Source organism: Pseudomonas sp. GW704-F2, from assembly GCF_059423025.1.
Window position 1 is genome coordinate 56,830 of record NZ_JBWKXO010000015.1, and the last position, 57,671, is coordinate 114,500.

Genomic DNA, 57,671 nt, shown 5'->3' on the forward strand with positions numbered 1-57,671 from the left:
GCGCCCAAGGGCTGAGGCTTCTGCCTGTCCCTGCGGGCCTGATTGCGCCCGCAGTGTCCATTTCTGAAACACCCTCCTCCTCTGAGCGGCCCTGACAGCGCGGCTTCATCGTTTTGTCATACGCAGTGTTACATCACTGATACAACCTCCCGAAAGCATGACCTGCGGGCCGGCCATCGGGCTGGCATCGGCGCGGTGTATCAGCGCTGAAACAGCATGGCCATCACTTAGCCTGCTATGTTTCATATCTATCTGATTAACAACAACAAAACAAAAGCGGCACGCCTTCTGCTCTATTCCTTACAGCGCTGTTTAGGGTCAGCGCAACGAAAAAGGAATGCCGCCGTGATCACACTCACTCAAGGTTCGATGAATGTACTGCTGGTCAGCTGTGTACTCAGCATCGGCGTCAGCGTTCCGAGCTTTGCTGCCGACGGTGTCATCGTGACCGGGCGTGAAGTGCAAGGTCATATGTACGGTCGCGCATCGTTCGGTCCAGACCCCTACCCCACCACTGCCAACGCCAATCCCAGCAGAGAAATCAACAGTGCCACCTCAAGTGAACTCAGCGATTTGGATATCGGCGGCATCAGCAGTGGCTCGAGCATCGCCCGTTCCATACAGACTGCGGGGAACTTGTCTGGCGTGACCTCCACGCAAAGCAGCATGTCGACACTGGGTACCGGTGCAACGGCCGGCCACGGCGCGGGCAGCAGCATGGGCGGCCAGATCAGCAACTCGATCCAGCGCGGCATGGCCCCCCTGAACAACATTGGCAACATGATGGGGGGCAAGTAATGAATCGCACTCTTCTGATCCTCGCCCTGCTGAGCAGCACCACTGCATGGGCAGACGACTCCGCGGTGATCAACAACAGCGGAAAAAACTACAACGGCAACTTCTCGATCAACCAGTCGGCCGGCATCCAACAGCAAACGGCCAACAACCGTGCCATCACACTGGGTGGACAAGCCACCACCGTCAATATCCAAAACCTGAACGGCAAGGTCGACCCGTCGCTGAACGCCAAGGCCGCGATCGCAGGAACCTCTTTTACCAATGGCAACGGCATGCTGGGCATCAACCAGACAGCCGGGGCGAATAACCAATCAATCAATGCCGTGCGGGTCAGCATCAACCCTGGCCCGCAAAGCATCGACGACAGCGTCCTGTTGCAGCAGAACACGACGACGCTGGCAACCGACTCAGGGTTCACCCCTACCACTGGCAGTCGCCAGGTCGTCACAAGCGACCAGGCCTTCACAGGCAGCCGAGGAGTGATTCAGGTGAACCAGAGTGCAGGGGTGGGGAACCGAGTGGCTAACACCCTGGGCATCACTATCAAGTAAATGCTTGGTAGTACTCGCTAGACCGTACCAACACTTAACCAACTAAATTAGAAGCAAGGAGAAACACCATGAAACCTCAAATGGCTCTGAAACCAATGGTTTTCGCTCTGGCCGCGCTGATGGCTGCTGCTGCACAAGCAAATGGTGGTGGCTGGCATCCGGCCCCTCAACCCACCGGGGTTGTGGCCGCTGTTGTGACAGACGTACAAAATAGCGCTGGCAACAAGTTCGACGACACCAAAACCGAAAACAACGCTTCGGCCGATGGCTCGGTAAACAGCAACAGTGGTAACACTGGGGTCAACGTCCAGGCTGGCAGTGGCAACCAAGCAGACAACTCTGCTGCCATCTCCAGCGCCAAAGGCGACTTCGCGTCGGTATTCGCCGTGGTCGATGTCAATCAAAACAGCTTGCTGAACACCTACTCCAACAAAGGCACGCAAAACAACGCCTCCTTGGACAAATCGCTTAACAGCAACTCTGGCAACCTGGGTTACAACGGCCAGGCCGGTCAAGGCAACCAGGGTAAAAACAACATGGCAATCACTACCGCTGACGGCAATAACATCGCGGCAGCGGCCAACACCGAGCAAAACTCGCTCGGCAACAGCTACCTGAACGCTGCTGCTACCAGCCACGGTTATGGCTATGGCTATGGCGGCAAACCTCAGTATGTGTCCAACAACTCGAGCCTCGACAACTCGGTTAACAGCAACTCCGGCAACGTAGGCGTAAACCTGCAGTCGGGCTTGGGCAACCAAAGCAGCAACAGCCTGTCCATCGGTCAGGGTTGCAGCAGCTGCGCCAGCGGCGTTCGCTTCTGATCCAACGGGGCCTTGGCAACAAGGCCCTTTTTTATTCCAGTGTCCAACAGGTCATTCGATCATGCGCCTCGCGACCCTCACCCTCCTGATGTTGCTCACCGGCCCAACATGGGCAGGCACGATGGCGATCTCCGCCATGCCCGGCGGTGCAGTCATCTATAAAAAGGTCGAGAGTATCCGTGAGCGTCGGTTCGCCAACCTGGTGGAACAGAAAACCGATTTCAGCTGCGGTGCTGCGGCACTTGCCACCATCCTGCGCCAAGCCTACTGGCTGGACGTCGACGAAGAACACATCATCAAAGGCATGCTGGTCAACGCCGACCAGAACCTGGTACGCACCCAGGGTTTTTCCATGCTGGACATGAAGCGCTATCTCGAAAGCATCGGCATGCGTGCCCGGGGCTACAAGATCGCACCAGACACTCTGGTGACCGTGAAGATCCCTGTGGTGGTGCTGCTGGAAATCCGGGGCTACAAGCACTTCGTGGTGATGCAACGCGCAGACAAGGACTGGGTATACATCGGCGACCCGGTGCTGGGCCACAAACGCTATTCGCGCGACGATTTCGTCAAGGGTTGGAATGGCATCGTATTTGCGGTGTTGGGCGAAGGTTATGACAAGGCCAATGTCCTGCTTGACCCGCCTACCCCTCTCAGTGCCAAGAACAAACTGAATGAATTCAGACCCGTGGGCGATGCCGAGCTGATGGACTTCGGTTTTATCCAAAGCGACTTCTTCTAAGAAGCGCCATTAGGGGCAGGAAGCTCCAGGAGCGAGAGATGAACACTTCCCGTTGGCTGACGGTCTTGTGTCTGGCAGCCTCAATGCCCGCTTATGCTTCATCGGGGTTCAAGCCTATCGAACTGAAAGACTCGGAAATGGCTGAGTTGCGTGGTCGTTATGTGATGCCGGGGCGGATCATCAGCTTCGGCATCGTCATGAGCAGCACCTGGACCAACTCAGTGGGTGACTCGATCACCGGCAAAGCCAGCATGCAGATCGACAAGGCGACCATCACCCCGCAGTTTTACGTACAGACCGTCGGCGTCAAAGGCACGGGCACCAACCAGACCACAGGCACCGGTTCGGTAGTCGGCGGCGCGGGCCTGAGCAGCGGCCAAGGCGTGACCCAAAGCGTGCGTGCGGCCGGCGATGGCAACACCGCTTACAACAATGTCGGCATCAACGTCACCGAAAACGGCCTCGCACCGGGCAACCTGGTGCAATCAGGCCAGGTGCTGGTCGCCGGAGGCGTGGTCACCGGCAGCAGTGCGGCAGGCGATGTTGCCGTTTCGGCCAGGAACGGTGGCTTGCAAATGGCCATTCAGGCCAATAACAACCAGGGCAACAGCCTTCAACAGATCGGTGCTGGCAATGTACTGCAAGGTACGGTGCTTACCGGCAACACGAATTTTGTCAACAATATGACCCAGCTCAACATTGTCATGGGCAACAGCCTGAACAATGGCGCGCTGAACTGCAATCTTGACCAACTCAAAGGCCTACGCACTCTCGGATATTGAACTACGCTGAGCCTCGACACTTTACGCATTAAAAAAGGACGGCTTATTTCATGCATCGATCGCTATCATTACGTGCGGTTGTTTGTTTAAGTACGCTCTTACCTGCGTCCATGTTGTATGCCGCGCCGGACGCCGATATCGAGACGCTCAAACAAGAACTCTTGGAACTCAAACAGCGTTACGACGTGCAGCAAAAGGCCCTGGCGGTGCTGGAACAACGGGTGCGCCAGGTCGAAGACCAGCCGGCGACTCCAGCGCCCAAACGTCTGGCAAAATCCCCGTCGGACTTCAAAAAAGGTGGGACCACCGTCGCAGGTACAGGCGCGGCAGCTGCCTCCGGAGGAGCGGGTGGCGGCGGCAGTTCCTATGGGCAGTCGCTTAAGGACGACTCGGCGCCTGCGCAAAGCGTCAGCAACCTTTACAACGAAGCCAGCGGCTTCTTCGGCAACGGCAAATTCAGCTTCGAAACCGGCATAACTTATGCGCGCTACGACGCCCGTCAGTTGACCGTCAACGGTTTCCTCGCTCTGGACTCGATTTTCCTGGGTAATATCAACCTTGACCGAATCAAGGCGGATAACTGGACGCTGGACCTGACCGGACGCTACAACGTCGATAACCGCTGGCAATTCGACGTCAACGTGCCAGTGGTCTACCGCGAGTCCACCTACCAATCCGGCGGTGCCGGCAACAATGCCCAGGCCACGTCGGAAGCGTCAGTGACCCGTGACCCGACCATCGGCGATGTCAACTTCGGTGTCGCTTACAAGTTCCTCGACGAAACCGCCAACTTGCCGGATGCAGTCGTGTCGGTGCGGGTCAAGGCGCCAACGGGTAAAGAGCCGTTTGGCATCAAACTGGTCAAGCAAACCACCAACGACAACCTCTACGTGCCGGAAAGCCTGCCCACCGGCAATGGCGTCTGGTCGGTCACGCCGGGCATTTCCCTGGTCAAGACGTTCGACCCGGCGGTGTTGTTTGGCTCGCTCTCCTATACCCATAACTTCGAGGACTCGTTTGACGATATCAGCAGTGACGTGAATCAGAAGGTCGGCGGCAAAGTCCGCCTGGGTGACAGCTTCCAGTTCGGCGTCGGTGTCGCCTTCGCCCTCAACGAGAAGATGAGTATGTCGTTCTCGGTTTCCGACCTGGTCCAACGCAAGAGCAAGCTCAAGCCAGACGGCGGGGATTGGCAATCGGTGGTCTCCAGCGACGCCAACGCCGGTTACTTCAACGTGGGCATGACCATCGCGGCGTCGGATAACCTGACGATCGTGCCGAACCTGGCCATTGGCATGACGGATGATGCGCCGGACTTCACCTTCAGCCTGAAATTCCCGTACTACTTCTAAACCGCGCACAGGGAAAAGCCCCGCAACGATAAGGGTCGTTGCGGGGCTTTTCGGTTTACCCGCCCTAGCGGATCTGGTGTTTGTGCAACAACCGGTAAAACGTCGGCCGGGAAATCCCCAGCACACGGGCCGCGACACTCAGGTTGTCGCTGTGCCGGTTGAGCACATCGCACAGCGCCTGGCGTTCGGCGCGGTGTTTATAGTCTTCCAGTGTAGCCATCGGCGACGAAATTGCCTGCTGACTCTGCAAACCCAGATCAACGGCTTCGATTTGCCGCCCTTCGGCCAGCACCAGGCCTCGGCGCACGCGGTTGGCCAGCTCACGCACATTGCCCGGCCAAGGGTGGTGCCCCATGGCCACCAGGGCGTCTTCGCTGAAGCTGCGGGGGCGGCGCCCGGTTTCCTGGCTGTAGAAGCGCGCAAAGTGGTTGGCCAGCATGGCGACGTCACCGTGGCGCTCGCGCAACGGCGCCGTGACTACTTGCAGCACATTCAAACGGTAATACAAGTCTTCACGAAACGTACCCTTCGCCACGGCCGCTTCCAGGTCGACGTGGGTCGCCGCCAGCACTCGCACATCCACCGGGATCGGCTGGCTGCCGCCGACGCGTTCGATCTGTTTTTCCTGCAGGAATCGCAGCAGGTTGGCCTGCAGCTCCATCGGCAAATCGCCGATCTCATCAAGAAACAACGTGCCGCCATTGGCCGCTTCGATCCGCCCGATCTTACGCTGGTGGGCGCCGGTAAACGCGCCCTTTTCGTGGCCAAACAGTTCGGATTGGATCAGGTGCTCCGGGATCGCGCCGCAGTTGATCGCGACAAACGGCTTGGCATGGCGCTGGGATTGGCGGTGCAGGGTTTTGGCCACCAGCTCTTTGCCGGTGCCGCTGTCGCCGCGGATCAGGACCGGGGACTCGGTGGGCGCCAATTTGGACAATAACTTGCGCAGCTCGCGGATCGGTCGGCTGTCGCCCAGCAGTTCATGTTCAGGCTCGTCCACCGCGGTGTAGCCCTTGCCCCGCAGCCGTGCCATGCCAAAGGCGCGGCCGAGGGTGACCTGCACCCTGGACACATCGAACGGCAAGGTATGGAAGTCAAAAAACCATTCGCAGACAAAATCGCCGACGTTCTGCAAGCGCAACACCTCTTGGGTGAGCACCGCGATCCACTCGGTGCCGCTGCGGCTGATCAGTTCCTTGACGGCTTCGGGCCGCTCCAGGTGATACGGCTGCAAGCGCAGCAAGCCGACATCGCAGGATCGCTCCCCCACGGCCGCCAACGTACAACTGTCCACCTCCCACCCCGCCGCACGCAAACCCGGTAACAACTCATAGCAGTCATCACAGGGGTCGACCACGAGCAAGCGGCGCTGCACAGGTGTAACAATCATGACTATTCCTTGGCGCCAGAATTGCTAAAGTTATTCATAAACAAAGGTTTGTGACGCCCGGCAATTACAGTATCAAAATCTTGACAGTTGCCTTGTATCGTTTTGCTATATGTCTTGGCAAAAAGCCACTCGACCGTCACATACCAGCAAAAAAGTTGTACCTGCCGAATCGCGTATTCAGCTTTCAAAACAGCCGCTTACATGACGTCAATCACAGAAAGTTGAAAATTGTTGCTCTAACATGTGACCCGTACCCCGCCATCGCGCATCAGTACAAGTAACTCGCCGCACGGTCAGCCCAGCCGACGGCACTCACTTGATTGGGCATTTAGAGAGAAGACCCACATGAACGCCCCGCTCCGCATCAACGAAGCTCTTTTGATCGCAGACCGTGCCTTCCAACCCTTCCAGTGCGTGGCCTGGCACGATGGCAACGGTGCCCTCAGCCTGAGCGTCATCGACCGCACCAATACCCGCATCGGCACTAAACAACTGTCGTCGAGCGCGTATACCGACCCGGCACAACTGGAAGATTTGTTGTTGCAGGCGCGCGCCGAGCTCGATAAAGATGGCTACCAGTTGCAGTCCTGGGCCATGCCGAAGTAATCCGAAACTGCAACTTGCGAGCACTGTGTTGTAAAAGACAGGGCTCGCAAGTTCAGTATTAAACGCTGACGTTCTAACTTGGCGTATCGAACACTTTGTGTGGCACCTTGAGAATAAACCGCTCGATCGCTTGCGCCGCACCGTCTTCGAGATTGCTGCCGGTGACCACATCGGCCTGGCGCTTGACGGGCTCTTCAGCCTGCCCCATGGCAATCGACAATCCGGCCACATGAAACATTGCCGGGTCGTTGCCACCATCGCCGATCACTGCAGTCTGTGCCAACGGCACTCCGAGGTGCGCGGCCAAGGCTTTCAAGGCCTCGCCTTTGTTGGCTTTCATGGCGGTCACATCCAGGTAGATCGGTTGCGAACGCGAGACCTGGGCCAAGCCCTGCACCTTGGGCTGCAATTGCGCTTCAAGCTCCATCAATAATTGCGTGTTGCGACTGGCGGCGACGATCTTGTCGACCCGATCCAGGTACGGTTCAAAACTCTCCACCACCAGCGGTCCATAACCCAAGCCAGCAGTTTCAACTGCCACCATGGGCCCAGGCGGATCGCGCCGCAGCCATTCACCATCGGCAAACAGCCAGACTTCCACATCCGGCTCGCCGGAAAACAGCGCCAACGCCACCAGCGCCGCCTCCGCCGGCAGCCTGTGCGCGACCAGCACGCTGCCGTCAGGGTTGACCAGTGTGCCACCATTGAAGCCCGCCACCGGCACGTCGATGCCAAACGCTTCGACCATATGCATCATGGCCTTGGGCGGACGCCCGCTGGCCAGGCTGAATAACACGCCGGCTTCACGCAAGGCGCGAACCGTTGAAAGGGTGCGTTGGGTCGGGGTGTGATCCGGGCGCAACAAAGTGCCGTCCATATCACTCAACACAAACCGGATGGGATGCTTCGCAGTATCACTCATCCGAGCGAGTGCCAGGCACGGCCATCGCGGGCCAGCAACGCATCGGCCGCCGCCGGACCATCTTCACCGGCCTTGTAGGCCTGGATCCCGTCGTCTTCCTTCCACGCATCGAGAAACGGCTGCACCGCACGCCAGCCGTTTTCGATGTTGTCGGCGCGCTGGAACAGGGTCTGGTCGCCGGTCATGCAGTCGTAGATCAGGGTTTCGTAACCCGTCGACGGCTGCATTTCGAAGAAGTCTTCGTAGGCAAACCCCAACTCAATGTTGGCCATGTCCAAGGTCGGCCCAGGCCTTTTCGCCAGCAGGTCGAACCACATGCCTTCGTTGGGCTGGATCTGGATCTTGAGGAACGTGGGCCGCAGCTCATTCACTTCGGTGTCGCGGAACTGCGCATAAGGCGCCGGCTTGAAGCAGATCACGATCTCGGTATCGCGAATGCTCATGCGTTTGCCGGTGCGCAGATAGAACGGCACACCCACCCAGCGCCAGTTGTCGATCATCACTTTCAGGGCGACAAACGTTTCGGTGCTGCTGTCGGGCGCGACGTTGGCCTCGTCGCGATAACCGGGAACCGGCTTGCCACCAATCTCTCCGGCGCTGTACTGGCCACGCACCGAATTGGCCCGCGCATCCTCTGCGGACCAAGGGCGCACGGCACCGATCACCTTGGCCTTTTCACCCCTCACAGCGTCGGCACCAAACGCCGCCGGCGGTTCCATGGCGACCATTGCCAGCAGTTGGAACAGGTGATTGGGCACCATGTCACGCAGGGTGCCGGTTTTTTCGAAGAAATTGCCCCGGGTTTCCACGCCGACCGTTTCGGCGGCGGTGATCTGTACGTGGTCGATGTAATGGTTGTTCCAGAACGCCTCGAACAGCACGTTGGAGAAACGGCTGATCAGGATGTTCTGTACCGTTTCCTTGCCCAGGTAATGGTCGATGCGATAGATCTGCTTCTCGCTCATCACTTTGAGCAAACAGGCGTTCAAGGCTTCGGCGGTGGCCAGGTCGGAACCGAACGGCTTTTCGATCACCACGCGGCGGAAGTGATCGTCGCTCTCCGTCAACAAACCGGCACTGCCCAGGCGCTGCACCACGTCACTGAAGAAGCGCGGCGCGGTGGCCAGGTAGAACACCGCATTGCCGGTGCCGCTGTCGGCGATTTTTTCGGCGATGTCCGCGTAGGTGCTGTCGTCGAGGAAATCACCCTCGACGTAGCTGATACCTTTGGCCAACTGCGCCCACAGCTGTGGGTCCAGTGCGTTGTCGGCATTGCCCTTGACCTTGCTCGCGGCTTCGGTGCGAATGAAGTCCTCGAGTTTCTTGGCAAAGTCGGCATCGCTGATGGCGTTGTGATCAACGCCGACAATACGCAAGCCATTGCCCAGCAGCCCGTCACGACTCAGGTTGTACAGCGCCGGCATAAGCAGGCGCTTGACCAGGTCGCCATGGGCACCAAACAGAAACAGCGTGGTGGGAGGAGCGGGTTCGGCCTTGGGTTTCTTGCCGTTGGCGGTCATTTTTTGGACGTCTCCACGTGACCACCGAAGCCAAAGCGCATGGCAGACAACATCTTGTCACCGTAGGTGCTCTGCTGGCGCGAACGGAAACGCGCAAACAACGACGTGGACAGCACCGGCACCGGCACGGCTTGTTCCATGGCGGCTTCGATGGTCCAACGGCCTTCGCCGCTGTCGGCAACCGAGCCGGAGTAGCCCTCGAGTTTCGGGTCGGTGGCCAGGGCGTCGGCAGTCAGGTCCAGCAGCCAGGACGACACCACGCTGCCACGACGCCAGACTTCAGCGATATCGGCAACATTCAGGTCGAAACGTTGGTCTTCTGCGAGGTTTTCCGAGTTTTTGGTCTTGAGGATGTCAAAGCCTTCGGCAAACGCCTGCATCATCCCGTACTCGATACCGTTGTGAATCATCTTCACGAAGTGCCCCGAACCTGCAGGGCCGGCATGAATGTAACCGTGCTCGGCGCGGGGGTCTGCGGCGGCCGAGCGGTCCTTGGTACGCGGGATGGAACCCAGGCCCGGCGCCAGGCTGGCGAAGATCGGATCAAGGCGCTGCACGGTCGCGGCGTCACCGCCGATCATCATGCAGTAGCCACGCTCCAGGCCCCAGACGCCACCCGAGGTGCCGACGTCGATGTAGTGCAGGCCTTTTTCCGACAGGGCCTTGGCACGACGCACGTCGTCCTTGTAGTTGGTGTTGCCGCCGTCGATGATCACGTCACCATGGTCCAGCAGGTCGCTCAGTTCATTGATGGTGTTTTCGGTGGGGTCGCCTGCCGGCAACATCACCCACACGGCGCGAGGCTTCTGCAGCCCGGCGACCAGCGCCTTCAAATCGGCAACGCCGGTGGCGCCCTCTTCGCTCAGGCCTTTGACAAATGCTTCGTTACGGTCGTAAACAACGGTGGTATGCCCATTGAGCATCAGGCGCCGCGCAATATTACCGCCCATGCGGCCTAGTCCAATAATCCCCAGTTGCATGTGCTGATGCTCCTAACTACTAAAAAATGTGTGACATAGTTTATAGCGCAATGAGGCTAATGAGGGTTAGTTCAGAGCGGATCGGTATAGTTTCATGAGAAAAAGTAGCCAGCATTTCACCATTACCGCCGCAAAAGTCACACGACCGCCAAAAATAAAAAAGTTCCCTTGATACATAAAAGAATCCAGAATTGCTTCCGACTGATGCCCAGAACCTCCAATCATGCGTTCTGGCACCGCGATCTACCGGCTATTTGCGAGGTAAGCAATGAGCACAGCACAGATGACCCGCCCGCCACAGACCCTCTACGTCAGCATCCGTCGCGACGAGTTGCGCCAATTGAAGGCCGAACGCGACCAACTGCAACAGGAAGTCTTGCGCCTGCGCTCGCACCTGCAAGGCCAGCTGGATCAGCCTTCCAGCACACAGCCCGCCCTCTGCTGAGCGGTTTTGTAAGGTAACTCCTACAAAAAACTCACAAAGTTTTCACATCTCCTTCACGATACTCGCGCCCGAAGGGCCGCCTTACACAAGGGCGGCCTCTGCTGCGTGCGTCCCTGCGCGTCAGCTGAAAAATTATCGGGTTGGAGCGCTGGATGGCGATGTTCAAACGCAGCACTACGTCTGCGAAAGGTTTTGATTGGGCCGGCCTGGGTTGGCTGTTCCTGTTCTTCTGGTACTTCTCGGGTATTACCCAACTGCTGATTCAACTGACCGGTACTTCCGGTTTCAGTGGCTTTCGCCAAGCCTTCTTCATGAGTGCGTTGTGGTTGGCGCCGATGTTGTTATTCCCGCGCCGTACTCGCCTGCTGGCCGCCTTGATCGGAGTGGTGCTGTGGGCTTGCTCCATGGCCAGCCTGGGTTATTTCTTCATCTATCAGCAGGAATTCTCCCAGAGCGTCATCTTCATCATGTTCGAGTCGAACATTTCTGAAGCGGGCGAATACGCCACCCAATATTTCGCCTGGTGGATCGTGCTGGCATTCATTGCCCACACCGCCTTCGCCATCTTTCTGTGGACGCGCTTGCGCCCGGTTTACCTGCCTCGCGGCCAGTCGATACTGGCAGCGGTAGCCATTGTGCTGGCCGTCGTCGGCTACCCGTTGGTCAAGCAGATCGCCACGAGCGAAACCATGGAACTGGCCATCGACCGCTTTGAAACCCGCATCGAGCCGGCTGTGCCGTGGCAGATGATCGTCGCCTACCGCCGCTACACCGAGCAACTGGACAACATGCAAGGCATGCTGACCAGCGCCAGCCAGATCCCGCCGTTGAAAAACCTCAAGGACAGCATGGCCGGCCAGCCTTCGACCCTGGTGCTGGTGATCGGCGAGTCCACCAACCGCCAACGCATGAGCCTCTATGGCTACCCGCGCAATACCACGCCGGAGCTGGACAAGCTGCGTGACCAGTTGGCCGTGTTCGACAACGTCATCACCCCGCGCCCCTACACCATTGAAGCGCTGCAACAGGTGCTGACCTTCGCCGACGAAGAGAACCCGGACCTGTACCTCAAGACGCCGTCGATTGTCAGCGTGATGAAACAGGCCGGTTACAAGACCTTCTGGATCACCAACCAGCAGACCATGACCAAGCGCAACACCATGCTCACGACCTTTTCCGAACAGGCCGACGAGCAGGTCTACCTGAACAACAACCGCAACCAGAACGCCCGCCAATATGACGGTGACGTCCTGGCGCCATTCGCCAAGGCCCTGACCGACCCCGCCGAGCGCAAGCTCATCGTGGTCCACCTGCTGGGCACGCACATGAGCTACCAGTACCGCTATCCGCCAACCTTCGAGAAGTTCACCGATCGCCAGGGTGTTCCGGACGCTATCACCGATGCCCAGTTGCCGATCTACAACAGCTACGACAACGCGGTGCTGTACAACGACTTCGTGGTGTCGAGCCTGATCAAGGACTACGCCAAGACCGACCCCAACGGTTTCCTGCTGTACCTGTCGGACCACGGTGAAGATGTATTCGACTCCGCCGGCCACACCACCCTGGGCCGCAACGAAGGCAAGCCGACGGCGCCGATGTACACCATCCCGTTCATGGCCTACGCCTCACCGAAATGGCGCGAAACCCACGACTGGAAATTTGCCGGCGACCTGCAACGGCCCTACAGCAGCTCGCAGTTGATCCACACCTGGGCCGACTTGGCCGGCCTGAATTTCGATGAGCTGGACCACAGCAAAAGCCTGGTCAGCGACAGCTTCAAACCGCGCCCGTTGTTGATCGGCAACCCCTATGAGCGCCAGCAGAAAGCGCTGATCGACTTTAGCCTGATCAAACCGAAGACGGCCGAAAACGACGGCGTGGCACTCAAGTAAATACCGCCTTGTAACAGAACGATAACAATCATTCTCGTTTACACCTAAAGTTCCACGCCTCCTTTCGTCTTTGAGCCAAGGCCTTTTCATACTGAGAAGGCCGCAAAGACGACAAGGAGTCTTCCGCGATGTTCGCGCCCTTTACCCGTTCCATGACCGTTACCCTCGGCCTGTTCAGCCTGGCGCTGAGCCCGGAACTGCTGGCTGAAACCGACCCCGAACAGACACCCGCCACCGCCCTGGAGCTGGGCAGCACCCACATCAGCGCCGAAGGCCTGGGCGCCAATACCGAGCACACCGGGGCCTATACCACCGGCTCGATGAGTACCGCCACCCGGCTGAACCTGTCGATCAAGCAAACGCCTCAATCCATTTCGGTGGTCACCCGCCAACAGATGGACGATTTCAATCTCAATACCCTGACCGACGCTTTGCGCCAGACCACCGGCGTGACGGTCCAGCATCTGGATTCGGACCGGGCCGGGTATTCCTCCAGGGGTTATTCGATCAATAACTTCCAGGTGGACGGCATGCTCAATACGTTCGGGCGCATGAAGTCCGACTCGGACACCATCATCTACGACCGTATCGAAGTAGTACGCGGCGCCACCGGCCTGACGACCGGCGCCGGCGACCCCTCGGCGACCGTCAACATGATCCGCAAACGCCCGACCGCGCAATGGCAAGCCAAGACCGGCGTCAGCGGCGCCAGCCATGACAACTACTACAGCTACCTGGATGTGGGCGGCCCGCTGGCCTTTGACGGACGGCTGCGCGGGCGCACGGTGATGGCTTACCGTGACAGCCAATCCTTTCGCGACAACTACGCGCTGCAACGGGAAGTCGGCTACGGCATTCTGGAGGCCGACCTGACGGACGACACCGTGGTAGCCATCGGCTTCGACTACCAGAACAAGCACGTGCAAGGCAGCTCCTGGGGCACCCTGCCCTACTGGAACAGCGACGGCAGCAAGGCCCGCCTGTCGCGCTCGGCCAACCTCGCGGCCGACTGGAGCTCCTGGCCCCTGAAGGACAAGACCACCTTCGCCTCCATCGATCACACGCTGGCGACGGACTGGCGCCTGAAAGCCGCCTACACCCATCGGCAAAGCGATACCGACGGCAAGGTGTATTACGGCGGCGCCGGTTTTCCGAATGCCGATGGCAGCGGCATGACGGCCTGGACCAACCAGATGGTCGGCACCTCGAAAATGGATGTGGTCGACTTCAACCTGGCGGGCACCTACGCGCTGTTGGGGCGCGAGCATGCGTTGATGCTGGGTTATGGCGAATCCGAGCAGCGCGACACGTCACCCTTCCAACGTTTTGCAACGCCCCAGGGCTACGAGACCATCGAAGACTGGAAACACATGGGCGGCATCGGCAAGTTCCCCGACCGCACCACCGGCCTCAAGGGCGAACACAGCAGCAAAAAACAAAAGGCCGGCTACCTCGCCACACGCTTGAGCTTGACCGACACGCTGCATGCGGTACTGGGCAGCCGCTATGGCAGCTGGGAAATCGAAAGCGCCTCGCCCACGTACAACCTCGACAATCAATTGACCGCCTCAAGCAAATCCAGCCAGACCCACACAGACATGTGGACACCTTACGCGGGCCTGCTCTACGACCTGACGCCGGAATACACGGTGTACGCCAGCTACACCGACATCTTCAACCCGCAGGACGAGCGCAACGCCAGCAAGCAATACCTCGAACCAGTGGTCGGCAGTAACTACGAAATCGGCCTTAAGGGCAGCCTGCTCAACGAGCGTTTGAACCTGGCCACCGCGTATTTCTGGAGCACCCAGGATAACGTCGCCGAACTCGACAATGCGGCCCCGCCGGACCCGATCACCCGCGAGCAGTTCTACAAATCCGGTGGCAAGGGCAACAAGGTGCAGGGCTTTGAAGTGGAGGTGTCCGGCGAAGTCATGCCGGACTGGAACCTCACGGCGGGCTACACCTACACCCATTCGCTCAACGGCGATAAACAACGCAACAACACTGGCCAGCCGATGAATATGCTGAAGGTGTCGACAGCCTATCGTTTACCGGGCGAATGGCGCGGGTTGACGGTGGGCGGCGCGGTGAACTGGCAGAGCGACTTCTACGACTTCGCCGAGCGGCCGATCGGCGGCCGGGACCAAGAGGGTTACCTGCTCACCGAATCCACCAAGATCACCCAACAGGCCTATACCGTGGTCAACCTGATGTCGCGCTACCAGTTCGACGAGCATGTTTCGGCTTCGGTTAACGTCAATAATCTATTCGATGAAAAATATTATGAACGCGTCGGTTTTTATAATGGCGTGTACTGGGGCGACCCGCGCTCGATAACCTTGGCTCTCGACTGGAAACTCTAACCGCCCTCCGCCGAAGTTAACAACATTGTTAACTTCGGGAGTTCTCCACGTTAATACCCACTTAATAAGCTGCCCGCACAATCGCCCCATGAATCTGATCAAGGACCGAGCGGATACCGACCACACTGAATGGGAACACCTTGATGAAACCCTCGATTTTGATGCTTGCCGGCCTGCTGACCCTGACTTCCGCGGCGGCTTTTGCAGAAGGCGGCTCGGAGCGCTCGAAGGAGTTCTACAATAACTTCACCTTCACGCAGCAGAAACTCCACGGCAGCAATGAACAAACTGCCTCCGCTGACGGTAAAACTTTAAAGCGCGACACAGCTGATCAATCCAGCACCGAGGCACAACCTAAAAGTTAAGTTAACTTTTATTTAACTCGCATCACCCTGTGCCAATCCGCTCTGTTGGCAAAGGTTAACTTGGCGCCATTCAATGGCGCCTTTTTTTGCCTGTGCCTTATTACAGTGGTTTGTTCCAGAACAACATACGCCCATGGGCCGGATCAAATACCGAGTCGTCAAAACCGAACTTGCGGTACGCCGACTGCGCCACAGCATTGCCCTCGAGCACTTCCAGGGTGATCTTGCAGCAGACACGCTGACGGGCGATTTCCTCGACCTTATGCAGCATTTTCTGGCTCAGCCCCAGGCCCCGGAACCGATTCATCACGGCGACATCGTGGACATTGACCAACGGGCGACAGGCGAAGGTGGAAAACCCTTCAAAGCAATTGACCAATCCCGCAGGCTCGCCGCCCACGAATGCCAGGACACTGAACGCATGCGGGCGCTTGGCCAGTTCAGCCGGCAGTTGTTGCAACAGGTCGGCGGGCAAGCTGTGGCCGCCCCCCATTGGGTCTTCAGCGTAATGATTGAGCAGCAGGGCAATGGCCTCGGCATGCACAGGATTGGTGTAGCTGGCTTGCAGCACCAGGATTTCAGGGGTATCCATTTCCGTCCTCGATAACGACAAACAAGGGAATCAGTTCCCTTTGAGGAGGACGATTGTAAGCGTGGAGCAGGCGCTAGATGAAGGAGATTAACTACAAATAGCTGCCGGAAGGCGCGAAGGTTACCCGCATCAAAAGCGGCCATAGGACTTGCACCAGGCTTTTTCCTACCCCCCAAAGCGCTGCAATTGCATCTCCTGCAAGCGGCTCAAGGTTCGTCGGAAGGGGAATTCCAGATAGCCTTCGGTGTAGAGGCTTTCCAACGGCACTTTAGCCTCGATGAACAGCGGCACCTTGCGGTCATAGCATTCATCCACCAGGGCGATAAAGCGCCGCACGCTGTCATCGTGTACTGACAACTCGGGCAATTCGCGATCACCGGCCGCTACTCGCTGGACACCGTCCTCGGTGCCTCGGGCAATCCGTCCCGGTCGCTTTTGTGCGCTCAGGTTGGGGACCTCACCCAACAGGATCGCCTTGAAACGATCACACAGCAGCATGAAATCCATCGCTGCCAAAGGTTGCTCGCACAGGTCGGCATACCGGCACCACAACACCGTGTCGCTGGCCTGCACCGCCACGATGCAGCGATGACCGACACTGATCGGGCCATGGCGCACCGCTTGGCCCTCGCTCAATTGCTCGAACACCGCCGCCAGCGCATCCGGCTGATCGACCCAATAACGTTGCACGCCGACACCCGGGTGCAAGCGATGGTCTTCGCCACCGTCCACCGCCACCACTTGCATGTACTGCTTGATCGCCGCAATGCCCGGCAGGAAACGCTCGCGATTGAAGCCACCGGCGTAGAGCTGTTCGGGCGGTTGATTGGAGGTGCAGACCATCACCACGCCTTCTTCGAACATCACCTGGAACAAACGGCCAAGGATAATTGCATCACCGATGTCACTGACGAACAACTCGTCAAAACACAGCACACGCACCTCTTGGGCCAGCTCACGGGCCAGCGCTTGCAACGGGTCATGGGTGCCGGTGAGCTGGAACGAACGCTGGTGTACCCAACCCATGAAGTGATGGAAATGCTGGCGCCGCGCAGGCACGCGCAGACTCAGGTAAAACTGGTCCATCAGCCAGGTTTTACCCCGGCCCACCGGGCCCCAGAGGTAAACCCCGAGAATCGGCGAGCGCCCCTGGTGCAAGGCTTGGTGGCAGGTCTGCAGGGCATCCACCGCACGGCGCTGGGCATCGTCGGCGACGAAGCCCAGTTGAGTGGTGGCGTATTGATAAGCGGCGAGCGGCGAGTCGAAAGTCATGCGCGCCATTATGACTTACAAGGAGATATCCAGCCGTGAAATCTTGCCCTGCTCGTTCAAGCGAAAGGTATAGCGCAGCTCGAGCGGGCTGCCGGGGAAGTTGCCGGAAACCACATTGCTGACCAATACCTTGCCGGTGCGATGCTGCACGTTGAGCACTTCGACCTTGGGCTGATAACGCTGCGCGGTGTCTTCCATCCAGCGTGCGATGGCGGCGGTGCCGACCTGATGCGCGCCCTCATCGAACACGTTGGCGTCGTCAGCAAAACAATGGGCGACGGCCGAAGTGTCGCAGGCATTGGTTGCCGCAATGTAGGCGGCGATGGCCGGGGCCAGATCAGCGTGGGACATGGCACAGCTCCTTTGTGATGAGTTATGACGCCATGCTAAACCAGGGCTGTGTCAGTTTTTGTCAGGAGTGAACGGCGAGGAATGCTGCTGCTCCATCAACTTGCGCCAGCCCCGCAACCAATCACTGCGGCGCCCCGGATAGCGCTCGCCGCGGGACTCAGCGGCAGCCACGCGATCGGTGCGAAAGGTGCGATACGCGTCTCGCAGTTCGCACCAGGCCACGATCACCCGCACCTCATTGAGAAAGCCCAGCGCCAGGGGCCAGATCAGCCGCTGGCTCTGGGTCTGGCTCGCGTCGGCGTAATCGATGTGCAGCTTGGCCTGGTTGCGAATGGCTTCGCGAAACACATTGAGCGGTACGCGGTTTTCCGGGTAGCCGAACCCTGGCGGGCCAGGTAGCAGCGTCGGGTTGCGTAACGCTTCCTGGGCGGCGGGGTCCAGCACGTCGGCAATTTTTGCCAAGGCGTTGGCCGCGGCATGGCTCAAGACATCGTCGCCACGCTGATCCACATAGCGCAGACCAAGCACGATGGCTTCGGTTTCCTCGGCATTGAGCATCAAGGGCGGTAAAAACAGCCCGCTGCGCAACACATACCCAACTCCGGCCTCGCCAAAAATCGGTGCGCCCAGCGCGGTCAATTCGGCGATGTCGCGATACAGCGTGCGCTCGGACACCTCCAACTGCGCCGCCAGTACGGCAGCGGTCACCGGACGCTTCTTGCCCCGCAGAGCCTGGAGCAAAGTCAGTAGACGAGTGGTACGCGACACGTTGAGCCCATCAAAAAAAGAAAGTGGCACAGCTTATCAGAGCACCCTGTCAGAAAATGTCAGCAGCCGCTTAGCCGCCGATTATCCGGGACGAAAAAAAACGGCCTGTCGGCCGTTTTTTTAATTGCGTGGTTTACGCAAGGCTCTTGCTGACCACCTCGAACACATCGCTCGACAACTCACCGGAAGCTCGAATACGCTCCAGTTCCGCTTTCATCAGCGCCTGCCGCGCGCTGTCGTATTTGCGCCAGCGGGTCAACGGCGCCAATTGACGCGAGGCGATCTGCGGGTTGAAGCCGTTCAACTGAATCACCAGGTCCGCCAGGAAACGATAGCCCGAGCCGTCCGCGGCGTGGAAGTTGATCAGGTTCTGCCCGGCAAACGCGCCCACCAGTGCACGCACTTTGTTCGGGTTCTTGATGGTGAACGCCGGATGTTCCATCAACGCCTTGACCCGCGCCAGCCCGCCCGGCAACACGCTGCCGGCCTGCACGCTGAACCACTGGTCCATGACCAGCGGGTTGTCCTTGAAGTTCTCGGCAAACACCGCCAAGGCCTTGGCTTTTTCCGCCTCGAACGGCGAATTCACCAACACCGCCAACGCGGTCAGGCGTTCAGTCATGTTGTCGCTGGTGTCGAACTGGTCCAACGTCGCCGCCAGCACTTGCGGCTTGCCGCTGAGCATCAGGTACGACAGCGCAATGTTCTGCAAGGCACGCCGGGCAAAGTGCTCGGCAGCCGCTACATACGGGGTTTGCTTGGACAGTTCGCGGTTGGCCTGGTAGCGCAGCCACAAGCCGTCGAACAACTGGTCGGCCAGTTGCTTGCGGGCGAATTCACGGGCGGCATGAATGGCGTCGACGTCGGCCACTTCGCTGATTTCCGTCAGGTAGGCCTCACCCGGCAACGAGAGCATTTCGGCGACCATTGCCTGGTCCAGGCTTTCGTCGCTCAATACCGTGCGCAGGGCGTCGATCAGGCGCTGATCCAGCTTCAGCGGCTGACCCGCCTGGTACTGGCCAATCAACTCCTGCAACACCTGCACCGACAGTTGCTGGCCGGCATCCCAGCGATTGAACCCGTCGCTGTCGTGCTGCATCAGGAACATCAACTGATCACGGGTGTACGCAAAGCTCAGTTTCACCGGCGCCGAGAAACCGCGCAGCAGCGAAGGCAGCGGCTGTTCGTTGATATCGACGAAGGTAAAGGTCTGCTCGGTCTCGGTCACCGAAATCACGCGGGACGTGCCGGCAGCACTTGCCTCACCGGCCAGGCGCAACGCGACAGCGGCGCCCTTGCCGTCCAGCAGGCCCAATGCCACTGGAATCACGAATGGCAGCTTTTCCACTTTGTCCGGGGTTTCCGGGCAGCTTTGACGGAAAGTCAGGCTGTAGGTTTTGGCCGCAGCATCGTAGGAATCACTCACCGCCAAGCGCGGCGTACCGGCCTGGCTGTACCAGCGCTTGAACTGGCTGAGGTCGGCACCGTTGGCGTCTTCCATGGCCTTGATGAAGTCGTCGCAGGTCACGGCCTGACCGTCATGACGCTCGAAATAGAGGTCGCTGCCTTTGCGGAAGCCTTCGGCGCCGAGCAAGGTGTGGATCATACCGACCACTTCCGAGCCCTTTTCGTACACGGTCAGGGTGTAGAAGTTGGATATCTCGATAAAACTTTCCGGGCGCACGGCATGGGCCATCGGGCCGGCGTCTTCGGCGAACTGGTGAGTGCGCAGGTACGCCACATCCTGAATGCGCTTGACCGTGGCCGAGTTCATGTCCGCAGAGAAGCCCGAGTCGCGGAACACGGTGAAGCCTTCCTTGAGCGACAGTTGGAACCAGTCGCGGCAGGTCACGCGGTTGCCCGACCAGTTGTGGAAGTATTCATGCGCGACGATAGCCTCGACCCGCTGATGCGCGGCGTCGGTGGCGGTTTCGGCGCGGGCCAGCACGGCGCTGGAGTTGAAGATGTTGAGGCCCTTGTTCTCCATGGCACCCATGTTGAAGTCGTTGACCGCGACGATCATGAAGATGTCGAGGTCGTACTCGCGGCCGTAGGTTTCTTCATCCCAGCGCATGGATTTTTTCAGGCTGGTCATGGCGTGCTGGCACTTGTCGATATTTTCCGGCTCGACATAGATACGCAGCGCCACGGAACGGTTGGTCATGGTGGTGAAGCGGTCTTCGACACACCACAAATCACCGGCCACCAGCGCGAACAGGTACGCCGGCTTCTTGAATGGGTCTTCCCAGGTCGCCCAGTGGCGGCCGTCTTCGCCAGGACCGCTGGCAATCGGGTTGCCGTTGGACAGCAGCACCGGGTAGCTGTGTTGCTCGGCGATCACGGTGGTGGTGAAGGTACTCATCACATCCGGACGGTCGAGGTAGTAAGTGATCTTGCGGAACCCTTCGGCCTCGCACTGAGTGCAGAACATGCCGCCGGACTTGTACAAGCCTTCGAGGGCCGTGTTGGTTTCGGGGTGGATCTTGACGCTGGTGTCGAGGGTGAAGGTCTCACTCGTGGGCTGCACGGTCAGGTGGCTGTCGGTCAACTGGTAGTCAGCGTCCGTCAATTCCCGGTCAGCCAGGTTCACGCTCAACAGTTCGAGCTGCTGACCGTCCAGCACCAGCGGCGGCAAGCCGGCGCCACGTGCGGGGTTACGGCGCATCACCAGCTGCGCGTGGACCAGGCTGTGGTCCTCGAACAACTCGAAGGTCAGGTGCGTCTCATCGATCAGGTAGTCCGGCGCCTGATAGTCCTTCAGGTAAATCATCTTCGGTTGTTCGGTACGCATGGGTGGCATCCTTTTACTGATGCACGGCGAGCTGGTAGGCCGTGTACTTGCGAATATTGATGACCCCGGTGTCGAAGATCAGGTATTGGCCCTTGATCCCCAGCAGCGTGCCTTCGGCAATCGGGTTCTTGTCCAGGTTGAAGCTGACGATCTTGGTCGGATACTGCTCGATCGGGTAACGGATTTCGATCGGTTCAATGTCGGCAATCGTTTGGATGGCTTGTAGGCCAAAGCGTTCCTGCAAACTCTCCAGGCCCTCGGCGCAAGACGCGAACAACTCATCGCGCACCTGCTTGAGGTCGACCGATTGTGCATCGCCCTTGAGCAAGGCACGCCAGTTGGTCTTGTCGGCGACCTGGCTGCGGAACAGGTCTTCGACGAAACCGGACTGCTGGCGCGTGGACACCCGCACGATCGGCAGCGCCTGGCTGGCGCCCTGGTCGAGCCAACGCGTGGGCAATTGGGTGGCGCGGGTGATGCCGACCTTGATGCCCGACGAATTGGCCAGGTAGACCACATGGTCGGTCATGCAGAACTGCTCGCCCCACGCCGGATCACGGCAGGTGCCGGCGGCGTAATGACAACGCTCGGGACTCATGATGCACAGGTCGCACTGAGCCAGCTTGGTCATGCACGGGTAGCAATAACCCTGGCTGAAGCTGGTCTTGGTCTTGCGGCCGCAATGGCTGCAATGGATCGCACCCAGGTATTCCAGGCGCACATGGGTACCGATCATCGGGTTGACCGGCACCTCGGTATCGCCCAGACGAAACGCATATTGAACGGTCGGCTCACCGAGTTGCGCCGACATTTTGCTGACTGCACCGCGACCGATTTCAATCAATGGATCGCGTCCGACTTGAACAGGATGTTCGGCACCGTGGTCGACTTCGATTCACACTCCTGCGTTCCCATGTAGCCGGTGCGCTGGTCTTCCGGCAGGTTCTGGATCTCCCAGGCGATCATCGCTTGCAGCGACAGCTCCCGCTGCTCGGCGGTGAGCTTGCGGCCATCAGACCATTTGCCGATTTCCACGGCGAGCTTGAGGCTCCGGTAGATGTCCGGGGTGATGTTTTCGATCATTTCAGCAAAAGAGGACATTCAGGCTCTTCCTTAACGAATAGTGGATTTGCGACGACTGTATAAACCGCCCAACAAGCCGGTCAGGCAACCGATGGCCAGGCCGCCGACATGGGCGGCATTGGCGATTTCGCCGAAACCGATCATCGAGACCAGCCCCGACAGGCACAGCACCAACCACACCAGCATCATCACCAGCACCCCACGGGGCAGGCGATAAGCCGGGTTGGGCGAGATGAGTTGATAGATCCAGCAATGCCCCAGCAGCCCATACAAGACGCCGGACAAGCCACCAAACAGGCCGGCGCCGCCATACAGGTATTGAGCGAAATTGGAGGCCAGGCTGAACAACAGCGTCAGCCCCAGCAGGTTGATACTGCCCTGGCGCGCTTCAATACGCCGCCCCAGCTCCCAGTACCACATGCCATTCATGGCCAGGTGCAGGATGCCGAAGTGGATCAGCATCGGCGTGACCAGCCGCCACCACTGGCCCGAGGCCAAGGTGTCGGCCAACGGCGTGAACTGGATGTACTCACCCATCACCCGAAACGGCAGGAAGGTCAGCCAGCTCATCGCTTGCAGGTTTTCACCGAGCAAGGTCACCGCGCCGACGATCAGGCTCGCCAGCAGCACCAGCGCTGTCACCGGGCTATGGCGCACTTGCTGAACAAACCCCGGGCGCGTGACCGCTGCCTGCTCCGGAATATCCAGTTGTTGGTCCGGATCGCCGGCCGGAAAACGTTGATACAAGACGCGCACGTCGTCGCTGATGGTCTCGGGCACCCACAACACCTGCTCGCCCGCTTCTTCACTGACGCGATGGGGCACCTGCATGCGTTGCAGCAGTTTGACGAAACCGCCCAGGTCGACGCTCAGCGGCAAGCGTAATACGGGCACGGCACTCATGTAATCACCTCGGGGCGCTCAACGTCGACCCATACGAATTTATGCGGATCGAGGCGGGTTTCCTGATCCAATCGATACGCCACCAGCTTGCCGTACAGCACCGCGCTGTAGTCCAGGCAGGCCAGGTTCGGACGGATCGGCGCCGGTTTGCCGCTGCGCCAGTAATGCCCGACGAACAGCACAGGCTCGTCGACGCCGTAGCGCAGCAGGGAGTTTTTTTCAGAAGACGACAACGGTGTGCGCGCCACGGGCTCCGGCAATGCATCGGGTTGGAACACGATGTCGCCGTAGGTTTTCGGGTCTTCTTCCCAGAACTTGGTGCGGAAGAACGAGCGTGTCAGGCCGTCGCCGCCGGTCAGGGTCAAACCGTCCGGCAGACGCATGTCGGTGCCGCGCAACAGGCGGTCAAAGGCATTGCAGGCGAAGCTGCCCGGGACGGCGGCGGCCTGCAGGAAATGCTGATCGATACAGCCATCGGGAAAAGTCGCGCGCAGCGGCTGGATAAACCCGTCATCCCAGCACGCATGCACCACACGGAAACGCCCGGCGTCGACGAACAGCGGCATGTCATAGAACCAGCCGAGGAAGTCGTGCCAATCGGCCGGGTGATCCTCGAATTGGGTCAGGGTCTCGTGGATCAAGCGCTCATGCCGCGGGGTGTGCTCGCGCACGAACTGCTTGCCGCTGCCCGGTGGCGCGGGCGTGGCCCAGCCCAGGGCGTTGAACTCGTGGTTGCCCATGATGCACAGCGCCTGCCCGGCCTCGGTCATGTCGTGGACAATGTGCAGCGCCTCGCGAATCCGCGGGCCACGGTCGATGATATCGCCGAGGAACACCGCCATGCGCGACGGGTGGCGCCAGGTGCCAGCGTGCTTGTGGTAGCCCAACTGGTCGAGCAGGTGCTCAAGGGTGTGGGCGCAACCATGCACATCACCAATCAGGTCGTAGCTACGCGCGGGATCGAGCATCAGTCGCCTCCACCCCCCAAGCGGCTGCCCCAGCCCAACTTGGTGCGGCACACTTCATAGTAATTGTGGTCCAGCGGGTGGATCAGCCGCAGCTTCTGCGCCTTTTTACTCACGGTGATGGTGTCACCGGGGGCGCAGGTGAAATGGTTCTGCCCGTCGCAGGAGACTTGCGGGTAAATCTGCATGTCTTTGGAAACCACGATTTTCAGCTCACTGTTGCCATCGACCACAATCGGCCGGCTGGACAACATATGGGGGTACATCGGCACGATCACAATGGCGTCGAGCTTGGGGTGCATGATCGGGCCGCCCGCCGACAGCGCATAAGCGGTGGAGCCGGTGGGCGTGGCGACGATCAGGCCATCGGCCTTTTGACTGCATACGAATTGGCCGTCGATATACAGCTCGAATTCGATCATCCGCGTGGATTTGCCGGGGTGCAGCACGACATCGTTGAGGGCGTCGCCCTGGCCGATGGCTTCGCCGTGGCGGCGCACTTCAGCCTGCAGCAGGAAGCGGTTCTCCACCAGGTAATGGCCGTCGAGCACCTTGGCCACTTCGACTTCCAGCTCATCGGGACGAATATCGGTCAGGAACCCCAGGCTGCCACGGTTGATCCCCAGCACCGGCACGTTATGCCGCGCCAGCGCCCGTGCGGCGCCCAGCAGGCTGCCGTCGCCGCCGACCACAATCACCATGTCACAGACTTCACCGAGCATCTTGCGCGAAGAGGTTTGCAGGCCATGGCCCGGGAGGATTTCGGCGATGGTGTCTTCGAGGATCACATGCAGGTGGCGCTCGAGCAAAAACTTTTTCAGCCGGCGGACGGTGTCCAACACCTGGGTACTGCCCAGGCGACCGATAATGCCGATATTGCGAAATTGCTCCATGGGGCTCCTGCGGGATTGGGGTGTGGCAAAAAAGAACGATTATGGGCGAAAGGCCGCGTCAGGCAAAATCCTTTGTCGCCGTGAAGCCTTGATGACAACGCTTCTCAGCCACCCTCCCCCGTGTAAAAGGCTATGCTCGGACCATGACCGTGTTCCCCGACTTGCACAACCTGCCCTGCCAACTGCGCCATCCCGAGGTGCGCGACCTGGCGTGGGTGATGCTCGCCCCGCCGATGCTCGCGCAAACGCCGTGGCCGCAACGCCATCCGCTGGCCGGCAGCGACTGGGTACAGGCGCCCGACCGTCTCGAACACTGGCTGCGGCAATTGGACCAGGACAGCAGCCCCCTGCAGCATTGGCTGAACCTGGCACGCACCCGGCGCCTGGGCCTCTACTACGAACGCCTGTGGCAGTTCGCCGTGCAGCATGCGCCGGGCGTGGAACTGCTGGCAGCCAACCTGCCGATCCGCCGCGCCGGGCATACCCTGGGCGAACTGGACATGCTGCTGCGCGACCGCGAGGGCGTGCATCACTTGGAACTGGCGATCAAACTCTACCTCGGCCCGCAGGACGGCAATGGCCAGGACACCGCGCAGTGGCTGGGGCCGGGCTGTCATGATCGGCTGGATCGCAAGCTGGCGCACCTGGCCCAGCATCAGTTGCCGATTTCGGCACGACCGGAGAGCCGCGAGGTGTTGGCCGCGCTGGGCATCGCGCAGTTCGATGCCCACTTGTGGCTCGGCGGCTATTTGCTTTACCCCTGGCCTGGCCAGGCTGAACCGCCCTATGGCGCTCACCCGCAGCATTTGCGTGGGCGCTGGCTGCATCAGCGTGATTGGCGGGACTTTGTCAGCGCCAGCGCGCCCGGCCGCTGGCAGCCCTTGCCCCGACATGCGTGGCTGGCGCCAGCGCATTACCAGGCAGAAGCGGTGTGGAGCGAAGAACAGATGCTGGAATGGCTGGCGGACCTGGCACCGATGGCACCGGCTCAGTTGCTGGTGCGACTGGTTCAGAACGGCGAGGAGTGGGAGGAAGCCGAGCGGTTGTTTCTGGTGGCGGATCTTTGGCCGAATGTGCCGGGCACTCCCTGACCTGCAAGGAGCGGTCTCACCGACTCGAAGGCTCAGCCCTCATTGAGAAATATCTGTTGCGGCAACCTGAAATCACGCAGCTTGAGCAACGCCAGCGGCCCCGCATCCAATTCAGTGCGCAGGTGCCACGTCAGGTTCAGGCCGTCGGGCGCCTTGAGGGCCAGACGGTAGCGGCTGTTGCCGTCGTCCAGTGGCGTGACCTGGGCGTTTTCCAGCAGGCGGATCAGGCCCCAGGGGCCGGGGTAGTCGCCAAACAGCCGCTCGCCGGCATGCACGCTGGTCCAGCTGAGGCTCACGCCGGGATAGTCGCTGCGCCCCGGCCAGTTGAAACGCTGCCAGTTTTCTTTCTGGTTGAAGTACTGGTGCCGGTCGCCGTTGAGGATGAAGGTGGTTTGCACCACGTCGCGCACGGGTTTGCCTTGCAGTTCAAAGCTCAGCCCCATGCCGCCGTCGGTGTAGAGCACATCGGCCAGTTCGCTCAGTTGATTGATCGCGCTCAGAAACTGCGGGTTGAAACGCAGGCCCTGGCTGTGGCGCGGATCGGCTACCCAACGGCTACCTTCCTTGCGCAGCACGCCGCTCAATTGCTGCTGTAAAAACTGTGCGATGCGCCCGGAGTCCGCGCGGATCATCTGCCCCAACATCGGCAACGACGCGTCGCTGGTGGTGGCGGCAAACGGGTAACGGCTGGCGAAGGCGGCGTTCCAATGGCTGACGATCGAGCGCTGCCAGTGGCTGTTGAGGCCGGCGGCGGAGGGTTGCAACACGCGTTGCCAGGCCTGTTCCAGCGGCTGCACGAACAGCGTCTGCGCCGCCCCACCCCACTCCGCGCCCAGGCTGGCGGCCAGCAGGGCGCCATAGGATTGGGTGTCGGTGAGGTCGATGCTGCGGCCTTGAAACACGCTTTGTGCCAGGGCCTGGGTCATTTCCAGCGGGTCGGGCGCGGTGCTGATCTGCTGCAGTTTCAAACGCACCCGTGTCACGCGGGTGAGGAAGGCCGGGAGACTGAGGCCGTCCGTGTTGGACTTGTCCAGCAGCGCCAATAACGGGCCGAAGGTCGCCGCCAGCGGCCCCGTGGCGGCCTGGGCCAACGGTTCGATCGCTGGAGCCTTGTCCGGCCCGATCAGCTTTTGCGCAGACTGCACCAGCGAGTCGGCCAGGGCCTGGGGTCGGCTGCCCGCCTGCGCCTGGTAGGCCACGCTGTTCAGCAGCGCGATCAAGGGCGATTGGCGCACGTCGCTCATCAGCGTCAATTGGTCGATTGACTCATCGAGACTCGCGGCCTGCTGCCAGCGCAGGCTGTTGAGCAGATCCTGCCAGGCGCTGGCGTAGTCCTGGAAGTAGCGTTCGGTAAGGCGGGCGCGCAGTTGGTCAGGGCTCAGGCGGGTGTCGACATCGGCGGGTTGGTCGCTGAGCACCCAATCGATTTCCTCGCGGCGCGCCTCGGCGATCGCATCGATAGCTTGGCGCACCGAGCCTTCCCAGGCCTGGCGGGTGAACACGCCGGGCACGCTGGCCTCGGTGGTGAACAGGGCCTGGGCGTCGGTGTCGCCGACCAGTTGCGGCAGGCCCAGGGCCGGGTAGTGATGGGCGGCATCATCGAGCAGTTGTTGGTACAGATTGGCTTCGGCATTGCGTTGACCCAGTTGGCCGAGCAGGACCTGCCGGACTTGCGCGACCAGCCGTGCGTCAGTGTCGATGCGCCAAGCCGGGTTTTCCGCCAGGTGTTCGGCGTAGAACTGCCACAGAGTGGGGCCCAGGGCTTGCCAGAGGCCCGCGCGGGAAGGCTCGACTTCGCCGAGGGTTTTCACCAGCAGACTGGCGTCGGCTTTTGCCGGACGCGCCATCATCAGGTAGGCCTTGAGCTGGTCGTAGGCAGCACGGGCGCGTTCGGCGCGCTCGGGATTGTCCGGGGCCAGCTTGACCAGGGCCGTGAGCTGCTGGCGTAAAGCGGCGACGGCCGGGTCGCGGATCAGGCGGTTATTGGCTTCGACGTAGCGCGGCCACACGGTTTCAAGCAGCACTGGGTTTTGATTCAGGCCGAAACGCTGATACCACGGAGCGCCGCCTTGAACGCGATCATCCAGGCGCGCCAATTCGCGGACCAGTTCATGAAGGGCCCGGAGCTGTTCGTCGCCTTGTGATGCGCGCTGCAAGGTCGACAACGAGCTGTGTAACTGGGCGATCTGCGTGCGGTTGCTGATGAATGACAGCAGCAGTCCTGCGCTCCACAGCATGGCTAGGCCGAAAGCCAATGCGTAGCCAACTCGCGGCACGCTCCAGCCCAGCCGACGGCCACGGGGGTTATCGCCGAGTACGCCATGCCACACCGGGGCCACCGACCACTCATGTTGGCTATCATGCGGCGAGCGCTGGACCGGCAGGCTGAACCACATCCCCCGCAACGGCACGCCACGGGCAAATTCGCCGGCCAGGTGCGCCAAGGTGTGACGCCAACGATCAATGCCCTCGCCCTTTAAATCCCGCGACAGACGCAGCAGAAAATCATCCTTCATCACCGCGTTCATCTGCGCCAAACCCGCGCGACGCAAAGGCTCCAGCAAACGATTCAACGCGGCGTCCAATACCGCCGCCGAAAAGCGCGCGGGCAACTGACAGCCCACCGGCTGCGCTTTGCGCGTGTCCTGCGCCCACGCACTGCCGCAGACCTGCCAGAGGGATAACGGCAACTGCCAGCGCAAGTCACGGGCAAGGCGCTGCACCTGGCGTACACCTTTGCCCATCGAGACATCGTCGGCGGCCTGGGTTTCGTTCAGCGCCCAGACGACTCCGTCCAGCGCACGCCAGCGGCTGAGGCCGCTCCAGCGCTCAGGGAATGATTGATCCAGCGCGGCCTGCGCACTGCCACCCCACAGCAGGACGGTGCCTTGGCCTTCGAGCCATTGGTGAGCGGCCAGGGTGGGGGCGATGGCTTCGATTTCGGTGGGTTCGCCGATGATGAGCAGCAGGCGGGTTTTGTGGCGCCAGAAGAGGCCGTAGTGCTCGCGTAGGTGCTCGCGCAGCTCTAAGAGGTGAGTAGTCGGTGAGTGAGGCAAAACTATCTGTGAGTCCGCCGGGGGATAGACCTTACCCACACGTCCCTGCTCGCGGTGGTTTTGACGTTTGAGATGCGCTAACCACCGCGGTGCCAGAACGCCGCCCATTGCGATGGCGATGATCAGTAGAAAAACCAACAGTTTGTGGTGATTCTCAGCTAGCCCGATCTGATCGCCAAAACGCCAGATCACCCAGCCCAGAGCGGCTACCAGCATAATGACCCAAACTGCTGCCCCCGCACGGCGCCATGAATTACTCCAAACTTTCATGCCAACTCTCCCGTGACAACAGTGCTCATCCAGTGCTGCGATTCTTCTCGTGCCAATACCAACAAAGGCTCGCGCTGATGCCGGACAATTTCCACACACAGCGCAGTTACTAGCCAGTGGCCGAACGGACCAGATAGCCCGCACAGACTTTCCTGAATCCACCGCTGCTCCACGTTGAGCGAAGCACCATGGGCGCCTGCTACAGCAAGCATTTTTCCGGTCAGTGGCTGCCAGTCGGCGGCGTCGGCCAACATGCCGGTTGCCCGGCAAGCGCTCACTTGGGTTTGCAGAAACAATGGTAATTCGCTGTCCAGCACATCGATATCCAATGGCATTGGCCGCAACAAACCAGCGGTGATCGGTAGCTCCAAGGCGATTGCCAGGCTGTCCGGGCATAGCAGCAAGGCGGCAAGCCCGTCGGAGTAAGAGTCTTCACCGTGAACCTGAAGCACCAGGATCAAGTCGATGACTGCGGTGGCGGCCTTCAACGTTTCATCGATCCACCGGTACGACAATTCGCTAATCAATGTGACCGTTACGGGTAGCGGCAGCCTCATCGTGATGACCAAGCTCTGCTGCCAGGTATCGCGCAAGGCTTCGTATTCGCGGGGATCGGCATCGCTCAGCAGGGTGACCCGGAGTTCCCGCCCCGTCGGCAACGCATGCAGTGCCGGCACCAATGCCTGAATCAACATCTGCAGTCCGGCTTGAGTACGTTCCGGCCCTACAGGCAAAGCCGCAATACGCCGCGCTTGCCCTGTGCGGGGAGGCAAATCAAAGGAACCCTGAGTTAATACACTCGCAGATACCTGATCAGGCAGCAGCACACAACTGGCAGACACTGCCAAGTAGCGCTGCGCCCAAGCCTGCCAGGAACGCTGCACACTTTGCGCCTCCTCCTCCAGAAACTGGCAATGGCTCAACGCAGTCCCATAGGCATAGGCACGCGCAGCGAACGCCAGGATCCAGACCACCAATGGCGAAGCGGACAATGCCCAAATGTTGAGCGTACTCAGTAACGGCATCCGTTCGGAGGTATGCAGCAAAAACAGCAGCACGCAGACCAGTACCGCTATGAGTGCAGCCAATAGCCAACGACCCGGCACAGGCGGTTTTGGAGCTTCCACTACATGAGGTGCCTGACGATCCCAGCCCATGACTAACCCACCCCGCAATCGAGAGCGCTGGAAATCACCTGGCAATCGCACTCGCAGCGGCAGCCGTTGATCACCATCGCCCGATCACCCTCAGACCAGTCCGGGCAGCCATCGACAATCCGGTTGACGCCATGCCCCGGCAGCGGGCAACGAACCTCGTCTCCGACCAGTGCTACTCGCTTGCCATTTACGATCATCGTGGATGAGGCTGATATCACTTCTCCACCATGGGTGGTTTTATCACCCAATAAAACAAATCCCTGGGACATAAATAAAACAATCCAAAACTCGCCCATTGAAAAACAGGCTTCCATAAAAACGATCAGAACATTCGTTAGAGAAATGATCTCGACCAATAAAAACTACTCCCCCCAAAAACGCACGAACTTTTAGCTGACCAGCGCCCAAGCGCTACGTAAACTTTCGCGGACAATTCAGCTCACCGCTGTCAGCATCTAATGCATTCCCAAGAGTCAACGTGTCGAGAACAAAAGAAAAAGGTAAGTCGATAATAGCTAACGGAATAATCAGTCCATTACTCCCCTTGATCAGTGTCCAATCAGTCGCCGCATGAAAATCCAGCTGAACGCCTTGATAAGGGCAAGCAGGGCCATTCATAACTGCCGCCCCTATTGCCGCACAGCCCGAATGCAGTCCGGCAAAAAGTCCTAAAACCCCGAACTTTAAGCGCTTCACACAACCACAGCCCAGACTAACCTCGGCAATATTTTTAAAGCGAGACTGGCCAGCACCCGCAATTAAATTCAAATAAATCATCGCAACCACCCAATACAAATACATGACTAGGTTTTATCTAAGACTCACGTCATCCGACATCCGGAATAAAACATTAAGAGTTAACGGTAAGGCCTGAACAGAAGGAAACATGCGATTCATCGAACCTTCTCCGCAGTCAGGCGAATGGATTGCAGCTTCTTGAAGCTTGGGTCACGACCATCAGCCACCACGCTGCCATCGGGGTAGGTGTAGCGGGTATAGTTACCCTCCTTTTTCACCTTCGGCCCCACTGAATAAAGCACGTAGTCGGCATGCAGCACGGGCTCGAACACCACCTGCCGTGCATTTTTGGCACGGTAATACAAATAAATCTCACCCTCGCCGAATAACCTAGCGAGTTTTTCGTGTCCGCCAAGGAAGTGTTCGCTAACCCTGGGGTAGTAGTCCTTCCTGATCAGCAGATCGCCGCTGACTTCTATCGTCGGCTGAAAAGCAGAACGTCGTTGTGGCAGATGCTGATCGAACATCACGATCACCCCGCCCCCAGGGCCCGCTTTAACATTCTCGCCAAAGTGCGTTGTATTGGCGTAGGTAACGCCAAAAGTCACATTGCTCAGTTGCCACTGGCATCGGCTACCACCATTGATGGGCAACTTGGCCTCATACAGGTCGCTCTGCACCTGCTGTTGCGGTTGAACCGTAGTGGACAAGTAACCGTCCTCTTCATAAGTGGTCCAGTCTGGCCCGGAGCGTTTGATCGGGCATTTCTCCGAGCGGTACATCACCTGCAAGGGTTCCGCCGCGAGGTTCTGCGGGACCTTCACCACGATGCTGACCTGCTCTCCACCCGGTGGCGGTGCCAAGGTCTGGTTCTGGGCGCAACCGCTGAGGTTGAGCAGCAACAACAAAGCAGCGCTTGTTTGGGTGACGCGCTGCATATGCACGGAGGCATGTTCCATCCATAGCGCTGTCATTGTGATTGCCCCAGACGAATGGATTGCAGCTTCTTGAAGTTTGGGCCACTGCCACCAACCACAGCACAGCCGTCAGAATAGGTGAAGATGTTGCGATTACCCTCTTTTTTCACCTTCGGCCCTACCGAATAAACGACGTAGTCAGCATGTAGCAGAGGCTCGAAAACCACCTTTCGCGTCGTTGGAGCTCGATAATACGAATACATTTCACCCTGTCCGACTATCCAAGCGAGCTTTTCATGTCGGCCCAGAAACTGTTCGTTTACCCAAGGGTAGTAATCCTTACGGATCAGCAAGTCGCCACTGACCTCTATCGTCGGCTCAAAAGCAGAACGTTGTTGTGGCAGATGCTGATCGAACATCACGATCACCCCGCCCCCAGGGCCCGCTTTAACATTCTCGCCAAAGTGCGTTGTATTGGCGTAGGTAACGCCAAAAGTCACATTGCTCAGTTGCCACTGGCATCGGCTACCACCATTGATGGGCAACTTGGCCTCATACAGGTCGCTCTGCCCCTGCTGTTGCGGTTGAACCATAGTGGACAAGTAACCATCCTCTTCATAAGTGGTCCAGTCTGGCCCGGAGCGTTTGATCGGGCATTTCTCCGAGCGGTACATCACCTGCATGGGTTCCGCCGCGAGGTTCTGCGGGACCTTCACCACGATGCTGACCTGCTCTCCACCCGGTGGCGGTGCCAAGGCCTGGTTCTGGGCGCAACCGTTTAGGCTGAGCAACAGCAACAAAGCGCCGCTCAGAGGGCTTAGGCGAGCATTCATAGGCTGTGTTCCTCCGTGATCGCTGGCAGTGCGTCGGGAAACTCGACGGTTCTCGCATCTGGGTAACGGGAGGGAATGGGTTGGCTGCCCCTCCCAATTTCCTCGACTACGTGATAGTTCACGTGTTGCACTGGCCCCTGCGCAGGGTGGATCAGAATGTTCATGGTTTTATGTCTTCCCTTATGGCTAGTGTGTTGGGTGGGCTGTTGCACCCCGGATGCGTAGATTCAGGCCTGGGTGATCTCGATCATCACGCCAAATTCGCGCTCGCGGCAGAAGCGCTGCAGGGCTTCAGGACCGCCTTCCAGGTCTTGAGTCATGCGCAAGGCCATGGGTAACAACTTCTGCAAGGCAAGGAACTGCTCGTTGCGGTGTTTTTCCGCTTCGGGGACGCCCACCCCATGCATCTGCGTCTCGAACTTCGCCCGTTGCGCCTTGCGCTCCAGTGGCCGGTCGGGATCGCTCAACTCCAGCAACTGGTTGTGCAAGAAGGGTAAGTAGGCAGCGACCATCGAGTGATCCATCGGGTTACTGCGGAGAGTGCTGCGTTCAGGATTGGTGTGTGACGGAAAGAACCGAGTCAGACTTTCCCGGCTCATCGAGCGAATGAGGGTCTTCTGCTCTTCACGGGCGAAGCGGCTGAACTCATCGTTCAGACTGGGCACCAGATAGAGGCGGGTTCGGTGTGGCAAACGCTTAAGAATGGTGGTGTGGTAAGGCGCGCCCAGGCCTTCTCTACTCCGCTCGGCGGGGTTATTTGAGGCCCGTGACTCCACATGCTGGTCGGCACGGTAGAACATGGCGATTTGGCCGTGATGCCAGTAGGGGTCGCCAAAGCGCACCAGTTTGCCGGCCACCAGTTCACCCACGGACCATATGTAGCCCAGGTCGTGGCCCAGCGGCCCCAGGGCATCGTAAAGCCAGTTATCCAATTCCGCCTCGGGTGGCACGCTGGTGATGGTGTCGGCGTCGTTGACATGGCGAAAGTGGGTCACCGTTTTCAGGCGCTCCAGTGCCTTGGCCGTAAAGGTGCGAGGCATACCATAGGTATAGAGTAGAGGGCTGCGATCTATAAGCTCGGCAGAGTGGATTAGAGCCAGGGCACCACCCAAGCTATGGCCGCAAATAAATAACTTTTGTTCAACTACCGCTTTTTGAATGTCATCAAAGCGCTTAGGAAACAACCTCTTAGCCACCTCAAACGCATGCAAAAACCCATAATGCACACTGCCGACATCAGTCAAAGGCGTACACGCAGACTTCAAGTCACAGCCGCTGCCATCGGCCGGCATCGGGCGGTACAGCACATCCGTCAGCCAGTCCTTGGGTTCCTGTGTCCCGCGCCAGGCCACAACCACTTGTGTCTGGTTGATGCAATAGAACAACTGGGTGTTTTCGATGATGAGCCGCGGAATATCGGAGGCACCCGACGGTCGCTTGGCCTCCAGCGAATCCAGCATAACCGCCGTGGTGTAGCGTTGGTTGAAGGGGACGTCTACCACCAGTGCTGGCAGACGCGTCCCTCCAGAGTCAATCATCACCGGCGTGCGCGACAGGTCCAGGCACTGACGTAAAAAGAACTCCTCCACCGAGCCTGAGACGGTACTGGGATCGGTGCCCGGTCGTTGCTTCAAGATGTTCTGGGCGACAATGCTGTAGGACAGGTTAGCCATCAGCCCAAGGTTATAGGCATTGGCCATGCTGTATTCGGGTTGGTGATGCAGCACCAACGACCAGGCGCGGAAGGGGCAAACTTCCAACACGTGGCGGTGATTCAGCGCTTCGTACTCAACGGTGAAACCGCTGAATGCTGTGTCCGGGAAGTGAAAGGCCGGAGGCCGCTTCGGGTCCTCCAAAGGCGGATCAAGGGTCGGTAATCGGTCGCATAACTGACCGATACGCAGGTAGTGGTAGCGGTGACCTGCCGCGAGTGCCTGCTTCTCGACGGGCGAGAAACCCGAACGCTGCGGGCCATACAATGGGGTGCAGTTGCCGATTACAGGCCGATGCGGTTCGGCACGCAGGGCACGCAAGCGACGGGTTTGCAGCAACTCGGCAAAAGGATCGGCCTGCACCTTCAGGGTGATGGGGATGGGGTGCAGCCCCTCGATACGAATCACGCCCTGAGCATCGCTGAGCCCGGAGCATTCGGGGAAGCACCTCTGTCGGATGGCGTCGTTGATCGCCTGATAAGGCATATTCGCCAGGGGGGCCCCCTGCTCGTCCACCAACTGGAATTCAATCCAATGCTGTTTCTGTTTACCGCCAGTAAACTCCTTGCGCGAATTGAGCGTATCCGTGCGGTGCAGGGAATCATTCATTTATCAACATCTCCTGTGCCATCCTGACTCGATGGATCAGTGTTACGGTTGCCACCGCACGAAGGAATGATCTGGCTTCCATCGGCCAGCCGGGTGTACTGAAGATATTCCATGACTCCGGTCGCAGTTTTATTGACACAGAAGACGGCGTCGTAACTATCAGTAGAGCGATATGCATTACGCAGACTGAATATATAAGTTTGATTAACTTCAAGCAGCAGAGGGCGGGCTTTGATTTTGTAGTTGTCGTACTCGTACCCCTCAGGCACGGTGCCTAAAACGATACAGGCACCTGGACTCAGCTCCAATGGTTTAAATCCCGGCAAAAGGGACGCCCCCCAAGTAGGAGGGTTTCGTGTATAGCTTTCTGTTAATGATACGCGGCTCACTGCAAAGACGCCCTTAGCATTGCTAGGCACGCAAATAGCCGGTTTACCATTAACCGAAACCACATCCCCAGCCTCTCTGCGGCCATATGATGCAGCGTAAACACTTTCGACTACTAACCATGGCAAGCTGAGCGTTAAAAACAGTGCAAATTTCATACGACCCTCCTTTTCAACTTGGAAGATGTTTTTTGTCGGCTGGCTTTTTAAGAAACGACTCGAGTGTCGACGCAAGAAGCGCTGGACTTTTGGTGAAGTTGCGCTCATTCCACACACCGTGCGGATTACCCACCACACAAATCAAATAGTAATCCGAGATGATTTCACCTTGCTGCTCCATGTTGTAGTCCGACAAAACGCTCTGTTCTGTCAGAGCATAGCGATAAGCAGGTGCGCCACGACTTGTAACCACCAACCCCATTCGCTTTACCGGATAACCCAACTGGTACTGCCATACATGGGTCATCTCATGTATAAATAGCGCTTTATCTCGATCATCATCAGTAGCGGAAAAATCATGCCTATAGTACCCAGTACTTGAAGGGTAATACATATTACCGTTAGGAGTTGCAGCCGTATTCTGCCGCCCCAGGAACCCCCACCACCCAGCGTGATGCACCTCAACTTTTGTGTAATCAATAGCATCCTTAAAGATTGTTCCTGCCATGGCAATTTCCCCAAGCGTCAAAGAGCGCTTCTTGCCTCTAGGTAGAGAAACCTCCTTTACCGAGCTACCTATTGCTACCTCGTTAGTTGATACATCACTTGACGTAAGATCAATGACCATTGGGGTTTTAATGCTTTCCGCAGCGCAGCAGAAAGCCCCGAAATCCTCCGTAAGAAAAAGTTCTATTTGCGTGATCCGTGTCGGCTCCTGAGTTTCGAAGCGCTGGGTAAAACCCTGCGCACCTGTCACCCCCTCAAATACATGTCCATCTGCCAGAGTGACCGAATATTTAAAGTTACTTACAAGCTCGCCATCAGGCCCGATCAAGCGAAGCTGTTCGTCATAGCGTGTTACTGATTCTGGTAATTCAATTTTCAGGTCTCCGGGCAATAAGGTATGAACGCTCATCGTCTGCCCATGCTTATCCGTCACTCCATTGAATACCTCACCTTGTTGGGTGGTTATCCGGTAGCGACTAAATGGCAGTGGTGTCTCCGTGTCGTCTTTCAAGGTATAGCCGCCGGAGTAACCCGCTGGCAACAGTGACGCCGGTGTATTGAGGCTGGCGCTGCCAAACTTTTGCACATGGTTAGCTTTTAGATAAATATTGCCTGGCGCCCCTAGCTCTATATCACCGCCCTTTAAACGGATATAGGCACCGCCACAGTTGAGCACCAGTTCTTGCGGGGCGTTGATTTCTATACGACCTTCCAGGCTTTCGATCTTAACGTCGGTCTTTGCCAAAGCATGGAGGTAACTGCCTTGAGCGTGCAGTTCAACTTTGCCTTGGGCCGCCTTGAATTGCAGGTCAGCACTTTGCGCAAGCACGCTGACGCCACCCTCGGCGGCTGCGGTGATATCGTGTCCGGCGCTGATGTCGGCGTTGTGCGCGGCGATGATACCCACGCTCTCTCCTCCGGAAGACAGACACACGGCTTTAGGACTCATTACGCCGATACCCGCCGGGGCATGCAGCAGTAATCCCGATTGCGCCAGCCCTATGAGTGACTGAACCAAATCCAGTTGGCTCTCAATATCGCTAGGCTGCACTCCAGCACTACGAGCTGCCTGCGCCAGAGAGCGCGCCAGCGATAGCGCACTTTTCAGTTGCTCAATGGCAGCCACCATGTCGAGTTGTTCACCCCGAGCCTGGCCTTGGTCATCCGCACTGATAAACAAACCTTTCCCCCCACGAATCGCGCCCCAACTATCCGTGCGCAACTCAAACCCTTCCCCACGCTTTTGTTTCGCGGCATCCACCAAATGCCCCAGGTTCAGCTGGCTCTTACCTCCATACTCAGTACTGACCTTGACGTGCTCCCGCCCCCGCGTGTCATCCATCCGCAGCTTGTTATTCGCCGGGGTACGCAGCACGTTGCGTTTGTAGTTACGCAAGGTCACATGATCGACATGCTGGCTATCGTGCAACGCGTGCGCGATGTAGGGCCGGTCCGGGTCGCCTTGTTCAAAGGCAATCGCCACTTCGGTGCCGGGAATCAACGGCAGGTGCAGGCCGTGGGTATCTCCGGCGTAGGGTCGGGCCAGGCGTAGCCATAGGCTTTCTTCGCCGGGTTTCCAGGTGTCGCGGTCGAACAGGAAGTTGACCTTGTAGCGCCCTTCGAGGTCGATGTGGCCGTAGGGGTCGTTGGCCTGTGGGCTGGTGACGCGGGCCGGGACGGTGCCGGCGATTTGGGGTTTGGGCTGCAGTGCGGGGCGAAAGCACACGGTGTCTGAATAGGGTATGGCCTGGAAGGTCGCGACCAAGCTGCTATCGCGGGCGGCGGTGGTGGTCAGGCCGGTGATCACCGCGCCCGGTGTGAAGGCTTGGGGCGCGCCGCCGGTGATGTGCAGCACCTGCCCCGGCGCCAACGTGGCGCTGCTGGTGATGCCGCTGAGTTGGGTCTGGGCGTTGAGGTAACGCTCATGGCGCAGGCGTGCGTAGAAGTAGCCGCTTTCACTGAGCAGGTCTTCGTCCTGATCCAGCCGGTCGCCGAGGGTCGTGTAGGGCTCGGCGTAGTGGTAGGCCTCGCCGTAGGTGCCACTGGCGCCGCGGCTCTGGTCGATCTCGCCGCTCAGGTGGGCGCCGGCGTCGCGGGGGTGGTAGGCGCGGATATGCACCTGTTGTTCGACCACCCGGTGGTTCGATTGCAGGTGCCACACCGCGTCCTGCCCGCTGCTGCCCAACCCGGATTGCGGGCGATACGGCAGCGCGATGTCGAACTGGTAGAGGCGCTGATCGTCGCAGAACTCGACCACATCGATACCCAGGCGTTCGTCGCTGGTGAAGCGGTACCAGATGCCGACGTCGGCGAGCAGGCGGTCGATGAAGGCCAGGTCGCTTTCGCCGTATTGCATGACCTGCTCGCGCCTGGGGTAGTCGCGTTTCAGGCTGAACAGAAAGTCCTGGCCTTCAAAGTCGTGGCGGCTGCGCAGGATGCTTTCGACGATCTGCGGCACGGATTGATGCTGGTAGATGCGAAATTGTCTGCCTTGGCCGAGCAGAGCCAGGCGCGGCTGCAGAGTGATTTCATAACGGGCCTGGTCGTTCGAGCCGGATTGGCGCTTGAAGCCGGTGACCACGCCGTGCAGGCTGCGCAGCGGTTTGATTGCGGGCGCGATGAAGCCTGAGGCCGGTGGTTTTTGCGGGGCGGCGTGCAGGCTGAAACGGGCGTCCTGGCCAAGCAGGGTTTCGGCGGCGAGGTCACGTTCGGTGCTGGTGAATTCCACGCGATAGGTGAAGGGCTGGCTCAGGTGTTCGTGGCCGTCAAAGGCCAACACGTCGAGACGGGCTTCGATGTTGCGCACACTCAAGGTGTGCCGGCTGTGGTCGAAGAAAGCCTGCACGTTCACACCTCCAGGGCGACGGCCTGCGCCGTGTCTTGAACATCGCTGAAATGCAGACTGATCCCTTCATCCTCGCTATAGCCCAAGCTCACGCCGTGGGTGCGCAGTTGCGCCGCTCGACGCGCCAACAGTTGTTGACTGAGGACCGGCAGGATCTGCTCGTTAAGCAAGCTGTCGATGTTGCGTGCGCCTGAATCCGGTAGCAGGCAGGCAGCAACCAAGGCGTCGTTCAGGGTGTCGTCAATCCGGCAATCCAGGCCGTAATGACGCTGCAGGCGCTTGGCGACCTGGGCCAGCTTGATCGCAACAATGCATTTGAGTGCGTCGGCTCGCAGCGGGCGATAGATCAGGGTTTGAAAGCGCGCCAGCAACGCTGGCTGAAAGTGTTCGCGCAGGATCGGACGCAGTCGTTCATGCAGCACGCTGTCCGGTATCTCCGGGTGTTCCTGCACGCTGGTGTGCAGTAGATCGCTGCCGAGGTTGGAGGTCATCAGAATGACCGTGTTACGGAAGTCGATCTCGCGCCCTTCGCCATCGCGCATAAACCCACGATCGAAGACTTGGTAGAACAGGTTAAGCACATCGCGATGCGCCTTTTCCACCTCGTCGAGCAACACAACGCTGTAGGGCCGCTGGCGCACGGCTTCGGTCAATACACCGCCCCGGCCGTAGCCGACGTAGCCGGGTGGCGAGCCTTTGAGTTGACTGACTGTGTGGGCTTCCTGGTACTCTGAAAAGTTGAGGGTGATCAGTGATTTTTCGCCGCCGAACAGGCTGTCGGCCAAGGCCAGCGCCGTTTCGGTCTTGCCCACGCCGCTGGTGCCGACCAGCAGGAACACGCCCAACGGCGCCTTCTCATCGGTGAGCCCGGTTTTGGCCGCACGCAGGCGCTGAGCCAAGGCACTCAAGGCCGGAGCCTGGCCGATCACGCGCGCTTGCAATTGCTGTTCGAGCAGCAGCAGATTGGCCTGCTCGTCCTTGAGTAAGCTGCCCAGTGGCACGCCGGTCCAGTCGGCGATGACTTGCGCCACGCTACGTGCATCGACATCCAAAGACAGCAGTGGCTGGCTGCCTTGAATGTCACTCAACTGCCGTTGCAACTGTGCACAGGTATCCCGCTGCGGTGGCTGCGCCTGGCGCGCAGCAATCAATTGTTGGGCCAGATCGAGTTCTTGGCGGTATTGCTGTTCCAGATCGGCGTGCTGACGTTGCAGATCGGCGTGTTGCGCGGCAATCGTCGCCAGACGCTCATCCACGCTGTGGCCGCCAAGCCGCTGATCCTGCTCCAGCGCTTGGCCCTCCAGTTCCAGGGCCACTTGCAGGGCACTCAGACGGCGCAACGCCTGCGGTTCGCAGTCCAGGCTCATGCACACCCGGGCGCTGGCGGTGTCCAGCAGGTCGACGGCTTTGTCCGGCAACTGGCGCCCCGTCAGGTAGCGCCTCGACAGGCTGACCGCCGCCTGCACTGCCGCATCCTGGATATGCACACCGTGATGGCTGGCGTAGCGCGCCTTGAGCCCGCGTAACATCAGGCAAGCATTCGCGTCGTCCGGTTCCTCGACCTTGACCATTTGAAAGCGTCTTTCCAAAGCGGCATCACGCTCGAAATACTGCTTGTATTCACTCCAGGTGGTCGCGGCGATGGTGCGCAACTCGCCACGGGCCAGAGCGGGCTTGAGCAGGTTGGCCGCATCGGCGCCGCCGGCCTGGTTGCCGGCCCCGACCAGGGTATGGGCCTCATCGATAAACAACAGCACCGGTTGTTCGCACTGCTGTACGGCGTCGATCACGTTTTTCAGGCGTTGTTCGAACTCGCCCTTGACGCCAGCGCCGGCTTGCAACAATCCCAGGTCAAGGGTACGCACACTGACTGTTTTGAGACTGTCCGGCACCTTGCCTTGGGCAATGCTCAACGCCAGGCCTTCGACCAGCGCCGTTTTGCCGACACCAGGCTCGCCCACCAGGATCGGATTGTTTTTGCGCCGACGGCTGAGGATATCGATGACCTGACGGATTTCATCATCGCGGCCGAACACCGGGTCGATCTTCCCTTGCGCGGCCTTGACGGTCAGGTCCTGGGTGAACCTGTCCAGCAGCGCCGCTAACGCGTCGTCTTTCGACACGCTGGGCGGGCGTATGGCGAGTTCACTTGAAGGCCCCGCGGTCCCTGACGTCTGCGCCTCGGGGCGCTCTTCGGAGGTTTGGTCCAGCAACACCTGCAGCCGCTGCAACTGCACCTCACTGAGGCTGAGCAAGGGCCATACGGCTTCGCACGCCAGCAGGCTGGGCGTCTCCATCAACGCGCTCAGCAGATGTACGGAACGCAGGCTGTCGTTGTGCTCGTCCAATGAGGCACGCAACCAGGCATTTTTGATCAGTTGCTGCAATGGCGCCGACAGCTGCGGCTTGCTCTGCACGCTACGCGGCAGACGATCGATGTGCTCCAGCAAGCCATACCACAACGTCTCCATATTCCACTCATAGCGACGTGCGATCACGGCCAGGTCGCCTTCACCTTGCCCCAGCAACTTGAGTAGCCAGTGTTCGACGGTGATCTGCGCGTGGGCACGGCTTTGGCACAGCGTGGCCGCTGCACTCAACGCCTGGGCGCAGTAAGGGTTGAGACGACGAAGCAAGCGCGTGGAATTCTGGGCCATACGGCTACATCCTTGTTCGGTGATGGTGGTACGCGATCGTTAACGCCAGTCGCGGGCCGGAAACTCGATGTGTTTGGCTGAACGCCCGCGAACGGACGCTCAACCCAGCACACCGGGAGCCAGCAGGCAAAGACCCACCTGCTGCTCCGGGCGTATCAAGCGCTTTGGCGTTCATTCCACGAATCGGAGTGGATGATGTTGCCGTCCTTGTAGGTCCAGGTGACCTTCTCGTAACGCAACTCCACCTGCTCGAGGTGGTTGTGCTTCTCTTTGCTGGGGTCTTTGACGTCGTGCATTTTCGGCGCGACTTTCACGACCTTGACCTCTTCGAGTTTGGTGATGAAGTACTCGACCTCCTGCCCCGCATCATCGATGCGGTACCACTTGAACTCGGCACTCTTGAGGGTTTGCCCGGTGGTGACCGCCTTGTAGAGATAGGGGCTGGAGGCATCGATTTCCTTGGAAAACAGAAACGGGGTGTGAACCCGCGTACCGGTCAATTTCCCGGTGTTGTTGTCGGTGGGGATGTACAGACTGTGATCCTGGGCAACCACCTCGATGCTGCCCTCGCGTTGTTGCACGTTCACCGAACCCTTGATAGTTGCGCCGCCGTCGTCTTGCAGCCAGAGGTAAACGGGAATTGCCATGTGAAGCTCCTTTTTCTCGTAGATTTAAATGTCGCGGAATGCGACCGGGGGTTGCCTGTCCGGGCTTGCAACGGGAAGCGCGCAGGCCCCCGCCTCAGGCACCAGACGGATATCAACGCGGCGGTTGGCTGCACGCCCCGCCTCGGTGTCGTTACCGGCAATCGGCTGGCTGGCGCCGAAACCCTGTACAGCAAAGCAGCTGTCGGGAATGCCGCCCATGCGTTGCATCCAGTCGTGCACGACAGCGGCGCGGGCGCGGGACAGTCGAAGGTTGTTCTCGGGGTCGCCAGTGGCATCGGTATGCCCCGAGATCACGATCAGCCAGCCGGGCTGGGCCTTGATATCGACCAGCGCATTGATCAGGATCTTGGCTGAATCCGCCTTGAGCTGGGCACTGCCGCTGGCGAACAGCGACAGGCTGTCCAACCGCACCGGGCTGGCAGCCCGCGCAGGCGATGCGGCCGGTGGCGGCTCAACGTGAGCAGCCAGTACCGCCAGCAGCGCAGCGCGCAGGCGTTCGCCGCGATACAGGCCCAGGCCGAATGCCGGGGGCGCACCGTGCCGATAGTACGCGTCCAGACGCTGGGCGTCCTGGCGCAACACGCCCACGGCATTTTCACGCCCAAGAAACTCGCGCTGATTACGCTGGGTCGGTTGCGGGATCGCCGAATAACGTCGCAGGTCATCACTGACTTGGCGCAGCAACAGGGCGTTCTGCCACGCCGAACTGGCAAGTGCGACAACACCGGCGACGGCGAACAACCACAGCGCAACGACGCTCGCGCGTTGCACCGGGGAACGCAGCGGGCCGAGCGGCAGCAGGTTGAGCAAAGGGTCAGGGAACGGCAACACCGCATCGGCCACAACCGCCCTGTGATCCGCCAGCGCGACTTTGCTGCGTAACCATTGCTGCCACAGGTTCCCCTTCACGGCATGCGCCAATGCCGGCACCCACGTAACTGCGCAGATCGCCGCCAGGCCAGAAGCGTTACGCGTGACAAGGTGCGGCAGTACCGCTTCGTGAAGCCAGGCCACAGCGCTGTTCAGTTGAATGCTGGCGTGCATCCGAGCGGCCTGCCTGGGCGAGTCAGCGGGTTGCTGTTGCCAGTCATCCAGGCTGACGCAAGCACCCGCATCACACACACGGACCTCGACCTGCTCGCTGCCCCAACAGAACCAGGGCGCCTCGTCCTGCAGGGTTTGCAGGTAGCTCACCAGCAACAGCGGCAGCGCAACCCCGCGTTTGCGGGCCAAGGCCAGTTGATGACTGAAGGCGCGCATCTGACCGGCGAGTACCGCCCCATCACTGTGCGCGCCGGGGCTGACGCTGAACATCACGCCCAGTTGCCCGGCCCAGCCAGGACGCAAGGCCAGAAGGTGATCGGTGATAGCCGGCAGTTGCTCCAGGCTCGGTACGCGCACGTAGCACCCTCGCTCGGTTACCCGCAGGGCCAACTGCCCGGCGGCAACCCCGCCGAACAGCCCATCCAGGCCATCACCGCAGACCAGCACCACCGGCTGACGAAACCCCGCAGCGGGCAGCACCATGCCCTCGGCCAACCTCACCGACCCAAGCTGCCGCTCGGCGCGCAGGCGCAGCGATACCCAGGCCCACGTCACACAACACACCGCGATCAGCGCGCCGAGCACACGCGCCCACATCGCCAGCGGAATGATGAGCAGCAACGCGAGGACGAGGACACCAGCCCACAGGTAAAGGATGCGATGCAGATTGAAGGTCATCCGCGCTTACCCCTGATCAGGCAAGAGCGAGGCAATCGCATCGCTCAGCAGATGATCCAATCCCCACCACGTCGCAACCAGCAACAGGGCCACTGTCAGCAGATGAATCAAGGGCGAGCGCAGCCAGCCAAAACCCGCGCTGAGTTCGCCACCGACCACCTGCGTCGGCATGTGTTGGCTGACCTTGAACGGCGCCACCTGTGCGTTGAGAGCAGCCAATAGTTGCTCGCGTCCGGGGTCGCTCAAATCACGATAGCGCCCGCGAAAACCCAACATCAATACGCGCTGAAATACCGTCAACACATGCCGGTCCGGCGCGGGTTCGCTCAACACGTCACGCATGGCCTCGTACAGAAACTCACCGGCCTGATGACGATTGAAGAACTTGGCCTGCAACGGTTCGCTGGCCCAGGCGGCGCGGGCATCTGCGTCGGCGCAGGTCAGCACCGTTTCGTCGAGTAGCGCGCATTGAGCATGACTGATGTGGTCGATGTTGCGCTGACTCAGGCCCGCCCGTTCAAGGTGCTGCCGAGCTTGCTCAACCTGTTCGATACAAAGCTGGCCCAACTCCCGGCCAGGTTGCACCGAGGCGCCCTGGCGCAACTCGACCACCAATAGGTAGGTGTCCTGTAACAGCGCGTCGATATCCACCGCTGCTGCGGCTTGCTCGTTGGAAGGCGTCGGTTTCATGAGCGCAGCACCGCAAACAATTCCAACTTGACGTCGACCAAGCTGCTGGGAACGTAGAAAGCACAGACCCCTTCGTCCAGCACCGCCTGCCCCTTGGAATGCCCGAGATCCAGTGCGAAGTACTGATTTTCCAGGCGCAATGGAATCGCCGCCGGGACATGGCTGAGGGACTGCAACGGCACCCCGTCGAGCGCCGCGTTGATCAGATAATCGACCTCATCCGGCGTACCGATCTTGCACAGGCGCGGGAACTGGTCCTGCACCTGCGCCGCCGGTAGCCGACTGCGCACCGACAAATAGAAATCGGCCCCCTCACGCTCGCGCAAGCGCGGGTCATTCAGCGTGACTTGCCAACGATTGGCCCCCTGCACCTCCAGGCTCAAAGCAATGACCCGCGACGGAAGACTGGCCTCCAACAACAGCGACAGGGTGTGCATCAGCGGCGGGAACACCGCCTCCAACGACGTATGCTGGTAGGCGGGGATCTTGTCCACGTCGTGTTCCAGCGAAAACGTGAGCAGGCCGCCGGCGAGCTTGATCAGTTGCTGGTAGACCTGCTCGGGGTGGCGCGCGGGAAACTCCCGAAGATCGGCCAATACCGGCTGGTAGGTATTCAACGCATTGAGCAGCCAGAACAGCGACACGTCGGCGACGGCAAAGTCCGCCATGCGCTGATTGCTTTCCCGCCGCATGCCCATGAGCCGTTGCCGCTTGGCGGACAATTGCGTCAACAGGTTGTCCAGCTGGTTCAGCAACCCCGGGTGCGCGGCGAAGCTCAGCAACGGCGGCACATAGCCCGGGTCGAGGCTCCAGGCGCCCTGCCCGTCGCGCACCAGGCGCGCGACTGGACACGTCATGTAGTCCGCATTATCGTCGCGCTGCAGGCGCAGGCTCAGTGCATGCTCCAGCACGCCTATCGACTGCACCTCATCGGCATACATATCCTGTACGTCGCGCCAAGACTGGCGATAGCGTGTGGGCCGATCGGCCCTGCCACCGTCGAACAGGCAGTTGTCGCCATTCGCCTGTTCCAGGGGCAAGGCCAAGTGCAATAACGCGTCCTGATCTTCGTCGGCCAGCAACTGCGCCAGCTCCAAGGCCGGAGGCAGGCGGTCGACCTGCTCGGTGTCGATCCAGGTGCCATCGGGCATGCGGACCCGCAACTGAGTCGCCTTGAGCTTACCCAGCCGTAATGCATCCAGGTCGAACCCTACCGCCTGGACACCCCAGGGGTGTGCCAGGGCCAGGTGCGCGAGTTGTTCGTTGGTCCAAGCCTCCCAGCGCGCCTGTTGCTGGAATTGTTGCGGCGACAGCAACGCCCCGGCGGCCCACAGAGGGCGATCGATATTCATGGCATCGTTTCCCTACGACTGAATCAGGCTTTGGCCTTGGGCATCTGCGAAACCAGCGACAAGTTCACGTCCATGCCCTCGACCTGGAAGTGCGGCACGGCATACAACTTGACGCGGAAGAAACCGGGGTTGTCCTCGATGTCTTCCACCGTGACCTTCGCCTCCCGCAGCGGGTGTGAGGCCTGCAAGTCATCGCCCGGATCAGTCATCTCGGTGACCAGCCCGCCGATCCACTTGTTCAACTCCAGCTCCAGCAAACGCCGGTCCTTGGTGGTGCCAATGTTTTCGCGCTGGATCAGCTTCAGATAGTGAGCAATGCGTGACAGCAGAAAAATGTAAGGCAGGCGTGCGTTGATTCGACTGTTCGCGGTGGCGTCGGCCGTGTCGTACAGCGCCGGCTTTTGCGCGGAGTTGGCCGAGAAGAAACACGCATAGTCGCGGTTCTTGTAGTACGAGAGCGGAATGAAACCGAGGTTGGCGAACTCGAACTCACGGGTTTCCGGAATCATCACTTCGGAAGGGATCTTGACCTGATTGCCGGTGCCCAAGTCATACAAATGGATAGGCAGTTCAGTGACCGCACCACCCGACTGCGGCCCACGTATCTGCACGCACCAACCGTTGCTGATGAAGCTTTTGACCATGTTCGCGGCAAAGGCAAACGATGCGTTGGTCCACAGGTACTTGTGGTGATCCGGCCCTTTGACATTCTCGACGTAATTGAAGCTGCGCACGGGAACGGTGTCGGGCCCGTAGGGCAAGCGCCCCAGGACGCGCGGCATGGTCAGGCCGATGTAACGCGCGTCGTCACTGTCACGGAATGACTTCCACTTGATGTATTCGGCACGATCAAAATAGTTGCCGATGTCCTTGATCGCGGCCACCTCCTCCATGGTTTCCTTGCCGAAGAACGCTGGGCCTACAGCCCCCACAAACGGCATGTGGGCGGCGGCGGCGACTTTGGAAATATTGCGCAGCAGCGCGATGTCCTGAGGCCTGCGATCGAATTCGTAGTTTGAAATAGCCGCCGCAATCGGCTCGCCCCCCGGTGTGTCGTACTCCTGCGTGTAGGTATGCAGGTACAAGCCGCTCTGGGCAATTTCAGGCGCGTCCTCGAAGTCTTGCACCAGGTGGTCCTTGCTGACATCCAATAGTTCTATGCGAACGTTCTGACGGAAATCCGTCTGATCAATCAGCGATTTCACACCGCGCCAGGTTGACTCGACGCGCTGGAAGTCCGGATGGTGCATGACCGCATCGAGTTGACGGCCAATCTGCCGGTCCAACGAGGCAATATGCTCATCCAACAGGACTTTATCCAAACGCTCGATTTTTTGCGGCGATTGCTTAAGCAACTTTAAAAACACACTGACCGCTGCCGTCACCCGCTCATCGGCGGACACCTCGGACAGCGCATCCGAGTTCTGGAAGATATCAATACCGGCCAATTCAGCAACAGGACTTAAATTGATCTTGTTAAACAGCGCAGCATAAACACCCGCAGACTCTTCAGACAACACTGTAGCGCCGCGCGCTTGCACGTTGGAATGTTCTAAGGACATGATTTAACTTCCCTTTAAATTACCGCTATGAATTAACGCTCTTCTTCAGGCGCCAAGGCAGCCAACTCAGCGCGCAGTTCGTCACTGAGCGCGTCATCCTTGAGGATGCGCTCCAACTCATGGCGGAAGGTCACGTTGTCCAGCAGATTCGATTTGAGATCACGCAACAGGTTGCGCATCGCCAATAACGCACGCAGTTGTGGAATCTGCCGTGCGACCTGCTCAGGCTCGAAGTCCTTCATGCACCGGAAATTCAGTTCGACAGCGGTGTCGGACGCATCGTCGTCCAAGGTGTTGTCGACAGCCAGCTTCAGACCCGGCGAGAACTCGCCCAGGACGCTGTCAAAGTTGTTCTTATTGATATCAACCTTGCCACGCTCGGAGAGCGGACGCTGTTCTTTACCGTTACTGTAGTCACCCAGCACCATCAGTTTCAAAGGTAACTCAACCTTTTTCTGCGCACCGCCGGTATGCAGGTCGAGCTTGATATTAACCCTGGCCTTGGGCACTTCATTTTGAAAGCTGCTTAGCGTCATCGTTTCATTCCGTGAGTTATCCAACAGCATTGATCTGCGGTCAGATGGAAATTAAAACCGGAATTCAATCAACTTAAATTCCCTTTCCGGAAAGCCAAAGTGCTACATGGCACATGGCGTCCGCTTGCTCACTAGAATGAAGTATCACTGCCGGAACTTACCAGCCCCCGAATCACGGACGGGAACTTTCCATTGCGCATCAGGGATATTTCCCACAAAGCACAAAGATTATCTTTCTTGCAAAGATTATTGAAGATTTAAACCACAGACAGGGACCTCGCTGTCGGATATTTCTTAACCGTGGCGACGCCCAATAAAAGATCAGTAGAAATATACCAACCCATATGAATTTATTTCAACATCTTCCATTGTTTATAGTACTAAAACCTATAAAAAACACCCACGTGCCGACCAGAAGATAAACCATCTCCGTCTCAGCTTTACATCATAAACATTGAACTCCAGCAAAAAACGCCTACACCTCGCGCGCCTTGATCTTCAAATGCCGCGCATACCATGGCCGCTTCGGCACCCGTTTGAACAAACCCTGCAGCGCTTCGTCTTGCGCAGCAAACGTAATTCGCAGGGCGAGCTTCATGATCTCTGGGTCCATCTCCATCGAACGCCCCCTCTGCAAGCCTGGCGTGGTGCTGCAGCCATGGGTATCCGGGCCCAGCCACGGGTCGCCGACTTCAACCCAACGCCCCGGCGCGAACCATGCCACGCCATTGACCTCCAGGCGGCTGACCTGGCCGGGATGGAAGCGCTCATGGGCGCGGAACCAGTCTTCGATGCGGTCGTCGATCCAGCCATGGAAGTGCCAGAACACCGGGTTGACGTGGGAGGAAAACGGATCGCCAAGAAAGTCGTTCTCGGGCGCATACCAACGCGCGGCAAAGTCTGCCGGGTCGCGGGCGAAGGGCACGGGGGCGCCGTTGGAGGGGTCGCGGGGCACCGAGGCCCAGCGCATGTGCAGCCAGTCATGCAGGCCCAGCTCCATTTCGGAGCCGAGCTGGCCCAGGGTCAATTTGGCCAGGTATCGCGGGTCGCGGTATTGGGATTCCCAGACCTGGAAGTTGCTGTGGTAGGTCTCGGCGGCTTTGATATCGCTGACCCATTGGGTGTAGTCGCCGTCGTCCGGCGCCAGCCAGGTGGGTGGCAGGGCAAAGCCGTCATGGTTGTCGAAGTAGCGCAGGAAACCCAGGCGATCACGTTCCAGGGCCGGTTGCGGTTCGGGGAAGGCGGACCACGACGGCAAGTCTTGCATCGAACGTGCGGTGCCGAGCATATGCCGATGCATGAAGAAGAAGTCGATGCCCGAGCCGTTGCGATCCTTGAGCTTGCCCCGCGCGTCGCGCTCCTTGCCCCGTGGGCCGGGCTGCCAGCCGATGCCACGCAAGGCGTCGCGTTTTTCCTCGGAGAGCTTGTGCCATTGGTCGCGCGTGGCGTGCCACAGTTGGTGGAACAGGCGGTGCTCGGGGGAAATCAGCCAGGCCAGCAGCGAAGGGTTGAGACCGATGCGTTGGCGGGCTTCGGGAAACGGCTGTTTGTGGGCAACAAAGCGATTATCCGGCGCGGTCAGCGCCAGGGGGCGGTCGAGGTCGAGGATCTGCCCGCTGAGGGTGCCGCTGCCGGCGTTGCCGAAGACGCCCCAGACTTCATCGACGGTCATGCTGAATTCATAGGCCGGCGCGCCGTCGGCTGCATCACGGTCGATCAGCCGCCAATAGAGCTCGGTGCCCTCGCCCGCGAGCAAGTCACCCAACACGCGATAACGGGGTTCGCCATCGCCGCGCAGGTGCTCGGCCGTGTCGAGATAACCACGCAAACCACGCCCACGCGGCGCGACATCGAGCAGCAACGCCAGGCCCTGCGCGGGCAAACCCTTGAGGCCGGCATCGCGGCCTTCAAGCCGCAGGTTCCACACCCCGCGCAACGTGTTCGCCAGGTGCTGGCCGGCGGTATCGGCAAGATCCACCGTGGCTTCGCCGGGGGTGATGGGGAATTCTTCACGCGTCCACTCGCGATGGGCATATAAGGCCGCCGGCACGGCGGCGCCGGTCAGCGCCAGGCCTGCGATGAACCCACGTCGAGAGATCGTCATTGTCTACCTTAGGAAACGGCGTTATCAGAGCTAGAACGTTTACTCGCGCGGGAAATTTACCGCGCCGTCGCCGAGGCCTAAATTTCCGCGCTCATCGCTCGTTCTTCCCAGATAGCAAAGGCCTCAACTGACTGAGACGGCAATGACAAAACCACGTTCGAAAAAGGCGCTGTTTATCGGCCTGGCATTGGCCATCGGCGCCGGGGCCGGTTTCCTGGCTTGGGATCACTGGTTCCGAGGCAATGCCGGCTACCCGCTGGCGGTGATCAAGCAGGCCAATGACCTGCAGGAGCACCTGTTGTCGTTCGACAGCCATATCACCGTACCGCTGGATTTCGGCACTGCCGGTAATGAGGCCGACCACGACGGCGGCGGCCAGTTCGACCTGGCCAAGGCGCGTCGCGGGCGATTGTCCGGGGCGGCGCTGACGGTTTTCGGCTGGCCGGAAATCTGGAACGGCGCCAATGCTCCCCACAGGCCCAGCGACGGCTTTGTCGAGGAAGCCCGCCACGAGCAGGAAGTGCGCTACAAAATCATCTCCGGCATGGTGCGCGACTTCCCCAACGAAGTGGGCATCGCCTACACCCCGGATGACTTCCGGCGCCTGCATGGCGAAGGCAAATTCGCGATCTTTATCAGCATGCTCAACGCCTACCCGCTGGGCAGCGACCTGAACCAGCTGGACCTGTGGACAGCACGCGGCATGCGTATGTTCGGCTTCAGCTATATCGGCAATAACGCCTGGTCCGACTCGTCGCGGCCACTGCCATTTTTCAATGACTCCACCGACGCTCTCGACGGCCTCTCGGACATCGGCCAGCAAGCGGTACACCGCCTCAATGACCTGGGGGTGATCATCGATGTGTCGCAAATGTCGACCAAGGCCCTGGAACAGGTTGCGCAGTTGAGCCGCACGCCACTGGTGGCCTCCCACTCGGCGCCACGCGCGGCGGTGGATATCCCGCGCAACCTCAGTGACAAGGAACTGCAACTGATCAAGCGCAGCGGCGGCGTGGTACAGATCGTGGCCTTCTCCGCCTACCTGCGCCCGCTGAGCCAGCCGACCCAGGACAAGCTCAACAGCCTGCGCGCCCGCTTCGACCTGCCACCCCTGCCCAACCTGGCCGTGGCCCTGATGCCGGGCGACGCAATCATCGCCGCCTGGCCCGAGCACACGTTCGGCGAGTACGCCAGCGCGCTGTACGCGATCCTCGATGACGAACCCAAGGCCACCCTCAAGGACCTGGGCGATGCCATCGACTACACCGTGCGCAAGATCGGCATCGACCATGTCGGCCTGGCGTCGGACTTCAACGACGGCGGCGGTATCGACGGCTGGAACAACGTCGGCGAAATCCGCAACGTCACCGCCGAGCTGATCCAGCGCGGCTACTCCGAAGCCGACATCGCCAAGCTGTGGGGCGGCAACTTTCTGCGGGTGTGGGACCAGGTACAAAAAGCCGCCAGGCCCTTGGCCAACCGCTCATCACCCTCGACGTAAGCCCGTGAGCACAACATGACCGTGCTGAGCCAGCGGTGGTGACGCACGCCCTTTGCCCTTTGAACGAGAGGCCCACATGACGCCATCCGCCCCCCTGACCGCTTTGGCCCTCACCGCCCTGTGCGCAGCGCTGCTGCCCAACCTGGCCGAGGCCGCCACGCCGCAACCCGGCAAAGTGTTCAAGGACTGTAAGGACTGCCCGGAAATGGTGGTGCTGCCCGCCGGCACTTTCACCATGGGCACGCCCGACGATGAGGTCGGCCGCGAGCCGGACGAAGGCCCGATGCATGCCGTGACCTTCGCCAAGCCGTTCGCCATGAGCCGCTTCCAGATCACCGCTGGCGAGTGGGACAGCTATATCCGCCAGACCGGGGTCAAGATCGCCGACGGCGACACCCGCCCCGGCCGCGAATGCATCGCCAGCAAGCCGCGCTACCCCCAGAGCCCGCGTCAGCCGGCAGTGTGCATGGACATGGACGACATCAAACACTACGTGGCCTGGCTGTCGAAAAAGACCGGGCAGCCGTACCACATGGTCAGCGAAGCCCAGCGCGAATACGCCGCGCGCGCCGGCTCCAGCGGCCCCTTCCCGTTTCCGTTCGACGAAGGCAAGGGTTACAGCATTGCCGAACATGCCAACACTTACGGTCCGGCGGATGGCTACAGTTTTTCCTCGCCGGCCGGCAGCTACCCGCCGAACGCATTCGGCATGTACGACATGCACGGCAACGTCTACGAGCGCGTGGCCGACTGCGAACACCCCAACTACATCGGCGCACCGACCGACGGCAGCGCCTGGGTGGAACCGAACTGCGAGAGCTACCAGATCCGTGGCAATGACTGGGGCGAAGCGCCAGTGTTCTCGCGCTCGGGCAATCGCAACAACATCTACCCGCAGACACGCGGGGACTGGATCGGCTTTCGGGTAGTGCGCGACCTGTAACAACAAATCCCCTCACTGCACCTACTGCACCTACTGCACTCGCTGCACCCACCGCACCTACTGCACCCACTGCATCCACTGCATCCACTGCATCCGCTGCATCCACTGCATCCGCTGCATCCGCTGCATCCGCTGCACCCGCTGCACCCGCTGCACCCACTGTAGGAGCGAGCTTGCTCGCGAAGCTCCCGAGTACGCCGCGTTTATCCAGGATAAACGCGTTATCGTTGGCGATTTTCGCGGGCAAGCCCGCTCCTACAGGGGGCGTGCGTCAGCTTTGCTGAGCCAACCGTTCCAAACCTTCATGCAACGCCGGAAACAGGCTGTTGTTGAAGTTGTTCCAGCGCAATTCGAGGATGGTGTCGTCCGGGGAAATCTCGGTCTTGAGCACGTCGTGGAACACTTCACCGGAGTCGATGCCGTTGTCCACGTAGTGGAACGACGCACCGGTCAGGTACCGCGGCTCGCACGGCTGCGTCTCCTTGGTCATCCAATCCACCACCGCCTGGCCACGGGCACCGTACAAGGCGTTCCAGGTGGCGTAGGCGCCCCGGCGCTCGTAGGGCGATTCGATACGGGTAATGCCCGGGTGAATGTTCATGATCCGCCGCGCAAATGGCGCACCCGAGCGCACCAGCTCATCGAGGATCACCAACAGGCCGTCCAGCACCACGATATCGGCCTTCAGCTCCACCAGCGTGTCGTGCAGGCGGCGTTCGAAGTCCTGCTTGCCGGCGATGTGTTGCGCGCTGCCACGCGGCAGGCGGCGGTAGGTGGACGGCACGCTCAGCAGCAAATCGTTGACCAGACGCCCCTGCACCCGCAGGTCCGCCGGGTACAGCCACTGGCGGCCCGGCGCATAGGCAAAGCCATAGTCGGCGACCAATTGCCGGTCACGCGGGTTTTGCTCGTCGTCGTCATACACCACGCCCACCAGGTTATAGGCCTCGCCCAGCGACGTATCGTTGAGCGAGCCCACCAGAAACTCCAGCACCGACTTCATGTAGCGCTCGTGGTCCTTATAGGCCACTGGCTGCCCGGCCTTGTCGGCGGCGGCATTTCTCAGGGACCACACATACACCAGGTTCTTTTTCGTCATTGGTTCGCTCTCACTGGATAGATCCGGCACGCGACCCTACGCGTGCGCCTACCCAACAAGAACGAACCAGGCAGCGGGCAATTTATCCGCCACCGCCACCGCCGGGCACGCCGCGCTAAATACTCGCGCCGACGCTTCGTTTGTCATGGGTAAGGGTCTGTGTGCCCAGCCCCCTCCATTCACTTTCCGGGAAGTACCTATGACCGACCCCAAGCGCGGCGCCTTCAGCGGTTTGCTCGCATTGCTCAGGCCCTTTCGCGCCATCGTGAGCGTCTCCGTCGCCCTGGGCATGGCCGGTGGCCTGGCCATCACGCTGCTGCTGGCGACTATCAATAATGCGCTGCACTCCGCCGCCGGGATGACCCAGGGGGTGATTCTGACGTTTGCTGCGCTGTGTGTGCTGGCGCTGGTCAGTTCGATTATTTCCGATATCGGCACCAATTACGTCGGCCAACGGATCATTGCCGCCCTGCGCAAGGACCTCGGCGAAAAGGTGCTGTCGGCGCCGATCGGGCAGATCGAGGGTTATCGCTCCCACCGGCTGATCCCGGTACTGACCCACGACGTCGACACCATCAGCGATTTCTCCTTCGCGTTCACACCGCTGGCCATTGCGGCCACAGTGACCCTGGGTTGCCTGGGCTACCTGGCCTACCTGTCGGTACCGATGTTTCTGATGATGGTGGTCGCCATCGTGATCGGCAGTGCCGTGCAGTTCATCGCTGGCGGCAAAGGCATCCAGGGCTTCGACCTGGCGCGCAGCCACGAGGATGAGCTGCAGCGTTACTACAACGCCATTGCCTCCGGCGCCAAGGAACTGCGCATGCACCGGCCCCGGCGCTTTCGCATGAACACCCAGCGCATTCAGGAAACCGCGGACCGCATCGCCGACATCCAGGTGCGTTCCGTGAACATCTACATCCTTGCCAAGACCTTTGGCTCGATGCTGTTCTTCGTGGTGATCGGCCTGGCCCTGGCGATGCAGGCCTATAACCCCAACCCCGACCCTAGCGTGATCACCGGTTTCGTCCTGGTGCTGCTGTACATGAAAGGCCCGCTGGAACACCTGCTCGGCTACCTGCCGGTGGTGGGCAAGGCGAAGATTGCATTTGGTCGTATCAGTGAGCTGTCACAGCGCTTCTCCTCGCCGGAACCGCACCTGCTGATGGATGACAGCGAAGCCCCGCAACCGGTGGTCAACAGCCTGGAATTACGCGGTGTGCGCTACAGCCCGCCGGCAGTGGCAGGCAGCGAACCGTTCCACCTGGGGCCGATCGACCTGAACATCGCCCAGGGCGATATCGTGTTCATCGTCGGCGAAAACGGCAGCGGCAAGACCACCCTGATCAAGCTGCTGCTGGGGCTGTACCCGCCGCAGGCCGGGGAAATCCTGCTCAATGGCAACGCTGTGAGCGACCCCGAGCGCGACGACTATCGCCAACTGTTCACCACGGTGTTCGCCGATTACTACCTGTTCGACGACCTGGTCCAGGGCAGCGCCGCCCAGTCACTCGACAGCGCGACAAAATACCTGGAACGCCTGGAGATCGCCCACAAGGTCAGCGTCAAGGACGGTGTGTTCAGCACCACCGATCTGTCCACCGGCCAACGCAAGCGCCTGGCGCTGGTCAACGCCTGGCTGGAAGAACGCCCGGTGCTGGTGTTCGACGAGTGGGCCGCCGACCAGGACCCGGCCTTCCGCCGGATCTTCTATACCGAGCTGCTGCCGGACCTCAAGCGCCTGGGCAAGACCATCATCGTGATCAGTCACGACGACCGCTATTTCGATATCGCCGACCAATTGGTGCGCCTGCGCGCCGGCCAGGTCGTGCGCGAAATGACGCCAGCGTGAATTTTCTTTTCCGGTTTCCCGGGATAGGAACGTCTCACTAGTGGTAATGAGAACCAGACTCAATAAACACTTATAATTGCCCACTTAAAACATAGAAGAGAAAACACCCATGCCAGCACGACTCGGTCTCAGCCCACTGAGCAAAGCGCTATCCATGCGTCGGGCCCTGAACATCAACCTCCTGCCGAACGCCCTGGCCCTGGCCATATCACTGCCGGTGGCCGGCTATGTGCAGGCACAAGAGATCGAGTTGGACATTCCCGCGCAGCCGCTGGGGAGCGCGCTGCAGGCCTTCGGTCATCAGGCCAACATGCAGGTGCTCTACAGCCCGACCGACGTGCAAGGCAAGAACAGCACCGCCGTCAAAGGCAAACTGGACCCGCAACAGGCGATCAATACCCTGCTGTCAGGAACGTCGACCACCCACAGCCTCAATGGCAATTCGCTGACCGTCACCGCCGCCGGTACCTCCGCCGGGCTGGAACTGAGCCCGACCCAGGTGACCGCCAACCAACTGGGCAGCGTGACCGAAAACACCGGTTCCTATACCCCAGGCTACATCGCCACCTCGACCCGCCTGGTGCTGACGCCCAAGGAGACGCCGCAGTCGGTGACCGTCATCACCCGCCAGCACATGGACGACTTCGGCCTGAACAACGTTGACGACGTGATGCGCCACACGCCGGGCATCACCGTCTCGGCCTTCGATACCGAGCGCAGCAACTACTACGCCCGTGGTTTCTCCATCAACAACTTCCAGTACGACGGCATTCCGTCCACTGCGCGCAACGTGGCCTATTCAGCGGGTAACACCCTGAGCGACATGGCGATCTATGACCGGGTCGAAGTACTCAAGGGCGCCACAGGCCTGCTCACTGGCGCAGGCTCCCTGGGTGCGACCATCAACCTTGTGCGCAAAAAGCCCACCGCAGAGTTCCAGGGCCACGCCAGCGTGGGCGCCGGCTCCTGGGACAACTACCGCAGCGAGCTGGATGTGAGCGGCCCGCTGACCGAAACCGGGAATGTCCGGGGTCGGGCGGTGGCGGCTTACCAGGACAAGCATTCCTTCATGGACCGCTATGAGCGCCAAAGCCCGGTCTACTACGGCATCATGGAATTCGACCTGTCCCCGGACACCATGCTGACCGTGGGTGGCGACTACCAGGACAGCCTGCCAAAAGGCTCGTCCTGGTCCGGCAGCTTCCCGCTGATCGACGCCCAGGGTAATCGCAACAAGGTGAAGCGCTCGTTCAACAACGCCGCCGACTGGAGCAGTTGGGAGCAGTACACCCGCACCCTATTCGCCATAGTCGAGCACGACCTCGGCGATGGCTGGGTTACCAAGCTGCAACTGGACCACAAGATCAACGGCTACCACGCGAAGATGGGCTCGATCCAGGGCAGCACTCCCAACCTGGACGGCACTTCGCAGCTGACATCGGGCAAGTACACCGGCGAAACCGTCAGCGACTCCGCCGACCTATATGTGAGCGGCCCGTTCAGCCTGGGTGGCCGCGAGCATGAGCTGGTCCTCGGCGGCTCCATCAGT

49 protein-coding genes (2 of these 49 only partly in view) are annotated in these 57,671 nt (G+C 59.9%); 17 read left to right on the top strand and 32 right to left on the bottom strand.

Annotation, left to right across the window (positions count from 1 at the left end):
- The 7 genes from AC07W0_RS14835 to fapF form a co-directional block, all read left to right on the top strand.
- A protein-coding gene (locus AC07W0_RS14835; RefSeq protein ID WP_102618174.1) for a FecR family protein crosses the window boundary here: on the top strand, positions 1–15 show its 3' end. Its footprint begins 975 nt before the window's first position; the window shows 15 of its 990 coding nt (coding positions 976–990); its start codon lies beyond the left edge, outside the window; it ends in the stop codon at positions 13–15.
- Positions 16–345: 330 nt separating this feature from the next.
- Positions 346–798 carry a fibril amyloid chaperone protein FapA gene (gene fapA, locus AC07W0_RS14840; protein WP_026140202.1) on the top strand — a complete coding sequence of 151 codons (453 nt, stop codon included), beginning with the start codon at positions 346–348 and terminating at the stop codon, positions 796–798.
- A complete protein-coding gene (gene fapB / locus AC07W0_RS14845) occupies positions 798–1,349 on the top strand; it encodes a fibril amyloid subunit FapB (protein WP_017848393.1) in 552 nt (183 codons plus the stop codon). Before fapA ends, fapB begins: the two co-directional genes overlap by 1 nt.
- Before the next feature lie 68 nt (positions 1,350–1,417).
- Complete coding sequence (gene fapC, locus AC07W0_RS14850; protein WP_017848392.1) at positions 1,418–2,173, top strand: amyloid-like fimbrin subunit FapC; 756 nt, start codon at positions 1,418–1,420, stop codon at positions 2,171–2,173.
- A gap of 61 nt (positions 2,174–2,234) precedes the next feature.
- A complete protein-coding gene (gene fapD, locus AC07W0_RS14855; protein ID WP_017848391.1) occupies positions 2,235–2,915 on the top strand; it encodes a fibril amyloid maturation endopeptidase FapD in 681 nt (226 codons plus the stop codon).
- Positions 2,916–2,953: 38 nt separating this feature from the next.
- Positions 2,954–3,697 (top strand): fibril amyloid subunit FapE, encoded by a 744-nt coding sequence (gene fapE / locus AC07W0_RS14860; protein ID WP_017848390.1) that lies wholly within the window; start codon positions 2,954–2,956, stop codon positions 3,695–3,697.
- Between the two features lie 50 nt (positions 3,698–3,747).
- Positions 3,748–5,049, top strand: a complete 1,302-nt coding sequence (gene fapF / locus AC07W0_RS14865; RefSeq protein ID WP_026140201.1) for a fibril amyloid transporter FapF — start codon at positions 3,748–3,750, stop codon at positions 5,047–5,049.
- A gap of 64 nt (positions 5,050–5,113) precedes the next feature.
- Here the strand turns inward: fapF and AC07W0_RS14870 are convergent, their stop codons facing one another.
- A complete protein-coding gene (locus AC07W0_RS14870) occupies positions 5,114–6,439 on the bottom strand; it encodes a sigma-54 dependent transcriptional regulator (RefSeq protein ID WP_017848388.1) in 1,326 nt (441 codons plus the stop codon).
- A 345-nt stretch (positions 6,440–6,784) separates the two neighbouring features.
- On the opposite strand from AC07W0_RS14870, the gene AC07W0_RS14875 reads away from it, so the two are divergent.
- Entirely contained in the window at positions 6,785–7,045 is a 261-nt protein-coding gene (locus AC07W0_RS14875; RefSeq protein ID WP_017848387.1) for a hypothetical protein, read from the top strand.
- A 73-nt stretch (positions 7,046–7,118) separates the two neighbouring features.
- On the opposite strand, the gene AC07W0_RS14880 is transcribed toward AC07W0_RS14875, so the two are convergent.
- Genes AC07W0_RS14880 through gnd form a run of 3 tightly spaced genes read right to left on the bottom strand, consistent with a single transcriptional unit; the run spans position 7,119 to position 10,467 of the window.
- Complete coding sequence (locus AC07W0_RS14880; RefSeq protein ID WP_057005230.1) at positions 7,119–7,967, bottom strand: Cof-type HAD-IIB family hydrolase; 849 nt, start codon at positions 7,965–7,967, stop codon at positions 7,119–7,121.
- Positions 7,964–9,487 carry a glucose-6-phosphate dehydrogenase gene (zwf, locus tag AC07W0_RS14885; protein ID WP_017848385.1) on the bottom strand — a complete coding sequence of 508 codons (1,524 nt, stop codon included), beginning with the start codon at positions 9,485–9,487 and terminating at the stop codon, positions 7,964–7,966. The genes AC07W0_RS14880 and zwf overlap by 4 nt, the downstream gene beginning before the upstream one ends.
- Positions 9,484–10,467 carry a phosphogluconate dehydrogenase (NAD(+)-dependent, decarboxylating) gene (gene gnd / locus AC07W0_RS14890; protein ID WP_102618175.1) on the bottom strand — a complete coding sequence of 328 codons (984 nt, stop codon included), beginning with the start codon at positions 10,465–10,467 and terminating at the stop codon, positions 9,484–9,486. Before gnd ends, zwf begins: the two co-directional genes overlap by 4 nt.
- A 268-nt stretch (positions 10,468–10,735) precedes the next feature.
- On the opposite strand from gnd, the gene AC07W0_RS14895 reads away from it, so the two are divergent.
- From AC07W0_RS14895 to AC07W0_RS14910, 4 genes are all read left to right on the top strand, one after another.
- Positions 10,736–10,912: a DUF6026 family protein gene (locus AC07W0_RS14895; protein ID WP_155678519.1), complete on the top strand. Its 177-nt coding sequence runs from the start codon at positions 10,736–10,738 to the stop codon at positions 10,910–10,912.
- A gap of 152 nt (positions 10,913–11,064) precedes the next feature.
- Complete coding sequence (locus tag AC07W0_RS14900) at positions 11,065–12,807, top strand: phosphoethanolamine transferase CptA (RefSeq protein ID WP_017848382.1); 1,743 nt, start codon at positions 11,065–11,067, stop codon at positions 12,805–12,807.
- 128 nt (positions 12,808–12,935) lie between these two features.
- Positions 12,936–15,173 (top strand): TonB-dependent siderophore receptor, encoded by a 2,238-nt coding sequence (locus AC07W0_RS14905; protein WP_102618176.1) that lies wholly within the window; start codon positions 12,936–12,938, stop codon positions 15,171–15,173.
- 143 nt (positions 15,174–15,316) lie between these two features.
- Positions 15,317–15,538 carry a hypothetical protein gene (locus tag AC07W0_RS14910; protein ID WP_046483715.1) on the top strand — a complete coding sequence of 74 codons (222 nt, stop codon included), beginning with the start codon at positions 15,317–15,319 and terminating at the stop codon, positions 15,536–15,538.
- Positions 15,539–15,638: 100 nt separating this feature from the next.
- On the opposite strand, the gene AC07W0_RS14915 is transcribed toward AC07W0_RS14910, so the two are convergent.
- From AC07W0_RS14915 to AC07W0_RS14960, 10 genes are all read right to left on the bottom strand, one after another.
- Entirely contained in the window at positions 15,639–16,130 is a 492-nt protein-coding gene (locus AC07W0_RS14915; protein WP_102618177.1) for a GNAT family N-acetyltransferase, read from the bottom strand.
- Positions 16,131–16,295: 165 nt separating this feature from the next.
- Positions 16,296–17,402, bottom strand: a complete 1,107-nt coding sequence (zapE, locus tag AC07W0_RS14920) for a cell division protein ZapE (protein ID WP_102618182.1) — start codon at positions 17,400–17,402, stop codon at positions 16,296–16,298.
- Positions 17,403–17,417: 15 nt separating this feature from the next.
- Entirely contained in the window at positions 17,418–17,753 is a 336-nt protein-coding gene (locus AC07W0_RS14925) for a nuclear transport factor 2 family protein (protein WP_046483719.1), read from the bottom strand.
- A gap of 51 nt (positions 17,754–17,804) precedes the next feature.
- Positions 17,805–18,521 carry a helix-turn-helix transcriptional regulator gene (locus AC07W0_RS14930; RefSeq protein WP_026140198.1) on the bottom strand — a complete coding sequence of 239 codons (717 nt, stop codon included), beginning with the start codon at positions 18,519–18,521 and terminating at the stop codon, positions 17,805–17,807.
- A 133-nt stretch (positions 18,522–18,654) separates the two neighbouring features.
- Entirely contained in the window at positions 18,655–21,312 is a 2,658-nt protein-coding gene (gene pepN, locus AC07W0_RS14935; protein ID WP_046487276.1) for an aminopeptidase N, read from the bottom strand.
- A gap of 13 nt (positions 21,313–21,325) precedes the next feature.
- Complete coding sequence (locus tag AC07W0_RS14940) at positions 21,326–22,156, bottom strand: DUF2797 domain-containing protein (RefSeq protein ID WP_102618178.1); 831 nt, start codon at positions 22,154–22,156, stop codon at positions 21,326–21,328.
- The gene (locus AC07W0_RS14945) at positions 22,153–22,413 is read right to left on the bottom strand and encodes a YeaC family protein (protein WP_017848373.1); all 261 of its coding nucleotides are present in this window, start codon (positions 22,411–22,413) and stop codon (positions 22,153–22,155) included. Before AC07W0_RS14945 ends, AC07W0_RS14940 begins: the two co-directional genes overlap by 4 nt.
- Before the next feature lie 12 nt (positions 22,414–22,425).
- Complete coding sequence (locus AC07W0_RS14950; protein WP_102618179.1) at positions 22,426–23,298, bottom strand: rhomboid family intramembrane serine protease; 873 nt, start codon at positions 23,296–23,298, stop codon at positions 22,426–22,428.
- A complete protein-coding gene (locus AC07W0_RS14955; protein ID WP_046383153.1) occupies positions 23,295–24,266 on the bottom strand; it encodes a metallophosphoesterase in 972 nt (323 codons plus the stop codon). Before AC07W0_RS14955 ends, AC07W0_RS14950 begins: the two co-directional genes overlap by 4 nt.
- Positions 24,266–25,156 (bottom strand): NAD(+) kinase, encoded by an 891-nt coding sequence (locus tag AC07W0_RS14960; protein ID WP_003217892.1) that lies wholly within the window; start codon positions 25,154–25,156, stop codon positions 24,266–24,268. Before AC07W0_RS14960 ends, AC07W0_RS14955 begins: the two co-directional genes overlap by 1 nt.
- Before the next feature lie 143 nt (positions 25,157–25,299).
- On the opposite strand from AC07W0_RS14960, the gene AC07W0_RS14965 reads away from it, so the two are divergent.
- Positions 25,300–26,247 (top strand): DUF1853 family protein, encoded by a 948-nt coding sequence (locus AC07W0_RS14965; protein WP_102618180.1) that lies wholly within the window; start codon positions 25,300–25,302, stop codon positions 26,245–26,247.
- A 32-nt stretch (positions 26,248–26,279) separates the two neighbouring features.
- Here the strand turns inward: AC07W0_RS14965 and AC07W0_RS14970 are convergent, their stop codons facing one another.
- The 17 genes from AC07W0_RS14970 to pvdP all read right to left on the bottom strand — a co-directional run bounded on the left by AC07W0_RS14970 (position 26,280) and on the right by pvdP (position 50,727).
- Positions 26,280–29,573, bottom strand: a complete 3,294-nt coding sequence (locus AC07W0_RS14970) for an ImcF-related family protein (protein ID WP_495029333.1) — start codon at positions 29,571–29,573, stop codon at positions 26,280–26,282.
- Complete coding sequence (locus AC07W0_RS14975) at positions 29,570–30,730, bottom strand: KPHS_23130 family T6SS system protein (protein ID WP_219730913.1); 1,161 nt, start codon at positions 30,728–30,730, stop codon at positions 29,570–29,572. Before AC07W0_RS14975 ends, AC07W0_RS14970 begins: the two co-directional genes overlap by 4 nt.
- Positions 30,731–30,732: 2 nt before the next feature.
- The gene (locus AC07W0_RS14980; RefSeq protein ID WP_226926366.1) at positions 30,733–31,086 is read right to left on the bottom strand and encodes a PAAR domain-containing protein; all 354 of its coding nucleotides are present in this window, start codon (positions 31,084–31,086) and stop codon (positions 30,733–30,735) included.
- A gap of 55 nt (positions 31,087–31,141) precedes the next feature.
- Positions 31,142–31,507: a YceK/YidQ family lipoprotein gene (locus tag AC07W0_RS14985; RefSeq protein WP_158243629.1), complete on the bottom strand. Its 366-nt coding sequence runs from the start codon at positions 31,505–31,507 to the stop codon at positions 31,142–31,144.
- 116 nt (positions 31,508–31,623) lie between these two features.
- On the bottom strand, positions 31,624–32,427 hold the full coding sequence (locus tag AC07W0_RS14990; RefSeq protein ID WP_256580916.1) for a hypothetical protein: 804 nt from the start codon (positions 32,425–32,427) through the stop codon (positions 31,624–31,626).
- Positions 32,428–32,438: 11 nt separating this feature from the next.
- The gene (locus tag AC07W0_RS14995) at positions 32,439–33,218 is read right to left on the bottom strand and encodes a hypothetical protein (protein ID WP_256580915.1); all 780 of its coding nucleotides are present in this window, start codon (positions 33,216–33,218) and stop codon (positions 32,439–32,441) included.
- Between the two features lie 227 nt (positions 33,219–33,445).
- Entirely contained in the window at positions 33,446–35,539 is a 2,094-nt protein-coding gene (locus AC07W0_RS15000; RefSeq protein ID WP_102618979.1) for a lipase family protein, read from the bottom strand.
- Positions 35,536–36,084, bottom strand: coding sequence for a hypothetical protein (locus AC07W0_RS15005; RefSeq protein ID WP_126587381.1), 549 nt, complete (start codon positions 36,082–36,084; stop codon positions 35,536–35,538). The genes AC07W0_RS15000 and AC07W0_RS15005 overlap by 4 nt, the downstream gene beginning before the upstream one ends.
- Positions 36,085–36,097: 13 nt before the next feature.
- Positions 36,098–39,442: a type VI secretion system Vgr family protein gene (locus AC07W0_RS15010; protein WP_309474177.1), complete on the bottom strand. Its 3,345-nt coding sequence runs from the start codon at positions 39,440–39,442 to the stop codon at positions 36,098–36,100.
- On the bottom strand, positions 39,439–42,093 hold the full coding sequence (tssH, locus tag AC07W0_RS15015; RefSeq protein ID WP_102618804.1) for a type VI secretion system ATPase TssH: 2,655 nt from the start codon (positions 42,091–42,093) through the stop codon (positions 39,439–39,441). Before tssH ends, AC07W0_RS15010 begins: the two co-directional genes overlap by 4 nt.
- A 155-nt stretch (positions 42,094–42,248) precedes the next feature.
- Positions 42,249–42,740 (bottom strand): Hcp family type VI secretion system effector, encoded by a 492-nt coding sequence (locus tag AC07W0_RS15020; RefSeq protein WP_046383733.1) that lies wholly within the window; start codon positions 42,738–42,740, stop codon positions 42,249–42,251.
- 24 nt (positions 42,741–42,764) lie between these two features.
- Positions 42,765–44,483 (bottom strand): OmpA family protein, encoded by a 1,719-nt coding sequence (locus AC07W0_RS15025; protein ID WP_102618803.1) that lies wholly within the window; start codon positions 44,481–44,483, stop codon positions 42,765–42,767.
- 6 nt (positions 44,484–44,489) lie between these two features.
- Positions 44,490–45,173, bottom strand: a complete 684-nt coding sequence (tssL, locus tag AC07W0_RS15030) for a type VI secretion system protein TssL, short form (RefSeq protein WP_057004771.1) — start codon at positions 45,171–45,173, stop codon at positions 44,490–44,492.
- The gene (tssK, locus tag AC07W0_RS15035) at positions 45,170–46,525 is read right to left on the bottom strand and encodes a type VI secretion system baseplate subunit TssK (protein ID WP_102618802.1); all 1,356 of its coding nucleotides are present in this window, start codon (positions 46,523–46,525) and stop codon (positions 45,170–45,172) included. Before tssK ends, tssL begins: the two co-directional genes overlap by 4 nt.
- Before the next feature lie 23 nt (positions 46,526–46,548).
- Positions 46,549–48,087 (bottom strand): type VI secretion system contractile sheath large subunit, encoded by a 1,539-nt coding sequence (gene tssC / locus AC07W0_RS15040; protein ID WP_046487050.1) that lies wholly within the window; start codon positions 48,085–48,087, stop codon positions 46,549–46,551.
- A 32-nt stretch (positions 48,088–48,119) separates the two neighbouring features.
- Positions 48,120–48,623 carry a type VI secretion system contractile sheath small subunit gene (gene tssB, locus AC07W0_RS15045; protein WP_046487053.1) on the bottom strand — a complete coding sequence of 168 codons (504 nt, stop codon included), beginning with the start codon at positions 48,621–48,623 and terminating at the stop codon, positions 48,120–48,122.
- Between the two features lie 475 nt (positions 48,624–49,098).
- On the bottom strand, positions 49,099–50,727 hold the full coding sequence (gene pvdP / locus AC07W0_RS15050) for a pyoverdine maturation tyrosinase PvdP (protein WP_102618801.1): 1,629 nt from the start codon (positions 50,725–50,727) through the stop codon (positions 49,099–49,101).
- 142 nt (positions 50,728–50,869) lie between these two features.
- Between pvdP and pvdM the strand changes: the two genes are divergently transcribed.
- Together pvdM and pvdO are read left to right on the top strand one after the other, a co-directional pair.
- On the top strand, positions 50,870–52,228 hold the full coding sequence (gene pvdM / locus AC07W0_RS15055) for a pyoverdine-tailoring dipeptidase-like protein PvdM (protein WP_102618800.1): 1,359 nt from the start codon (positions 50,870–50,872) through the stop codon (positions 52,226–52,228).
- Between the two features lie 76 nt (positions 52,229–52,304).
- A complete protein-coding gene (pvdO, locus tag AC07W0_RS15060) occupies positions 52,305–53,171 on the top strand; it encodes a dihydropyoverdine dehydrogenase (RefSeq protein WP_046487059.1) in 867 nt (288 codons plus the stop codon).
- Between the two features lie 271 nt (positions 53,172–53,442).
- Here the strand turns inward: pvdO and AC07W0_RS15065 are convergent, their stop codons facing one another.
- The gene (locus AC07W0_RS15065) at positions 53,443–54,270 is read right to left on the bottom strand and encodes a formyl transferase (RefSeq protein ID WP_102618799.1); all 828 of its coding nucleotides are present in this window, start codon (positions 54,268–54,270) and stop codon (positions 53,443–53,445) included.
- A 199-nt stretch (positions 54,271–54,469) separates the two neighbouring features.
- On the opposite strand from AC07W0_RS15065, the gene AC07W0_RS15070 reads away from it, so the two are divergent.
- Complete coding sequence (locus AC07W0_RS15070) at positions 54,470–56,122, top strand: cyclic peptide export ABC transporter (RefSeq protein WP_046487064.1); 1,653 nt, start codon at positions 54,470–54,472, stop codon at positions 56,120–56,122.
- A 109-nt stretch (positions 56,123–56,231) separates the two neighbouring features.
- Positions 56,232–57,671, top strand: partial view of a TonB-dependent siderophore receptor gene (locus tag AC07W0_RS15075; protein WP_193388112.1) — the 5' portion only. The gene runs 993 nt beyond the window's last position; 1,440 of the gene's 2,433 nt are visible here — the first part of the coding sequence; the start codon lies at positions 56,232–56,234; its stop codon lies off the right edge, out of view.

What these genes read in the sequence shown, in the direction of transcription:
- tssK (WP_102618802.1), bottom strand. Translation starts at nt 46,525, where the DNA reads ATGAATATCGATCGCCCTCTGTGGGCCGCCGGGGCGTTGCTGTCGCCG.
- tssC (WP_046487050.1), bottom strand. Translation starts at nt 48,087, where the DNA reads ATGTCCTTAGAACATTCCAACGTGCAAGCGCGCGGCGCTACAGTGTTG.
- pepN (WP_046487276.1), bottom strand. Translation starts at nt 21,312, where the DNA reads ATGCGTACCGAACAACCGAAGATGATTTACCTGAAGGACTATCAGGCG.
- AC07W0_RS14950 (WP_102618179.1), bottom strand. Translation starts at nt 23,298, where the DNA reads ATGAGTGCCGTGCCCGTATTACGCTTGCCGCTGAGCGTCGACCTGGGC.
- AC07W0_RS14895 (WP_155678519.1), top strand. Translation starts at nt 10,736, where the DNA reads ATGAGCACAGCACAGATGACCCGCCCGCCACAGACCCTCTACGTCAGC.
- AC07W0_RS14870 (WP_017848388.1), bottom strand. Translation starts at nt 6,439, where the DNA reads ATGATTGTTACACCTGTGCAGCGCCGCTTGCTCGTGGTCGACCCCTGT.
- pvdP (WP_102618801.1), bottom strand. Translation starts at nt 50,727, where the DNA reads ATGACGATCTCTCGACGTGGGTTCATCGCAGGCCTGGCGCTGACCGGC.
- zwf (WP_017848385.1), bottom strand. Translation starts at nt 9,487, where the DNA reads ATGACCGCCAACGGCAAGAAACCCAAGGCCGAACCCGCTCCTCCCACC.
- AC07W0_RS15065 (WP_102618799.1), bottom strand. Translation starts at nt 54,270, where the DNA reads ATGACGAAAAAGAACCTGGTGTATGTGTGGTCCCTGAGAAATGCCGCC.
- AC07W0_RS14960 (WP_003217892.1), bottom strand. Translation starts at nt 25,156, where the DNA reads ATGGAGCAATTTCGCAATATCGGCATTATCGGTCGCCTGGGCAGTACC.
- fapF (WP_026140201.1), top strand. Translation starts at nt 3,748, where the DNA reads ATGCATCGATCGCTATCATTACGTGCGGTTGTTTGTTTAAGTACGCTC.
- AC07W0_RS15000 (WP_102618979.1), bottom strand. Translation starts at nt 35,539, where the DNA reads ATGAATGATTCCCTGCACCGCACGGATACGCTCAATTCGCGCAAGGAG.
- AC07W0_RS14905 (WP_102618176.1), top strand. Translation starts at nt 12,936, where the DNA reads ATGTTCGCGCCCTTTACCCGTTCCATGACCGTTACCCTCGGCCTGTTC.
- AC07W0_RS14985 (WP_158243629.1), bottom strand. Translation starts at nt 31,507, where the DNA reads ATGATTTATTTGAATTTAATTGCGGGTGCTGGCCAGTCTCGCTTTAAA.
- AC07W0_RS14915 (WP_102618177.1), bottom strand. Translation starts at nt 16,130, where the DNA reads ATGGATACCCCTGAAATCCTGGTGCTGCAAGCCAGCTACACCAATCCT.
- tssH (WP_102618804.1), bottom strand. Translation starts at nt 42,093, where the DNA reads ATGGCCCAGAATTCCACGCGCTTGCTTCGTCGTCTCAACCCTTACTGC.
- AC07W0_RS15020 (WP_046383733.1), bottom strand. Translation starts at nt 42,740, where the DNA reads ATGGCAATTCCCGTTTACCTCTGGCTGCAAGACGACGGCGGCGCAACT.
- pvdO (WP_046487059.1), top strand. Translation starts at nt 52,305, where the DNA reads ATGACGCCATCCGCCCCCCTGACCGCTTTGGCCCTCACCGCCCTGTGC.
- fapD (WP_017848391.1), top strand. Translation starts at nt 2,235, where the DNA reads ATGCGCCTCGCGACCCTCACCCTCCTGATGTTGCTCACCGGCCCAACA.
- tssL (WP_057004771.1), bottom strand. Translation starts at nt 45,173, where the DNA reads ATGAAACCGACGCCTTCCAACGAGCAAGCCGCAGCAGCGGTGGATATC.
- AC07W0_RS14970 (WP_495029333.1), bottom strand. Translation starts at nt 29,573, where the DNA reads ATGAAAGTTTGGAGTAATTCATGGCGCCGTGCGGGGGCAGCAGTTTGG.
- AC07W0_RS15005 (WP_126587381.1), bottom strand. Translation starts at nt 36,084, where the DNA reads ATGAAATTTGCACTGTTTTTAACGCTCAGCTTGCCATGGTTAGTAGTC.
- fapE (WP_017848390.1), top strand. Translation starts at nt 2,954, where the DNA reads ATGAACACTTCCCGTTGGCTGACGGTCTTGTGTCTGGCAGCCTCAATG.
- AC07W0_RS14925 (WP_046483719.1), bottom strand. Translation starts at nt 17,753, where the DNA reads ATGTCCCACGCTGATCTGGCCCCGGCCATCGCCGCCTACATTGCGGCA.
- AC07W0_RS14995 (WP_256580915.1), bottom strand. Translation starts at nt 33,218, where the DNA reads ATGAATGCTCGCCTAAGCCCTCTGAGCGGCGCTTTGTTGCTGTTGCTC.
- AC07W0_RS14875 (WP_017848387.1), top strand. Translation starts at nt 6,785, where the DNA reads ATGAACGCCCCGCTCCGCATCAACGAAGCTCTTTTGATCGCAGACCGT.
- pvdM (WP_102618800.1), top strand. Translation starts at nt 50,870, where the DNA reads ATGACAAAACCACGTTCGAAAAAGGCGCTGTTTATCGGCCTGGCATTG.
- AC07W0_RS14965 (WP_102618180.1), top strand. Translation starts at nt 25,300, where the DNA reads ATGACCGTGTTCCCCGACTTGCACAACCTGCCCTGCCAACTGCGCCAT.
- tssB (WP_046487053.1), bottom strand. Translation starts at nt 48,623, where the DNA reads ATGACGCTAAGCAGCTTTCAAAATGAAGTGCCCAAGGCCAGGGTTAAT.
- AC07W0_RS14900 (WP_017848382.1), top strand. Translation starts at nt 11,065, where the DNA reads ATGGCGATGTTCAAACGCAGCACTACGTCTGCGAAAGGTTTTGATTGG.
- fapC (WP_017848392.1), top strand. Translation starts at nt 1,418, where the DNA reads ATGAAACCTCAAATGGCTCTGAAACCAATGGTTTTCGCTCTGGCCGCG.
- AC07W0_RS14990 (WP_256580916.1), bottom strand. Translation starts at nt 32,427, where the DNA reads ATGGAACATGCCTCCGTGCATATGCAGCGCGTCACCCAAACAAGCGCT.
- fapB (WP_017848393.1), top strand. Translation starts at nt 798, where the DNA reads ATGAATCGCACTCTTCTGATCCTCGCCCTGCTGAGCAGCACCACTGCA.
- AC07W0_RS14975 (WP_219730913.1), bottom strand. Translation starts at nt 30,730, where the DNA reads ATGGGCTGGGATCGTCAGGCACCTCATGTAGTGGAAGCTCCAAAACCG.
- AC07W0_RS14945 (WP_017848373.1), bottom strand. Translation starts at nt 22,413, where the DNA reads ATGTCCTCTTTTGCTGAAATGATCGAAAACATCACCCCGGACATCTAC.
- zapE (WP_102618182.1), bottom strand. Translation starts at nt 17,402, where the DNA reads ATGACTTTCGACTCGCCGCTCGCCGCTTATCAATACGCCACCACTCAA.
- gnd (WP_102618175.1), bottom strand. Translation starts at nt 10,467, where the DNA reads ATGCAACTGGGGATTATTGGACTAGGCCGCATGGGCGGTAATATTGCG.
- AC07W0_RS14910 (WP_046483715.1), top strand. Translation starts at nt 15,317, where the DNA reads ATGAAACCCTCGATTTTGATGCTTGCCGGCCTGCTGACCCTGACTTCC.
- AC07W0_RS14880 (WP_057005230.1), bottom strand. Translation starts at nt 7,967, where the DNA reads ATGAGTGATACTGCGAAGCATCCCATCCGGTTTGTGTTGAGTGATATG.
- AC07W0_RS15025 (WP_102618803.1), bottom strand. Translation starts at nt 44,483, where the DNA reads ATGACCTTCAATCTGCATCGCATCCTTTACCTGTGGGCTGGTGTCCTC.
- AC07W0_RS14955 (WP_046383153.1), bottom strand. Translation starts at nt 24,266, where the DNA reads ATGCTCGATCCCGCGCGTAGCTACGACCTGATTGGTGATGTGCATGGT.
- AC07W0_RS15070 (WP_046487064.1), top strand. Translation starts at nt 54,470, where the DNA reads ATGACCGACCCCAAGCGCGGCGCCTTCAGCGGTTTGCTCGCATTGCTC.